We start from the raw sequence: 57,671 nt of genomic DNA on the forward strand, positions 1-57,671 counted from the left end.
GGCAGTTCGGCTTTACCGTTTCGCATGCCGGATGGGGTCCCGATTGTCGCGCTGCGGATCGGAGGGATGCATGTGGAGGCGCAGATCGATTCAGGAGGCACGGGACTGAGTTTCCCGGAAACGGTGGCGGAGCATCTGAAATTCCTGTCAACGCCGATCGCGTTCGGAAACGGCGAATCGCTGGCAACACGATTTCAGATCAAAGCGGCGCGGTTGCGCCCGGATGTGCGGCTGGGGCGCTACACGTTCAGGCAGGCGTTCGTTGAAATCAATCCGGCGTTTCCGCTGGTGAACGTGGGATCGACGCCGCTGGCGAAATTTGTTGTGACCTTCGACCAGGCAAAGATGCTGCTGCGGCTCTCCTCGAACGCGAAGACATTGCACCTTAATGCATCTCCTACGCAGCTGGAGCTGATCAACGAACCGAAGCGCGAGGCATCGGACCGCAAGCTGGTACCGGTTGGTTAGTATTTGAGCTATCAGGTGTCAGCCCTCGCGGGATCGGGAGGACGAGCTTCTCGCTTTAGTGTTCTTTTTCCAGTTCTACCACCATCACTTCAATTGGATCTTTGCCTGCGTTCACGTCGGCGTGTTGCGTGCCGGGAGGATTGGCGGGAAGCCAGTAGGCATGGCCGGTTTCCCATGCGTGCTCTTCGGAACCGCCGGTCTCTTCGACGATCTTCATGGTGCCGCCTTTGAGCGCGATGATGACGCGGGGATGGTCGTGGCGGTGCATCGTCAACGGCGCGCCGGAATAGACGACGGACTTCCACACCTTCACGTCTTCGTTTTCGAATTGCGGAAGCCGATGCGTACCCGCCTGCTGCGAACGCATCACGGCTACCGTTCCGGCGAACACCAAAACCGCGACGATTGCATGACTTGCGATCTTCTTCACCTAATCCCTCCCGTGGCCCAAGCCTGGCATTACGATATCGAATTCGATTGCGATTCGAGTGGGCCGGTGGTTAGGCTTAGAGCGACGATTCCCCTTGCAGAAACCGATGTTGCAACTTCTTCGCGTCGAGCCGTTCACTCTCTCAGCATTTCCACGGGTTTTGGAGGTTCCGATCATGAAGCGTCGTAGTTTTCTCAAAAGCGCAGCAGCGTTCCTGCCGGCAGCCGGGCTAGATCCTATGGCGTTCGCCGGCCTTCCGGGAGCAGACGCCCCGCCACAGGGCATGGTGATTGGCGCGGGCAAAGATCGGCTGGGCGAAGCGCATTCGCGCGGGTACAGTTCCATTCTTTTCAAGGTCCTGCCCCGGGAGACGAGCAATGGGTTATTTGTCATCGAGCACATGAACCTTGTGAATGGCGGACCCCCGCTGCATAAACACCCGAACCAGGAGGAGTACTTCTACCTGATTTCAGGAGAAGTGCGGTTTGCCGTGGGCGACAAGCGGCTTACGCTTCATGCGGGCGAGTCGATCCTTGGGCCGCGCGGGATTCCGCATACATTTGCGGCGGTGGCCGGCAAGCCGAGCCACATGCTGATCTCGTTTTCGCCGGCCGGCAAGATGGAGGAGTTTCTGCGCGCCACGGCGATCCCCAATCCACCGACCGAGGACGCAGCATTTTGGAGCAAATTCGACATAGAACTCGTGGGACCGTCGCCGTTCAAAGCCTGAGCACCGCCCTGGGGGCGAGGCAAAGTATTGCGGGAACATTTATCGATCTCACGGCGTAAAAGCTGTTTGCGGGCTACACTGGTTCCGCATGAAGGGGTGTGCCTGAACGCACACGAAAGGTGGAAAACGCAGAATGAAAATTCTTATGTGCGGCATAGTTGTGATTGCAGGAATGGCGGGCGTGTTGTCGGCAAATGCGCAGAGCACCGGGCAGGAGCCCGCGGTCAGCCCGGCCCAGACGGCGGCTCCGGCACCGACGGCCGATCAGGCACTAACGGCCGACGAGATTGTCGCCAAATACGTCGCTGCCATCGGCGGGAAAGACGCGATCAGCCAGGTGAAGACCGTCACCACGGAAAGCACGGTCTCGGTCATGGGCAACGAAGTCCCGAGCACGACTGTAATCGTCGATGGTGTCGGCTACAAGAGCGAGACCGATTTCAACGGGCAGAAGATCGTTCAGTGCTACAACGACAAGGGTGGCTGGATGATCAATCCGATGGCCGGCGCTGCCGATCCCACGCCGATTCCGGATGATCAGTACAAAGCAAACAAGGCGAATATCTATATCGGCGGTGCGCTTTACGACTACGCGGCCAAAGGCAGCAAAGTCGAACTGATGGGAAAAGATGGCGATGCTTACAAGATCAAGCTGACCACCAAGGACAATGTTGACTCGACCTATCTCATCGATCCCGCGACATATCTTGTCAGGTCGCTAACGACAAAAGGCGACATGCAGGGGCAAGAGGTCGAGGTTACGACGAAATTGTCGGATTACCGTAAAACAGAAGTGGGCTTCCTGATGCCCTATGCCCTGGACATCGACTTTGGCGGCCAGTTCGGACTGAACATCGCGATCAAGAAGGTCGAACTGAACAAGACCGTCGACCCCGCCGTTTTTGAAATGCCAAAACCGGCGCCCGCGGCATCTCCGGCAGAATAGCCGCTTTGCTCAAGCGCCACCTGCTGCCTTCTCAGGAGGTGGCGCTTGACGCCATTTGTCTCGCTTCGCGGAGAGTCGACACCGGATCACCCGTGGGGTGGAATTCCATGGCGATCGCGTGGCGGTAGTGCAGTTCGGCAAGCTTGCGATAGATGTTGGCGTAGTTGATTTCGCCGGTACCGGGCTGGTGACGGCCAGGGACGTCGGCGACGTGGATGAGGCCGATCACATCGATGTGCTTGTCGAGCTTTTCGATAAGATTGCCTTCGGCGATCTGCTCGTGGAAGAGATCGTAGAGAAATTGCACCTGCGGGTGGTTGACGGCACGGACGATGTCGATGGCTTCAGCGGCCGATTGCAGGAAGTAGCGTGGATTCTCCTCGGGATCGATGCACTCGAGCAGCAGGCGCACGAGCTGACCGTCGATCCGTTTGCCTTCGATCAGTTCTGCGGCACGTTTCAGGCCGTCGATGCAGCTCTGATGTTGTTGTTCGCGTGACAGGCCCGGGACGACGTTGCCGGAGAGGACGATCATCGCGGGGCAATCGAGCTTTTGCATTGGTATCAACGCCTGCTTGAACTCAGCTAGAAAAGCATCGAGCAACGCAGGATTACCGACACCATTATGCAACCCGGCGGTTGCGTCAAAGCGGATGCCCAGTTTTTGGCGCGCTGCGTTCGCGCTGGCGTAGTCCGCTTCGCTCCATTTTGCATATTCGCCTACAAGTTCGACGTTGCTGTAGCCGGCTTGCGCTACGTTGGCTAAGCGCTGCTCGAAGGGTAGATCGGTCCACACGGTCCACAGCATGATGGAGAGCGGGAATGGCAGTTTGGTGGCAGATATGTTCTGCGCATCGCACACGGGTTCTGCGTGCAATAAACAGCCCGCGATTGCGGTGGATGCGATGCCTTGCGCGAATTGGCGGCGATTGACGCTCTTCATGTACTTTCCTCAGGGGCCAAAGCCCCGGTCATATTCTGCTGCGATTACAGCACGCGACCCAGGGGGTACCCCGAGTCGTGCCCCGACACAAACCGGCCTTCGACGAGTTTTTCCGCAGCCTTTAAAGTCCGCCCTGGCACAATCGCAGGTTCACGTTGTTTCAACTTTGCCGGAGCGGCGGAGGGCTTGCCAATCCTTTTCGGTCTGGTTGGCATAGAGAACTCCGAATTTTGCCAGAGTTTCCGCGAAGGTTCCGCCGGAGCCAAGATAGCCGGCAATAACCTGCGGGTCCCCGGAGCGGGCGTGGCCTCGAGCGAGCAGTTCGCCGCAGACTTCGCCGAACGCCATGAGCCCGCTCCCGGCAAGATCTGTGAGATCGATGGAACCCTTGTGGTCATTGAGCTGACGGACCAGGAAGTGGCGTGCGCCGATGTGCGTCCAGCCCAGAAACGGGTCGGACTGCAACTGCATGGCGCGCTGTCCGATGACCACGCGCTGGCCGTTGTGCAAACACGGACGAGCGCCCGACAGGTAGGGCGTGTAGGCCGACGGAGCTTCTTCCTTGATCTGCAGAAAGAGCGGATCGTTCGGTCCGTTGCCCTCGAAGTAGATGCAATAATCGCGCAGGCCCACGGAGCCCGTTCCGACCACTTTGAAGGCCACGTCGACGGGACGATAGAGCGAGAGCAGGTGCTGGCGCTGCGACTCCAGGATTTCGCGATAAGGATCGAGCGCGCTGAGAACCTTTTCCGCCTGCGAACCTGTGATGCGCGTGAGGTTGGGTTTGATCTCCTTGAATCGCCGGGTGCCTGGCTTGCCCGGTGTGGGTCCAATGAGTAGTTCGAGATTGTGCTGGGGAGTGGCACGCTCCGCTTTGAGCAAGGCCTTGTGAACAGGCTCAACGTTGCCGAGGCGATGCACCTGGAATCGTCCCACTTCGAGCAAGGGCATTTTTGCAAAGACGCGCATCTGCTCGCAGTAGCGCAGGATGCATTGTTCCACGGCCTCGCGCGCCGAGGACTCTTTATGGCGCGACTCACGCCCGGCAAGAACGAGTGAGACGGCCATACGCTTCAAATCCCACTCGAAGGGGCCGCGGATGGTTTCGTCGAAGTCGTTGATGTCGAAGACGAGCCTGCCATCCGGTGCGGCAAAGGCACCGAGGTTGCGCACGTGGGCATCGCCGCAGAGTTGCGCTTCAATGCCCGTGTTGGGCAGCACGGCGAGATCGGCGGCCATGACCGGCGCGGCGCCGCGGAAGTAGCTGAAAGGCGATTGCGCCATGAGCTGATGTTTCAGTTTCAGCAGAGCGGGAACGCGTCCGTGCTCGGCTCGCTCCAGCAGCGAGAGCGGCGTTGCCTTGCGCGCCTTGATGTTGAGTTGATCGTTTTGCTGGCGACGCAACTGCCTGCGCCGCGATTGGCCCAGATTCCGTCGTTCCTCGGGCGTGGCCCAGTTCATGCTTGGGATGCTCCCTCCGCTTGTCTATCGAAGGATAGTCGTTACAGCCGCAAATGCAACTGTCAGCTTTCGGGGAGCGGAGCTGAGTTCAGACGTTGCGATGGCTCGTTTACACTGGATTTCCGGCACACGATCCATTCCACATGCTCGTTGAGAGTGCCCGCCTGGAGGGAATTCCCTTGAAGTGTCACTGCGTCCGCGTGTCGACGGCTTTTGCCGCGCTGTTGCTGGTTTTCCCGGTTCTGCCGGCGCAGGAGAACGCAAAGCCGCTCACGGTTGAGGGCATCTTCGGGCATGGGGAGATGCTGGGCTCGCCGCCGGAGGGGCTGGCCTGGTCGCCGGACGGACAGCACCTGACATATCTCGATGGCCGCGAACTGATTGATATCGATCCGGCGCTGCGAAAGCCCCATGTTCTTGTGGGGCGTGGGAAGCTCGCGGCGCTGGTAGGTGGAAAGGAGACCGAGCAGGACCGCGATCACCGCGAGCGCTACGGCATGGCGAGTTACTTGTGGGCGCCGGATTCAAAGCACCTGATGTTCGACTCAAACGGCAGCTTGTGGATCTATGACCTGCACAATGGAACGGGAATCGACATCGGCTATTCAGGCGAAGGATCGGGCGACGATCCCAAATTCTCGCCGAATGGCGAGTACGTTTCGTTTGTTCGCAATCACGGGCTGGCGGTGGTTCCGTTGCGCGAGGCGGGGACCCCAACCGTGATGGCGGCTCCAGCACCGAATCCGGCAATGCTCAACGGCGAAGTGGACTGGGTGTACGAGGAAGAGCTGGACACGAAGAGCAATTACTTCTGGTCGCCCGACTCGAAGAACCTTGCGTTTCTCCAGATGATCGAAGCCGACGTGCCGGAGTATCCGATCACGGATTGGATCCCGACGCACGCCACGGTCGATAAGCAGCGGTATCCCCAGCCGGGCGACCTGAATCCCGATGTGCGCGTGGGGGTGGTGAGCGCAAAGGGAGGCAAGGTGTCGTGGCTGCACGTGCCGATCGGGCAGGGCCAGGACTATATTCCGCGATTCGGTTGGGTCGATCGCAAGACGCTATGGGTGGAGACCCTGAGTCGGGATCAGAAACATCGAAGGATCTTTTTTGCGGACCCAGGCACGGGGATCGCGCACAGTGTACTGGAGATTTCGGACGAGAAGTTTATTGATGAGAACTTCGATGTGTACGTCGGGCACGGCTGCATTGTGCTGACCAACTGGACGGACGGCCACAACCATCTCTATCTCTACAAGTACAACGAAAGCAAAATCGACTCGACGAGCGCAACGCTGGAGAAGCAGTTGACAAAGGGGGAATTCGAAGTCGGCGAGGTGTATCGCGTCGACCCGGAGAGGAAGGACATTGATTACGCCTCGAATGAAGGCTCGCCCCTGGAGCAGCAGGTGTGGCAGGTGACGTTTGACGGCGAGCGCAAGCAACTGACCTCAGGCGCGGGTAATCATGATGCCAACTTTGCGCCATTGGGAGGCAGCTTTACCGACAAATATTCTTCGCGCATGGAGCCGCCCGTGCTGGAGCTTTGCGCGGTCGGCTCCAATTGCTTGGCGTTCTGGGCGTCGCATGCGATTGACACGCTCGGCCTGCGTGCTCCGGAGCAGCTCGAGGTCAAGGCGCATGACGGAACGACGCTGTATGGAACGCTGCTGCTGCCGGCAAACGCGACCGCCGACGCGAGTGTGCCGCTGATTGTGAATCCCTACGGCGGGCCGGCCGTGCAAACAGTGTTGAACGAGTGGAGTGATGGGCTGCTGTTCGATGAGTTGCTTGCGCAGCACGGGTTTGCCGTGTTGCATGCAGACAACCGCGGCATGGCCGGCCGGGGGCGTGACTTTGAGGAAGCGGCCTATCACAATTTTGGTCCCGTACAGTTGGAGGACCAGCTAACGGTGGTGGATGCGGTGCTTCAGAAATATCAGCAGCTCGATCGAAAACGGCTGGGATGGTGGGGCTGGAGCTGGGGTGGCGCGTTTACCCTCTATGCGCTGACGCATTCCGATCGGTTTCGTGCCGGAGTAGCCGTGGCGCCGGTGACGGACTGGCGTAACTACGACTCCATCTATACAGAGCGGTATATGGGCCGGCCGATGGACTTTTCCGAGGGCTACAAGGATTTTTCGGTGGCGAACGCGGCGGCAAATCTGAAAGGGCGCATTCTGCTGGCTCATGGGACCGGCGACGACAACGTGCACTTTGAGAATACGGTGCAGTTTGTACAGAAGCTGATTGACGCGAAGATTCCGTACGATCTGCAGATTTTTCCGCGTAAGACGCACTCGATCTCAGGCCCTGAAGCGCGCATGCAGTTATTCACGCGCATCCTTGCGCAATTTGAGCAATATCTGAAGCCGCCGGTCGAATGAAAATCGAACCGGAAGTGAATCAGGCAACCCGAGCCGAACTCGAGCGGCTTGAATTGCTGCTGATGGACCCGGCGGTGCGGCGCGACCGGGAACGAGTTGGTGCGCTGCTGACTTCAGACTTTGTGGAGTTCGGCTCTTCGGGCCGGGTGTGGACGCGGGATGCGATGCTGGAGCAGTTGGCGACCGAGACGACGTGCACACCAGCGCACGTTGATAACTTCGCGTTTCGATTGCTGGGTTCGGATGTAGTGCTCGTGACTTATCGGACATTGCGCATGGATGCGTCGGGAGAGCAGTCGGTCACGTTGCGAAGCTCAATCTGGATTCGTGAGTCGAAAGGCTGGAGGATTTGTTTCCACCAGGGGACACGGGCGAGCTAGCGGCGATCAGCCGAAGCTGCCGAGCTACATTTCGTGCCGGCTGAAGAGGTTATCCTTTTCGCGGCTCGGGCAGTTGGTGCATTCGAGGCAGCAGACCAGAAGCACGGCCACTCCCAGGGTGACCAGGATGGCCAGCACACTCGCATACGAAGAGATCCAGTGAAATAGATTATGCATAAGCCACGGCGGCCTGCTCCCCATCCAAGTCCGCCAAGGATTCGAACACCACTAGCGGCAAAAAGGCTCGGTTTAGGAGTGAGCCCCTCCGGCAGGCCAAGTTTACCACTTAATAAGATGCGTGTATTTAGCAAAACGTGCTTGAAGTGAGGCGAATAGAAGACGAATATCGAGGATGCAGTGGAAATCGCCGACTCAAACCCCGTAGACGGACCCGAACCGGAAGAATGGCCGGAGGGGACGGTTGCGCCCGCAGCAAAGCGACAACCAGCCGAGGATCGGAAAGACGATCCATGCCTCAACTGGCTCTTCGTCGACCTGAACTCCTATTTTGCTTCGGTGGAGCAGCAGGATCGGGAGGAGCTTCGCGGAAAGCCGGTTGGAGTGGTACCGATGATGGCGGACACAACCTGCTGTATTGCCGCGAGTTACGAAGCAAAGGCGCATGGCGTAAAGACGGGAACCATCGTTGCGGATGCGAAGAAAATGTGCCCGAATATCGTGCTCGTGGAGGCGCGGCACGAGATGTATGTGGATTATCACCACCGGATCGTGGAGGCGGTGGAGAGCTGTCTGCCGGTGACGGCGGTGATGTCGATCGACGAGATGGCCTGCCGGCTGATGGGGCGGGAGCGGCCGCTGCTGGCGGCGCTGGAACTGGGGCGCAAGGTGAAGGCGCGGATCCAGGAGCAGGTGGGGCCGCTTTTGCGAAGTTCGGTGGGGCTGGCGACGAGCCGGTATCTGGCCAAGGTGGCGAGCGACATGGAGAAGCCGGACGGGCTGGTGGCGCTGCCGCTGGATGTGCTGCCGGAGGCGCTGCGGCGGCTGACGCTGCGTGATCTGCCGGGGATCGGCGCGAAGACCGAAAAGCGGCTGAACGAAAAAGGTATTCACACGATGGACGACCTGCTGAAGCTGGATTGCGAGCAGGCGGGAGAATTGTGGGGGTCGGTGTGGGGCGGGCGGCTCTGGCATTGGCTCAGGGGCGAAGACTTCGAGATGTCGGAGACCGAGCACCTGAAGTCAATCAGCCACTCGCACGTGCTGGCGCCGGAGATGCGGACGGCGGAGAAGGCGTGGGCGGTGGCGCACAAGCTGCTGCACAAGGCGGCGATGCGGCTGCGGACGCACAAGCTTTGGGCGAGTTCGATCGGTCTGGCGGTGGGGTTCTCGGTGCCGCGCGGGCAGAATGCGCCGGTGAGTCGCTTTGGCGTGCCGACGCGCGGATGGCGTCATGAGATCCGGCTGAGCGAGTGCCAGGATAATCAAACATTAATTGGCGCGCTGTGCCGGTTGTGGGCGGAAAAGCCGAAGGGGCAGGGGTACGATGAGCCGTACTTTATCGGTGTCAGCCTGAATGGGCTGGTGCCCGATCGGCTGCACTCGCTGAATTTGTTTGATTCGCTCGACAACGCGAAGAGCCGGGCAAAGCTGCTGGAGGCAATGGACCAGCTCAACCAGAAATACGGGATGAGCACGCTGGCGCCGGCTACGATGCTGGCGGCATACAGGGCTGCGCCAACGCGGATCGCGTTTCATAGTATTCCTGATTTGTTTTGAGGGCTGGTTGAGAGCGCGATGTGCAGTCCGTTTAGACGGATGAGGTCAGACTCTGGCGGAATGCGCATGTGCCAGCCACTTCAGAACATTGCGAACATCATCGTAAAGAACGATCGTTTCATAACTCCAGAGAAAGAGGATGATGAAGAAAGCCCTCGCATGGTTCTGATGCAAATTCGTAACGGTTCGCCGAACGAATTCGCGAATGGCGGGGATCCTCGCGAACTGAGCAAAGGACAGACCAATGATTGCACCGACGATGATGTCCGTTGGCCAGTGCGCGCCGAGGTACACCAGAGGGAAGCAAACGCCTGCAATCACCCAGGTGAAAGCAATCAAACCAGCACGCGTTGAGGCCATCAGGATGGCCGCAGCCAATGCAAAAAACAACGCTGCGTGATCACTGGGAAACGCACTCCAGTTAATCAACACGAGAGTTTCACCAGGCGGAAGGCGAAAATGAAGAGAGGGGTCGGCGATTGGTCTGGCCTTAAAGGGGAGACTGAGCGCCAAAGCGCGAGCTGCGAGTACCGCAAAGAGGGAGAAGAAGACTGATCCAAGAAGAAGGTCGAATCCCTTGCGAAGTTGTCCGGGGCGATCACGGTCAAAGAGCAAGAACAATATGAGCAGGACCATCACGCCGCCCTGCAGCAGATTTGTGGCGTTGGTCAAGCCAATCAGTCTGTCGATCGAATGATGGCGTCCCACAAACTGATTGAGGAACCACTCGATCTTGAAGTCGAAACTATTCATCTTACAATACGCCATTAACTTTCTATTCACGGGCGCATGCTTTGGGAATAGCACCTTTGGTTCATAATCCCCCAGGTGTTATCGGAGAACGACCGAATTGCACCCTTTGATTAGTGAACAGTGACGGTGACCTGCATGGTGGTTCGGCCGTATTGGTTGGTGGCGTTCAAGGTGTAGGTTGTGGTCTTGGTTGGCGTGGTGGCTACGGTGCCTCCACTTACACCGCCAAGCACGTCGATGAAATCGTAGGAGTCATTGCTTGTGTTCCAGGTCAGCGTGATGGGTGTCCCGGCCGCGACGGATGAAGCGGAGGACGTGAAGCTGTTGATCGTGGGCGGCTCGCCGGTGGGGGCGGTGTTGGCGTCGTATCCGGGGAACGCGGGGGTCATCTGCACGACTTCGAAGTTTGAGGATTGGATAGAGTCGAGGTTGTGCAGGTCGTCGTCATTCCAGCGGGGATCGGGCACGCCCTGGAAGTAGAAGTAGCTGCCGTTGTCGGCAAGGATCATGCCGTACTTCTTCATTGCAGTGAGAATCACCTTGTTGACGGCGGAATAACCAGAGATGTCGAAGCTGGCTTTGAGCCGGATGCGCATGCCCATGATGTTGCTGACGCCATACGTGGTGCCCGCTGCATGGCTTGCGGGTGCGACGAAGTAGCCGCCGTTAGCGTCATTCTTGGTTTGCTGCATGGTGAAGCGGATGGCGTGATTGATAGCGCCGGAGGCGACTTCGTCGTAGCGGACGAGGCCGGGGAAGATTGGTAATCCGGCGGCGTCGGCCGATGTCCAGCCCCAGGGGCGGCGATCGTAGTTCTTCAGGTCCCAGATGGTTTCAGACGATGCGCTCCATGCTCCGCCGCAGCGATGCGTGTTGAAGGTTTCATAGAGCATGCAGGAATGGCGATCGAGCACAAGCACGTGTGAATCGCCGATGTAGGTATCGGGCCATCCGGTGCAATCGGCGGGCGAGCCTTCGATGGGCGCGGTGATCGGGAATGGCGCGGAGGCAACATCGCTTTCGCTGGCGTAATCGACCACGGAGATTGGAGCGAGCGGCGTTGTGCTGGAGTCAACGACGACGTAGGGGATGCCGTAATTGCCTCCGGCCACGGAAGACCAGTCGTGATGAAGATGCAGTCCTGCGAACCCTGCGGCCGAGGTAATCGCCGTGTTATTTGGATCGAGTGGAGCAGAGGAGATGTTGGTATTCCACGCCGTGGTAGAGGTGAATGGCAGGAAGCCATTGAGACTGGCGTTATCTCCAAGACTCATGTTTGCGCAGCTTGGTCCGGCGGTCGTTGCAGTCACAGTGATTGGTACTGAATGGAATTTGGTGGAGTCGGCAGTCGATGTTGCGGTGATGGTGAGGGAATTGGCCCCGGTGTTTGCGGGGGTGAAGGTCACGGCTGTTCCCGACTTAACGGCGGCGGTTGCACTAAGCGTGCCTGCAGCAGCCGGACTGATCGCGAGATTCACGGTGTTGGCGAAGGATCCTGTACCGGTGACGGTGGGAGTGCAGGAGGATGTCTGCGCGTCAGTAATTGAGGATGGGCTGCAAGTGAGAGAGACAGCGGTGACCGTCGGTGTCGCAGGCGCGCTAATGGTGATCTTTGCGGTCCCCAGCTTTGTGGAGTCTTCGGTCGACGTTGCCTCGACGTTGTCGGAACCGGATGCGGGCACAGTCGAGGGAGCGGTGTAGAGTCCGGTGGTCGAGATGGTTCCGGAGACTGCAGACCAGGTCACGCTCGAACTGTAGGCGCCGGTTCCGAATACGGAAGCGGAACACTGGCTGGTCTGTCCGGATTGGAGCCTCGCCGCGGCACAGGAGACGGTGACTGCGGTGATGGTGGGGGAGGGGGGAGGGGGGGTACTGCTTCTGGTGACATCCCCACAACCCGCAAAGCAGAACGATCCGAGGATCAACAGGCTGAGTAAAGTCTTGCATCTCATGGCACTTGTCCTCACGTATGGGTCGAAATGTCCTGTCGAAATGTCCTGTATTGATGGGGTGATTTTATTCGTTTCGAGCTTTGAGATCCCGATCAACGCTCGTGCTCGCTCAGCCTTTGGTAATATCTCCTCCCCGCATGAACTTTCTTTCGTGCAAAGCGTACCTTTTGCATCCTGAGCCGCGTTCCCCTGCGGATAAGAGAGTAGAAGCGAAACCCATGGCCGAGAAGTGGCACCCGGATTTCGAGCGACTGGTGGACGAACATCAGTCCATGGTGTTTTCGCTGGCGTGGCGCATGACCGGCGACCGCGGATTGGCGGAAGAGGTTGCGCAGGATGTTTTTCTGGAGCTGGACAGGCATATGGAACGGATCGAGAGCCCCGAGCACGCGATGTTCTGGTTGCGGCGGGTGGCGATCAATCGCTCGGCCGATGCGCTGCGGCGGCGGAAGGTACGGGGCGTGGACCTGTGGGTGGAGATTGAAGAAAATCACGGGGCGCCTGTAGAGGAACGGTCATCTCCGCTGAGTGCGCGGCTGGAGCAATTGCTTTCGACCTTGCCGGAAGCGCAGCGGGCAGCACTGGTGTTGCGGTACCAGGAAGATCTGACGCCGGAAGAGATTGCAGCCACGGTGGAAGCGCCGGTGGCGACGGTAAAGAGCAACCTGCAGCGGGGATTGAAGCTGCTGCGGTCGAAAGCGACAACGCAGTTGAAGGAGTACATTCGTGGACTTTGAGCGGCGTGGGCAGACTGGAAACACAGACCAGCCTGAACAAATCGACGAGTTTGAAAAGGAATTGCGGCAGGCAATGGAGCGCCGGCCGGCGCCTCCGAGTCTGAAGCGGAGGATTCTGCAGCAGCGAAATATTCGCCGCACCGAGCGGATTCATAGCCACGCAATCTGGTGGCAGCGGCTGGCGGCATCGGTGCTGCTGGCGGGAGTGGTCGCCGGCGGCTATAGCTGGCGGCAGGTCGAAGAGCGGCGCAAAGGCCAGGAAGCGGCAGAGCAGGTGTTGACGGCGTTGCGGATTACCAATCACGCATTGAACGACATGAACCGGCGGCTTGCGGCACGCAACCGGGCAGACGAGCAGTAGCAGACAAGCAGGCAGGGAGAGATTATGAAAAACCGAATTGCAGCTTTGGTCTTGGGAGTGATGGTGCTGGTCGTTCCGGCTGTCGCGCAGAATTCGCAACTGCCCTTGCCGTCGCCCGTGGAGAAGGAGCTGTCCGCGAAGGCGTCGAGTGTAACCGAGGTGACGCTGGGTAAAAACATGCTGGCGTTTGCCGCAAAGTTCATGGACGGCAAGGACAAGGACAATGCAGCGACGCGGCATTTGATCGAGGGCCTCGATGGGATTTATGTGCGCGATTACGAGTTCGACAAGGAAGGCCAGTACTCGATGGAGGATGTCCAGAGGCTGCGCTCCTACTTTGAAACGAGCGAGTGGTCGCCGATTGTGCGCGAGCGCGACAAGAGGAGCGGCGAAAGCACCGATGTGATGATGAAGATCGTCAATGGCGAGACGCACGGTATGTTCATCCTGGACGTGGAGCCGAAGGAGTTGAGCATCGTGCTGATTCTGGGTCCGGTAAAGATGGAAGACTTGAGCAAGCTGGGCGGCATCGGCGGACTGGGCATGCTGGGCGACATCCAGAAAGATGCGAGCAAGGAAAAGGCGAAAGACAAGATGAAGAAGGACAAGGATGGTGACCAATGAAACGGTTCATTCTTTTTCCCATTTGCTTTCTGGCATTGGCCGTTCCGGTGGTGGTGTTGGCGAATGGCGCGCAGGGCGGCTTTGACGGCGTGATCAGTTCAATTGAGACGCGGTACCACGTGCATGCGGAGCGCATTCCCTTGATCGGCTTGATCAGCTTTATTTCGCATAAGGCGACGAGCGGCGGCGTGAGCGGGATGCAGGTCGCCGAGATTGACGACTTTCATGCGGACGTGGATGGTGAAGAACTAAACAGGATGGTCGGGCAAAAGCTCGGCTCCGAGTGGGAGCGCGTGATTCGCGAGACCAGCCGCAAGGGAAACAGTCAGACGCTGATCTACATGCATCCCGAGGGCCCGCGGATGGGCTTGTTCGTGCTCGATCTCGACGGACACGAAATGGACGTGGTGCAGCTCTCAGTGGATCCGAACCATTTGAATGAGAGCATCGCGAAGTACGATCACCATCATCGCGAGAGTGATTCGGAAGGAAGCCGCGACGACGCTGAGAACTAAACCGGACGCACTTTCAAACTCCGACATTCGGTGACGATTGCAACGAGCGAGCAGGAGTCTCTGGAACACCAGGGACTCCTGTTCGTTGGTGCGAAGCAGGCCTTGATTTCATCAATCGGCGCGTCCGGGGGTGGGTGCTGCGAGCAGGGCGACGGTGACTTCCTTACCAGAGTCATTCGAGGAGAGTTGATTCTCCTTCATCCAGCGCTTGCGGCCAGCGTGATAGATGGAGAGGTACCTGATGCTTCCCGGAATCCGGGCTTCGCAAAGAACGTAGTGCTCGCCAAATTTCTTGAAAACAAGGCGTCCAGTCTCTGAGGGCCGATCATGGAAGTCTGTCCTTGTCGGATCGAGGTAAGAGCTGCCGTTTTGGTTTCTGAGAATCACGAGGTCCAAGTTCCGGAGATCGAAGGTGTAGGTGCCAGGCTCCATGTGCGCTCTTCCGAACTCAAAGGCGAACGGCACCTGTGCCTTAAGCATTGTCGATTGGGCATGGAGTGCCGGAGACAGCGCGGCTGCGGCGACCAAAGCGGCGATGGTGCGAATGGTTGACTTGATCAGGTTTGTCATGTCGTTTTCTCCTTGGCGAGGGCATTGAAAAGCGCCTTCACTGGAGAACGCGCAGTGGCTCGGCAAATAGTGCAAACTTTTTTTGAATTATTTTTGGCGTGTCGGAAGGGATGCAGATTCCGGGTGAAGTTCGCGGTAGAGCCGAATGCGCGCGAGGGACCAGTCGCGCTTAACCGAGCGAGGTGCAATGCCGAGCACGGAGGCGATCTGTTCCACAGTGAGGCCGCCGAAGTAACGCAGTTCGACTACGCGCGCCTGTCGCTGATTATGGTTCGCAAGCCTCTGGAGGGCCTCGTCGAGGAATTCGATTTCGCCCAACCTTTCGGGAGAGATGGCGAGGGCTTCGTCCATGTCGACCCGTCGTAAGCCGCCAGCTCGACGCTCAGCATTGCGGGCGCGTGCATAATCGACGAGGACCTGTCTCATGACGTGTGCAGCAAATCCAATAAATTGACCGCGTCCATTCCAGTCGACCTCTTCGCCTGTCAGACGCAGATATGCTTCGTTGATTAAAGCAGTTGGTTGAAGCGTATGGTCAGGACGTTCACGGCGCATATAAGCGGCCGCCAATTTGTGGAGTTCCTTGTACACGAGGGGTAGTAGTTTGTCAGCCGCGGAGTCATCGCCCGCATGCATGGCATGAAGTAATTGCGTGATCTCACCAGAGCGGGAATCCATTGGGCTACTCCTGCTGATTGCATGTTACTGTGGAAATCGGGAGAAGGCACCGATCAAACGCACAGGAATCCACGATGGAGAATCCTGATTTGGCTGCGGAGGACCTCTTCGAAGAGGCGCTGGAATTGCCGAGGGAGCAGCGATCGGCATTCTTGGAAGGTGCTTGCCGTGGTGCGCCGGAGCTTCGGCGCAAGGTGGAATCCCTTCTCGAAGAAAACGATCGGATAAGTGGATTTCTATCGAAGCCGGTATATCCTGCAGCGGATCCGCCGACAATTGAGGTGCCAGCTCTGCAAGGCGTGCTTTCGTCAGGGTCGAAGCTTGGCCGTTACTCGCTTGTATCATCGCTGGGCGCGGGCGGGATGGGCATCGTCTATCGCGCACATGATGAAAAGCTGGAGCGGGATGTTGCAGTCAAAGTCCTCAACCCCGGAATGCTCGTCTCTAATGAAGCGCGCAGGCATTTTCGACGGGAAGCCCTGGCGCTGGCCAAATTGAACCATCCCAATATCGCCGCGGTGTATGACGTGGGCGAACAGGATGGTATCGACTATATCGTGATGGAACTGGTGGGGGGCGAATCGCTCGCGGCCAGGCTGCGCTCCGGCGCTCTCGGAATGCGGGAGGCGACTTCGATTGCGTTGCAGGTCTCCGATGCGCTGGAAGAGGCACACGGGCGGGGCGTAATTCATCGCGACCTGAAACCCGCGAACATCATGATCACAGCACGAGACCGTGCAAAGGTACTGGACTTCGGGTTGGCCAAGCTGTTTGTCCAGGCGGGGCAGGAGACGGCAGCGACGATCATGGAGACGCGGGGAATGTTGGGCACGCCCGTCTATATGTCGCCGGAACAGGCGCTTGGCAACGCCGTAGATGCGCGCACAGACCTGTGGAGCCTGGGCGTGGTGTATTACGAATCACTTGCCGGACGTCCGCCGTTCAGGGAAGACGGAAACCTGGCGACTCTGCGCGCTATTGTCGAGAAGTCGCCTTCACGGCTTCGCGAGATGCGTACGGATGCACCAGCAGAGGCAGAACATCTCGTAGCGCGCGCTCTTGAGAAGGATCCGGCGAAACGATACCAGACGGCTGCGGAGTTCGGGCAGGACGCACGGAAACTTCTGGATGGTTTGAGTGGCGCTGTTTCGTTGACAGCGGCAGGGCCGTCGCACAGATTACGCAACCTGGCGGTTGCGGTTGTCCTGGTGATAGCGATCGGTGCGGTGGGATACTGGCTTTATCGCCGGGCGGCGGAACGGCGTTGGGCGCGCGAAGATGCGCTGCCGGAGATGCAAAGGCTTGAGGAGGCACGGAAGCCACTGGCGGCTTTCCTGATTTTGCAAAGGGCAGACGGTATCTTGCCATTCTCGGCGCCGCTGAAGCAGTTTGCAGCAGAAAACACGCGCAACGTGGCAATCGACGCAGATGTGCCGGGCGCGCGCATTGAGATGCAGGACTATCTGACGCCGGATGCGAAATGGGTGGATGTGGGAACGACACCCGCCAGGAACCTCCGCATACCAAATGGATATTTCCGGTGGAAGGTCTCGAAGGACGGAATTGGGACGGTGATCGTCGCAGCACAGACGGACGCCACCATGAGCTTTGCTCTCGCCGCACAGCAAAAATCCCCGGCAGGAATGGTGTATGTTCCCGCAGCGCCGTGGGGCAGCTATATCGCATTCATCGGGTGGGTCGGCCCCTACAAGCTGCCCTCGCACTTCGTCGATCGATTCGAAGTGACGAACCGCGACTATCAAAAATTCGTCGACAGCGGAGGCTATCAGAAGCCGGAATACTGGTCGGCGGAGTTTGAAAAGGATGGCCGCAAGCTTTCGCGCGACGAGGCAATGGCGATGTTCCGCGATTCGACCGACCGTTCGGGGCCGTCGACATGGACGGCCGGGCACTTTCCTGAAGGACAGGCCGATTATCCCGTAACGGGGGTGAGCTGGTACGAAGCCTCGGCCTTTGCGAAGTTTGCCGGGAAGAGCCTGCCTACGATGGCGCAGTGGTATGAAGCGGCTCCGCCGGACGAGGCGGACTACACAGCGCCGGAGAGCAATATCAGCAGCAATTCCGCGGCGGCGGTTGGAACTTATCAGGGCGTGGGACCATTCGGAACCTATGACATGGTGGGCAATGCTCGCGAATGGGTAGCGAACATGGTGGACGGGGACGAGCGGCTGATTCTGGGCGGGTCGTGGATGTCGCCCAACTATTTATCCATGAACCCGGAGGCGCTTTCTCCGTACGATCGCGCGGCGGGGAATGGATTTCGCTGTGTCGTAAACACCTCACCACTTCCCCCGGCAGTAACGGGGCCAATCCGCCGGGTTTCGCGCGACTTCAGCAAGGTGAAACCGGTGAGTGACGAGGTATTCCGGGCCTACGGACTGCTGTACGCGTATGCAAAATCCCCGCTCAACGCAAAAGAGGAAGGAGTTGTTCACGAAACTGCGGATTGGCGCGAGGAAAAAGTGTCGTTCGATGCGGCATACAACGGTGAGCGGATGTCGGCATATTTGTTTCTGCCCAAGAGGGCCAGGCCTCCGTACCAGACCGTTGTGTTTTTCCCCAGCGCACGGGTAATGTTTTTACCGCCCAACAGCAATGAACTGGGAGACGTGAAGTTCTTCGATTACATTCTGCAGAGCGGGCGAGCGGTCATCTACCCGGTGTATGAAGACACGTATGAGAGGCGAATGAAATATAGCCTGCCCGGCGGCTCCCAGAACATTACGATGACGACCGATTGGTACAAGGATGTGTCGCGATCGCTCGATTATCTCGATACGCGACCGGATATCGATCATAAGGCGATGGCGTATCTTGGCGTGAGTATGGGATCCGCCGCGGGCGTCCTCATCGTTCCACTGCTGCAGAATCGCTTGAAGACGGCGATCTTTCTGGATGGAGGATATTTTCTGGATGCACCTCCGCCGGGCGGCGACCAGGCGGATTTTGCACCTCGCATAGAGATTCCGGTGCTGATGGTGAACGGCCGCTACGATTACACGTTCCCCCTGGACAAAGCGCAGGATCCGCTCTTTCAGATGCTGGGGACGCCGCCTGATCAGAAAAGCCACGTGGTGCTCGACACTCCGCATGATGTAACCGAGCAGCGTCCGCAACTGGTAAAAGCGGTGCTTGAATGGCTCGATCGCTACCTGGGGCGCGTCGAGTAGCTGCAATCGTGCGAGTCGGAGGCTGAGCAGTGCGGCGGATTCAACTGAATCCCGTATCGTCGACAGGATATCGCGTACATGGCGCAGGCTCGATGTTTGCGATGGCGACGCTGCGAGCGCGCTATTCCGCTCGCAGCGTTGTCATTGGGTCAGAGCGCGACGCACGCCGCGCCGGCACATAGGATGCAACGAGTGCAACGGTGAGGACAAGCAGAACTACCGCAGACAGCGTGACGGGATCGGCGGGGCTCACGCCGTAGATGAGCTTCTGCATGACTCGGCTCATGCTTAAGGCGAGCAGCACTCCCAGGATCGTTCCCGGCACGGCCAGCCTTGCGCTTTGCGTTAGAACCATGCGCAACAGATCGGACCGTTGAGCTCCCAGTGCGACACGCAGGCCAAACTCCGAAGTTCGCTGGCTTACCGTGTAAGCAATCACGCCGTAAGCGCCGATGGCCGCCAACAAGATTGCCAAACCTGCGAACAAGCCGACGAGAACGAAGGTAAAGCGAGGAGTAGAAACCGAGGAACCCACCACGCTATCCATCTGCTCCACATCCGCAACCGCAAGTGCCGGGTCGAGGCGATGGACCGCAGAGCGAAGCCCGTCGGCAACCTGGCGCGGATCGCCCTGGGTGCGGATCGCGACGGACATGTCGGATTCTGGAGCCTGGAACTCCGACCACCAGAAGGCGGGCTCCGCACCCGGGCTGTTCGGCTGATCCTTCACGTCGCCCACAACACCTACAACTGTCATCCAGTCGGAGTCTTTCTTCGGTACATCTTCGAAAGTGATGCGCTTGCCGATGACGTCCTCGTGAGGCCAGTAGCGTTCCGCCATTGCGTGGTTGATGATGAGAGCGAAGGGTGCATCTTTCTTGTCTGCCTCAGTGAGGAAGCGGCCTTGGAGCAGTGGAATCCCCATGGCACTGAAGTAGCCGGGAGTCGCCATGTGATAGCGCGCATGGTTCTCCTGATTCGGGGGCGTCTTCTTTCCTTCGATCACGAATCCGCCGGCATTTTCGTCATAACCGGTCCAGGGCAAGTCGCTCCCTGCGCCAGCGCTTTCCACACCGGGCAGTGTATTCAAACTTGATGCGAGCCGATCGTAGAATTGCGCTATCTGTGGCCTCGTTTGGTATTGCGCGTTAGGCAAGGAGAGGCTCGCGGTCAGGAGGTGATCCTGTTGGAAACCGGGATTGAGATGAATGAGGTTGAGGAAGGTGCGCAGCATGAGTCCGGCGCCAATGAGAAGCACACTGGCGAGACTGACTTCTGCGATCACTAGCGCATTGCGCAGGCGGCTTTGATTGCGGCCCGCCGTTGAAGTTCTGCCAGCCTTCTGCAGACCTTCCTTTGGGTCGGTTCGCGACGCCTGCAATGCCGGAGCGAGGCCAAACAGGATTCCGGTAATAAAGCTCACGAGGATTGTGAAAGCCAGCACTGGGCCACTTACGTGGATGTCGTGTGCGCGCGGGAAATCCGCCGGCAGGAGCGAGACAAGCGCATGCACTCCGCCATATGCGAGTGCCAGCCCGAGTGCTCCGCCAGTCAGCGAAATCAGCAGGCTTTCCGTGAGAAGTTGACGCACCACGCGGGAACGCGGCGCTCCCATCGCAAGCCGGACGGCAATTTCACGCAGGCGTGCAGAGGCCCTCACCATTAGAAGATTTGCGGCGTTTGCGCACGCAATGAGCAGCACTATGCCGACGGAGCCTAATAGCACCAGGAGCATCTGGCGGCTCGAACCCACGAGTTCCGTGTAGAGGGGCACCACCAGTACGGTCCATCTGGAATCATACGGATGCTCGCGCGCAAGCTGCGCCATGATCGCGTTCATCTCGGCGCGCGCGCGTTCCACGCTGACACCATTCTTGAGGCGTCCGATGCCCTCGATGAAGTGCGATCCGCGCTGATTTGAATTTCCGGCAAAGGAAAACGGCCACCACACATCGACGCTTTCTCCGTACGCGACCGCGTGATATTCGTTGCCCGGATGCTGCGTTCCCGCGGGCATGACGCCGATCACCGTGAAAGGCTGCATGTTCATCGTGATCTTGCGGCCGATGATGTTGGGGTCGGCGCCAAAGCGCGTGCGCCACACGCGATCACTGAGAATCACTTGAAGCCCGTTGCCGGGAATCTCTGCCTGAAAATCGAATTCGCGGCCTAACTCGGGTTGCAGTCCCAAAACGCGAAAGTATCCCGAGGTGATGCCGAAGCCGTTCAGCCGCACCGGCTCGCCGTTACCCGAAAGCTGGACGTCTCCGCGCGTGAATGCGGCGATGGATTCGAACGAATGGTTGCGCGCCCTGAAGTCGAGAAAGTCGAAAGGGTTGAGGGGAAATTTCGGGTACTCGCGGCTGGAGAGGAAGATACGAACCAGGCGGTCGGGCTGCGGATACGGAAGCCTGCTCAATAGCACACCGTTAATCACGCTGAAGATGGCGCTGTTGGCGCCGATGCTGAGCGCCAGAGTGAGAATCATGACCAGGGCGAAGGTCGGATTCGCGAGGAGCTGCCGGAAAGCGTACTTCGTGTCCTGCAGCGTCAACTCGATGAATGCGGTGCCGCGTGCCTCGCGGCAGTCTTCCTTCACCTGCTCATGGCCGCCGAACGCAAGACGCGTGCGGCGCTTTGCTTCCTCTTCTGTCATGCCGGACCGCATGTACTTCTCGACCTGGCGATCGAAGTGGAATCGAAGCTCATCGTCCAATTCCTCTTCAACCGCGCTGTGACGAAACAAGGCGCGCGTGCGATAACGCAGATCATCCAGCATGGCCGCGTCACGCTCCTTCCAGAACCTGCGCAACGGCAACGGTCAACTTGCGCCACGCTTCTGTTTCCCTTTCCAATTGCTTCTCCCCGGTCCGCGTGAGCTCGTAGTACTTTGCGCGACGGTTGTTGTCGGAAGTGCCCCATTTTGCCTTGATCCAACCGCGTCGTTCGAGCCGGTGCAGCGCGGGATACAACGATCCCTGCTGGATGCTGAGCACTTCGCTCGAAACTTGTTGTACGCGCTCTGAGATGGCCCAACCGTGCTGTGCCCCGGTCAGGAGTGTGCGCAAAATAAGCAAATCCAGGGTGCCTTGAGGCAGCTCGATCTTCTCCGGCATTCGTTCCCTTTCGCTTCGACAAGAGCATAGGACAAACTCTTGTCGAAGTGCAAGGGGAAAAACGACGAAGGCGATTCTTTTCGTTGCAGGTGATCCGCAGGGGTTCGATTCGCGTTGATCCCGATGTCTACACTAAACGTGAGATGGACGGCCTGACTTCATTCGCGCATGCGGGTTATCGGGGCAGGCTTGCGCCTTCGCCTACGGGGTATCTGCACATCGGGCACGCGCGGACGTTTGCGACGGCTTGGCGGCGAGCGCGCGAGGCGGGTGGCGCGCTGGTGATGCGGATGGAGGACTTGGATCGCGATCGCAGCCGGATGGAATATGCGGCGGCGGCGCTTGAGGATTTGCGCTGGCTGGGATTGGACTGGGATGAGGGTCCCGATGTCGGCGGAGCGTTCGGGCCTTATGCGCAGAGCGAGCGCGGCGAGGTTTATCTCGACGCGTGGAAGCGCTTGCGCGAAAGCGGATTGATTTATCCGTGCCGGTGTTCGCGAAAGGATCTGGCGGCGGCGGTCAGTGCTCCTCATGAGGGCGCGGGGCGCGGGCAGGATGCGGAGGATGAGCCGGTGTATCCGGGTACTTGTCGCCCATCGTGCACAGGCAAGGGTGTCTTTGAAATTTCAAGCGAAATGGCGGATGGGCCGAGCGGGATGAACTGGCGGTTCCGCGTGCCGGATGGGGAGCCTGTCGAGTTCGAGGATTTGAATCTGGGAACGCAGCGCTATGTGGCGGGAGTGGATTTCGGCGATTTTCTTTTGTGGCGGCGGGATGGAGTGCCGGGGTCCCCGTGGACAGGTCCTCGTCCGTGGGGTGGTGGAGTGCCGGGGTCCCCGCGGACAGGTCCTCGTCCGTGGGGTGGTGGGTGCCCGAGCTATCAGCTGGCATGCGTGGCTGACGATGCGGCGATGCGGATCACGGAGGTGGTGCGTGGCGCGGATCTGCTGAAGTCGACGGCGCGGCAGATCTTGCTGAACCGGGCGCTGGGGTTTGCGGATCCAAAGTGGTTTCATTGCGAATTAAGTGTGGACGACCAGGGGCGGCGGCTGGCGAAGCGGCATGATGCGTTGAGTATTCGTTCTCTTCGAGAGCGTGGGTTCAGGCCAGAAGCCATCCTGGAGGTTGCCAGATAGTCGAGTTGATGGCGGATACATACTTCGGGCGCAGGCCGCCGCTTTGCGGTCCGCCCGGGTTGATCTCGTTATTGATCGAGGACGGCGAGGTCGAGCGACGCAAGCTCGGCGGGATCGCCGATAACATCGATGCGGCTGATTTTTCCATTGGCAAACGAGAAGCGAAGGACCCGGAAGAGGCGTCCTCGCGGCGCCACAACAAGCCCGACTGATCCATCGACGAGTGCAATGCGGGCGGCCCTTGCGCCTTGCGCGGCGGTGATAGCCTGCCGTGCCCAGGATTCGGCGCCGCGGACTTCCGCGGGAGCGCCGGGGAGGCGCGAGACATGGTCGGAGTGGATTTGAACGTCAGGATCCAGCACTGCGACGAGCGCTTCAAAGTCACCACCACGTAAAGCTGCGAGAAAGGCGTCAACCACCTTTCTCTGTTGAGGGAGGGTCGCGCCCGAAACTTTGCCGCCTCGAATGCGACGACGGGCGCGGCTTGCCAATTGCCGCGCCGCGTTGGGCGTGCGTCCGACGATGGATGCGATCTCATCGAAAGACAGATCGAACATATCGTGCAGCACAAACGCGAGGCGCTCGGCGGGGGCCAGGCGATCGAGAACGACCATCAGCGCGAGACCAACCGAATCGGCAAGCACCGCTTCCTGCTCAGGGTTTGCGGTGGCTCTTTTGGGGGCGGGCGGTTCGGGAAGTTGTTCCTCGAGAGAGTCTTCGCGGCGCGAGGTGCGGGAACGAAGCATGTCAAGACACACGTGTCCCACAACGGTGGTCAGCCATCCGCCGAGATTCTCGATGCTGTCGGCATCTGTGCGGCTGAGGCGCAGCCACGCTTCCTGCACGGCGTCGTCGGCGTCGGCCAACGAGCCGAGTATGCGATAGGCGACGGCGCGCAGCCGATCCCGGTTTTGTTCGAATCGATCCGCCAGAAACTGAGATTCGCTCATCGGTCACATTTCCTCGACTGCATTCGTCATGGGATTGACGAACGAAAGCTAATCAATGTGACAAGGAGTCAATGACTATGCAATCCCGTATCAACAATCCAGCTATGATTCTCCCCGGCGCCATCGAGACGCTGCAAGCACTGGGCAAATTAACCGAAAAGAGCGGTTTGCCGCAGAAAATACGCGAATTGATGCACTTGCGCGCAAGCCAGATTAATGGATGCAGCGTATGTGTCGATATGCATTGGCGCAACCTGAAACGCTCGAACGAAACCGACGAACGCGTCTTTGCGGTGGCGGCCTGGAGGGATGCTCCTTACTTTACCGACGCAGAACGTGCGGCGCTGGCGCTTACCGAGGCTGTCACGAGGCTGAGCGATCGGCCGGATCCCGTGCCGGACGAAATATGGAACGAGGCGGCGCGGCACTTCGACGAGCCGGCGCTCGCAGCGCTGGTGCTCTGCATCGCGGTGATCAACCTGTGGAATCGCCTGAATGTAGCCACCCGGCAGGTGGCGGGCGAGTGGCTCAAGTCGGCCGAGGCGAAGGCCTGGGTGGAAAACGCCGTCGCGGCCCGCTAAACCGAAGGGTACGCAGGGGTTGCGCTCTCACATCCTCTCCCGGTTCAACGCGGAGAGGATGGAGCTGTGCCCTTTTTGGGGCAAAAGCTCAAGCTCGGGACATGACGTGGAGGCATCGGGGTACCCGGACAACGATGACTATTTCGGTTACTGGCGGTGACCATCCGGGGATGGCCCGAAAGTGTTATCAGTGTCAAACTCTTGATCTACCGTTGTTTTTCGGCATCAATATCTACCCGGCGCGGGATAGCGCATCGACACCGACCACTCTTCCCCAGGAGTCCGCAGGCGATGGCAAACGACAGAAAACGAAGCTTTTTCTCTTCATTGTTCGGGAAAAGAAAGCAGACTGAACAAGAAGAGATGGCAGAGCTGGAATCGAAGAAAAGATTAGAGGCGCGAATCCAGCAAATCATCGCGGAGAAGGCTGCGGTTCCCGAACTCCTGATGGTCGAGAAGAACCAAGATGCGGCGATCTCCCAGCAAGAAGAAGAGGCTGAGGTTCCGGTGCAGCTTCTGCCGATCTCAGCGAGCGTGATCCCGATCCGCAAAGCCCCTGTTCAGCCTGCCTTCACGCTCGCGGCCTTCGAAGCTCCCCGGTCTTACGCGGCAAACGGGCGGTGATGAGCCGAGCTTGACGATTTCGGTAGAGGTGGTATGAAGAAGGCCTGAATTCAGGCCTTCTTTGCGTTTTGGTGGCTTTTGCCGCGATCAAAACAGTTTATTTCTCGAACGAGACCGTTTGCTGCAGGGGGAGATTCCGAGACGATGAACCGGCACGGAGGACGTACTGCCCGGCAGGCAGTTTCCAGGAATCGGATTCTTCATCAAAGATCATCAAGCGATCGCGGTTGACGGTTACGGTGGCTTGCTTTGATTCGCCGGGTGCGAGATCGATCCTGCTCCAGCCAATTAAACGATTCGGTGGTTCTCCTGCCGACTCCGGCAAAGATGCATAGACCTGGGCGATCTCGCTGCCCGCGCGCTTGCCGGTATTTTTAACCGTGAATGACACGGTGGTCGCATCGCCCGGTGCGATCTTGAGTCCTGAGTAGGCGAACGTGGTGTAAGACAGGCCGAAGCCGAAGGGGAAGAGAACGGGCTTTTTCTCCGCGTCGTACCACTTGTACCCCACCTTGAGGCCTTCGTCGTAAGGCACATCGAAGGACGGAGCGATACCCATTGCCATTCCGATCAGCCCCGGTGCGCCTGCGAGTTTGGGAACGGGGTGGTTCGCATCGGCTTTCGGCGGATCAACGTGAACCGGATGGGGCAGATCCGACTCGCTCATCGGGAAGGTGATGGGGAGTTTGCCGGAGGGGTTTACCTCTCCGAAGAGGAGATTGGCAATCGCCTCGGAGCCGCGAATGCCGGGATACCATGCCTCGACCACGGACCCGACCTTGTCGATCCAGGGCATCAGGACAGCGCCTCCCGACTCCAGCACGACGATGGTATGGGGATTGGCGGCGGCAACGGCTTCAATCAGCGAATCCTGCTTGTCGGGCAGAGAGAGATTCTTGAGGTCCATGCCTTCGGACTCGTGTTGAACGGCGAAGACGATTGCGATCTGCGAGGATTTGGCGAGGGCAGCAGCAGAGACGGGGTCAGTACCCGGATCGAATTTGACGATCGCATGCGGCGCTTTCTGTTGGATTCCTTTCAGCGGAGCTGAGCGGTGATAGACCTCGAGCAACATGAAAGCCGTCAGCGGATTCTTCATCAGTTCCGGCGGTGGCGGAACCGCATTGCCGCCCGCGGGCGAGACCTGCGAAGAGCCTCCACCGGAAAGCACGCCTGCATCTGCGTGTCCACCAATGACGGCGATGGACTTAATGGAAGCGGCGTTCAACGGCAGCAGATTGGCGGCATTCTTCAGCAGCACAGCACCGCGCTCCTCGGTTTTTTGCGCGACCTCGAATCCGCGCATGACGTCGGGGGATTCGGGTTGCGGAGGGTCGTCAACGATGCCTGAATCGAACTCAGTGCGGAGAACGCGGTGGACCATATCATTCAGCCTATCCATGGGCACTTCGCCGCTTTCTACGGCCTTCTTGAGCGGTGCGCCGAAGGAATCGTTGCCAGGCATCTCAACGTCGAGACCAGCCATGGCGGCCTTCACGGTGCTCTGCGTGCCACCCCAGTCGGAGACCACGAATCCCTTGAAACCGAAGTCCTTCTTCAGAACATCGGTGAGCGTGTAGGAATTTTCGCAGGCATAGATTCCATTGATGCGGTTATAGGAGCACATGATGGCGCCGGCTCCTGAGTCTTTGAGGGCGATTTGGAAAGCGAGCAGGTCGCTTTCGCGCATGGCGCGCTTGCTGATGATGGAGTTGGCGACGATGCGGCCGGCATCCTGATCGTTAACGGCATAGTGCTTCAGATCGGTGATGAGGTGGAGTGCTTTCTCGGCTTTCAGTTCCTGGCCTGCAAGTGTACCCGCAAGCAGCGGATCTTCCCCCTTGTATTCGAAGGTGCGGCCGTCGCGCGGTTCGCGGATGAGATTGATTCCGGAGCCGAGCGACATGTTGAAACCTATCGCGCGCATCTCGTGTCCGAGCATGGTGCCGATCTCATAAGAGAGCTCCGGATCCCAGGCAGCTGCCATCGCTTCATCGGAAGGCAGGGCGGTCGCATACCGGCCTTTGGAGCCGGCCATCGAAATCCCCTGGTTTGAATCCGTCATTTGGAGATCGGGAATGCCGAGCCGGGGGACGCCGGGAATAAACCCAAGGACCGCGATAGCGCGGGTGAGAGGTCCGGATTCCTGGGGTGCGAAGATTGCCTGCCAGCCGGGACCGTGAAGGAGCTGGATTTTTTCGTCCAGCGTCATCTCCTTGATCACCATGTCGGCACGCGCATCGGGGGAGAGACTCTTGTCGGACCAGGCGTAGTGCTTCGCCGAAGACATTCCGGGAAACTGGGCAACGCTTCCCGTGGCCGCGAAGATTGAGGTTAGAAGCGCTGCCAGGCAAAGGGCGTATTTCGGCATGATCTCGAGAGCCTTTCTGGAACCGTTCGAGAGAGTAGCACATCGATGCTGAGCCCTTCTGTGCCTTGATCTCAAATAAAGAATGCCCCGGCCTGAGGACCGGGGCATATTTGTGCTGCGAGAATCAGTCGTTTACTGGTGCTTGATGAACTTGCCGGTTTGCAGGTCGTGCATGGCCTGGTTCAACTCGGCCTGCGTGTTCATCACGATGGGACCGTACCACGCTACCGGTTCCTCGAGCGGCTTGCCCGAGACAAGCAGAAAGCGAATTCCTTCCGGGCCTGCCTGGACCACGATCTCGTCGCCGCGGTCGAAGAGAACAAGCGAATGGTTTTTCGCGTCGTACTTTGCCGGGGCGTTCGGGTCGACAGCGGACTCGGTTAGAACGGCTTTCGGATCCGAGGCGTCGCGGAAGGTGCCGGCGCCGGCGAAGACGTAGGCGAAAGCGTTCCTGGTGACGTCCACCTTGATGCGGCGCAGCTTGTTGGGCGGCACCGAGATGTCCACGTAGCTGGGATCGGCGGCTACTCCCTCGACAGGTCCGCGCTTGCCCCAGAAATCGCCGACAATAATCCGAGCCTTGGTACCGTCGTCCTCAGTGACTTCGGGAATCTCCGCTGCTGCGATGTCCTGATAGCGGGGATCGGTCATCTTCAGATGTGAAGGCAGGTTCGCCCACAACTGGAAGCCGTGCATGCGGCCGCGCTCATCGCCCTTGGGCATTTCCTGGTGGAGGATGCCGCTGCCGGCGGTCATCCACTGGACATCGCCCGCGGTCATGCGGCCCTTGTTGCCGAGGCTATCGCCGTGCGCAACTTCGCCGGCCAGGACGTAGGTGATGGTCTCGATGCCGCGATGCGGGTGCCAGGGGAAACCGGCGAGATAGTCCGAGGGGTTCTCGTTGCGGAAGTCGTCGAGCAGGAGGAAGGGATCGAACTCCTTGGTTTTGCCGAAGCCGAAGGCGCGCTGGAGCTTAACGCCGGCACCCTCGATGGTGGGCTTGGTTTCAAGAATCTGTTTGACCGCGCGAAGCGACATATTTGACCTCCGACTTGCTGTTTATGCTTACAGGTATTGGATGCGCGAAGGAGATATTCGTTGCAACAAGTAATTGGCTAGTTTAGAGTTCTGAGTTCGTAGTTCACAGTTTTCCGACTGGTTAGGCTCAGGCGAGGGTGTGGCAGCGCCGGTATAACTGTGAACTCTAAACTGTAGTTACGCCTTGATGAACTGGATGTCGAGAGTGATGGCGATGTCTTCCCCGACCAGGACGCCGCCGGTTTCGAGGGCTGCGTTCCAGCCGAGACCGAATTCCTTGCGGTTGATTTTGGCGGTGGCGGAGAGACCGATGCGGGTGTTGCCCCAGGGGTCTTTGCCGGGCAGGCTCGGGCCTTCGACGGCAAACGTGACGACCTTCGTGACGCCGTGGATAATGAGTTCGCCGACAACTTCGTGCTCGCCGGGGCCGGTGATGCGTACCGAAAGGGACTTGAAACCAAGCGTGGGATATTTCTCGGCGTCGAAGAAGTCGGCGCTCTTGAGGTGTGCGTCGCGCTGGTCGTCCTGAGTGCTGACGGTGGCGACAGGAATTTCAGCCTCAATGGTGGAGCGGGTTGGATCGGATTCGTCGAGGACGAGTTTGCCGCTGATTCCGCTGAACTTGCCTTTTACATTGGAGATCATCATGTGCTTGACCTTGAACTCGGCGGCTGAGTGAGCCGGATCGATATTCCAGGTGGTGATGGTGGAGGGGGTCGATGTTGTAGTAGCCATGGGTGGCTCCTTTCAGAAGTCTTGGATGCGGCAGGAAGATAGTTGTTGCAACAAATATTGAGGGCAGAGACCTAGCTAGGGCATAGGGACAAAGGGACATCGGAACATGAGGACTGCGGCTTTCCCGAGGATGATGCCCAGCGGTTCAGGAATCAGTGAGGCAGTTCCTTGCTGCCGGTAACAGTAAAGACGGTGGTTGCGGTGGCGGGCCCCTGATCGCCCTCGGGTTGGGAGCTGCCGATGGAAATCTTGTAGCTGCCGGAGGTTACGGCACGAGTTCCCTTTTCATCGACCTGCGATAGGGTGCGAGCATCGAGATGGAAGACGATGTGCCTCTGTTCGAGCGGTTGAAGGTGGAGGCGCTGAAAGCCTGCGAGAGACAGTTTGGGTGCGGGGCCGGATTGGGGCGGCGTGATGTAGAGTTCCGCGACTTCATCACCGGCCACGGTGCCGGTGTTGCGAACGTCGGCTTCCACGGTGAGGGTATCGCCGGCTTTCAGGTCGCGTGGTGAGATTCGCAGGCCGGAGTAGGCGAAGGTCGTGTAGCTGAGGCCGTCGCCGAAAGCGAAGAGTGGCTTGCCTTTGAAATAGCGGTAGGTGCGGTTGGCCATGGAGTAGTCGTCGAAGGCGGGGAGCTGATCGACGCCGGTGTAGAAGGTGACCGGAAGGCGGCCGGCGGGATTATTTTTGCCGCTCAGCGTTTCGGCAATTGCCTCTCCGCCGGACTGGCCGGGATACCAGGCTTCGAGGAGTGCGCGCGCATTTTCTTTTGCCCAGTTGACGGCGAGGGCGCTGCCGTTGAGCAGGACGACGACCATGGGTTTGCCGGTTTTGGCGACGGCTTCGAGCATTTGCTGCTGCACGTCGGGAAGGTCGAGATCGGTGCGATCTCCGCCGGCGAAGCCTTTGGCGTTCACCTTCATCTCTTCGCCTTCAAGGCGCGGGGTGAGGCCGACAAAGGCCACAACGACGTCAGATTTCTTTGCAGCTTCGATGGCCTGGTCTTGAAGGAATTTTTCGCGTGGCCCCCATTCGAATGCCAGGCCTGCGCCGGAGATGCGGCCGGTCTGCACATACTCAATGCGGAGGTCATGGGGACGAGTGTCGGCGAAGGGAACGGCGAAGTGCTGGATGGCTCCGTAGTTGCGGCCGGAGGGCGGGAGCTTGTTGGTAGTCGGTGTCGGCGGAGCATTGGGCTCGAGCTGATTGCCGTCAAGATAGACAGCGAACTTCACCTTGTCCTGACACGGGTAGCAGAACGGCAGGCGGAACTGGAGGTTGAGTGTCTCGGCAACTGGGGAGCGGATGGCGCCGACCCAGCGAACGGCGAAGGCCTGGGTAGATGTGTGGTGCGGCTCAACAGGATTGGCGAAGGCCCAGTCGAAGTCGATTTCCCTGTCGATGCGGACCATGGCGGGAGCGCCGTCGAAGCTAGGGTGGGAGAAGTACTGGCCTTCGAGTCCATCCACCGTCGAGTGACCGGCAGCGCGGAGCATGGTGCGCGGAACGGGAAGTTCGCCGCCCGGGATATAAGGCGAGCCCTGGGCGTAGATGACGTGGTCCTGGCCGAACTCCTTTTCGATTCCGTCGATCGGGAGGATGGGGTGAAGCGGGATGGCGTTGTAGTTGCCTTCGAGAGCAATGCGCGAACCGGCAAGCGGACCGACGACGGCGATGGTCTGGTGCTTGGCAGGATCGAGCGGGAGGAAATGGTCTTCGTTTTTGAGAAGCACCATAGACTCGCGTGCGGCGCGCAGGGCGAGGGCGGCGTGTTCGGCCGAGTCGACGACGGAGTAGGGGATATTGGAAAACGGTACCTGCTGGGTCGGATCGAACATGCCGAGCTTCATGCGCGCGGTGAAGAGGCGCTTGACGGAGACGTCGAGCTGGGCTTTGGTGAGCAGCCCTTTTTGGACGGCGTCGGTGAGCTTGAGATATTCGGTGCCACAGTCGGTGTCGGTCCCGGCGAGGATGCCGGCGGCCGATGCGGCTGCGAAGTCGGCGGAGTAGTGATGTCCGTAGGGCTCGGAGAAGTCGCCAATGGCGCCGCAGTCGGAGGTGACGAAGCCGGGAAAGTGCCAGTCGCCGCGAAGAATGTCGCCGAGCAGCATTTTGCTGGCGCAGGCGGGGACTTTGTCTACGGCATTGTAGGAACACATGATGGAGTCGGCGTGGCCATCGACGATGGTAGCGCGGAAGGCAGGGAGATAGGTGTCCCAGAGATCGTGCGGGGTGGGGTCGACGTTGGCTTTGTGGCGTGTTGACTCGGGACCGCTGTGTACGGCGTAGTGCTCGGCGTGGCGATGGCGCGGAAGTATTTCGGGTCGTCGCCTTGAATGCCCTCTACGAAAGCAGTGCCGAGGCGGGAGGTCAGAAATGGGTCTTCGCCATAGGTTTCCTGGCCGCGCCCCCAGCGGGGATCGCGAAAGATATTGATGTTGGGCGACCAGATGGTGAGGCCGAAGTAGCGATCGTGATTGTTGTGCGCGATGGCGTCGTTGTACTTGGCGCGTGCCTCAATGGAGACAACTTCGCCGATGGAGTGAACCAGCGGCGCGTCCCATGTCGCCGCATTGCCGATGGCCTGCGGGAACATGGTGGCGAAACCGGAGCGGGCGATGCCGTGGAGGCCTTCGTTCCACCAGTTGTAGGCGGGGATGTCGAGGCGCGGGATGGGTGCGGCGCGATCGATGAGCTGGGAGACTTCTTCTTCGAGGGTGAGACGGCCCACTAAATCATTGACGCGCTGATCGATGGGGAGAGAGGTATTGCGAAAAGGCAACGCAGCGGCGGCCTTGATCTGCTCTTCCGTGGGCGGCGGTGGTGATTGCGACGGAGCTTGTGCGGTCGCGGCGAATGGAAGCAGAAAAACAAAGGCGAGAAGGGCTGGATGCGCGCGCATGAAGAAGATTCTCCCGAAGAGCCATAGTAAGGGGCGAGGGTGATGGTCACAAAGATGTGTCGAGAAGGCGGCTTCAAACTACAATTCAGGTGGATTGGTTCCCCATTGAAATTTTTCGTTTATGGAGATCAGGAGGACCCGAAGATGCGGACTCGAATGGAGAAGTTTGCGTTCTTATGGACGGTATTCACTTTTGCGGTTTCGACGGCGATGGGACAGTCAAAGCCGGCGCATGGGCCATTTACGCCGAAGGACTGGTCTGAACTGCGAAGCGCGCATGCGGCGGCGGTGAGTGGGAATGGGACGATTCTGTACACCGTGGCGTTTGGAGCGGAGAAGGGGCCTACGCATATTGAGTGGTGGACGATTGGGGCGGATGGAAACGGCGCGAAGAAGCTCGAAGTGCCCGACGGGTTTCATCCGATGGGGTTTACGCGCGACGGAGCGAGCCTGTATGGCGGATGGAAGGTGAATGACCATCAGCAGTTCGCCATCTTCGCTGTGAAGGACGGGAAGCTGGCTGCAGCGCCGACGACGGTTGTAGTGCTGCCGCGCGGCGTTGGGTCGGCGAGTCCGTCACCGGATGGGAAGCGCTTTGCGATGACGGCCGATCCGCGCGGGCCGGATGCGATGGACAGCATGCGCCATGTGCAGGAGTCGGAGGAGACGAGCCTCTATGTGGTGAATGCGGATGGAACCGGCGGTGCGTGGTGGTGCACGGATCTGAAGTACTTTTCGGGAACGATCACGGTGGGCGGGGGAGCGAGCGCGGCGGCGTGGAGCGCGGATTCGAATTCGCTGGCGGTGCTGTCGCAGGTGCCACGCATCGGACATCACGAAGTAGGTTCGACGATTGATGTTTGCAGCGCATCGGGGACACGCCACGTCACAGATATTGCGAATTCGGTGAATGGGATCGCGTGGGCGAACGGAGGCAAGGTTCTTGCGTTTCTGTCTACCAAATCCCTGGTCCTGACGCCGGAGCATGTGTGGACGGTGCCGGCGGCTGGAGGAACGGCTGAGGATCGGACGCCGGATCTGGATGCAACGGCAGTGCAGCTCCAAGGCGATGCACAGGGGCGCGTCTGGGTCGGGGTGAATCGCGGCGTGCGCAGTGAGGTGGATGAATTCCGCGATGGCGCCCTGAAGACGGCGTATCGCTGGCCGGATGGCGTGGTGCGCGGGACGCCGGTGGAAAGCGAGTATGCGGGCGCGGGAGAGCAGATGGCGTTTACCGTAGGCGATCCGGCGCAAATGACGAATGTGGCTGTGCCGGATGGCGATCATCTGCGCCGGATCACGCATGAGGGCGATGAGCAGGTTGCCGGAATCGAACTGGGTCCGGTGGAAGTGGTCCACTGGAAGAGCAAGGAAGGAATTTCACTCGAAGGCATCGCGACGTTTCCGGCCGGGTACGAGAAGGGAAAGAAGTATCCGTTCCTGGTGTTGCCGCATGGAGGCCCCGAGGCGAACGACGAACTGGTGTTCGATGCGTTTTCGCGCACGGTCGCAGGGTTAGGCTACGTGGTGCTGCAGCCCCAGTATCGGGGTTCTACGGGGTATGGCGCGGATTTTCTGGCGGCGATCTATCAGCACTTCGGCGATCGCGCGTATGAAGACGTGGACAGCGCGACGGACTTTGCTATTGCGCAAGGATGGGCTGATCCGAATCGGCTGGCGATTTTCGGATGGAGTGCGGGCGGGTTCATGACGTCCTGGACTGTGACGCAGACGAGACGCTACAAGGCGGCAATCGAAGGTGCGGGGATCACGGATTGGGGCCCCTTCCTCTGGACGAGCGATATCGCGCAGGTGGACTACGACGCGCGGTGGACGGACGACGATCCTTCGGCGTTCAGCAAGTTTTCGGCGGTGGATTTTGCGAAGAATGTGACGACCCCGCTGCTCATTCTGCATGGCGAGGCGGACCAGCGGGTGCCGACGTTCCAGGGGACCGAGTATTTTCAGATACTGGCGGCGCGGGGCAAGACGGTCCGGATGGTGACCTATCCGGGGTCGCCGCACTTTCCGATCTTGTGGGAGCAGCGGCTGGATGTGATGCACGAGCTGGCGAATTGGCTGGCGAAGTACAACAAGTAGGTCCGGCGGTCGCCTGCCGGCATAGTTCTGCAGGAAACCACTGTTCGATTCCGAACGATGAATGGTAGTTATGAACGTTGCAAACACACTGGATGGAGTTGAAGATCGCGGAAGCGGCAGAAAGCATTGACGAACTTATCTGTCCGCATTGGAACTCCACCTGCTTGAATTCCGTAAGACTCGTGTCCGAATCTTCCCGGAGGCAATCGGTATGCAGAACTTTTTGTACGACTTGCGGTATGCGATTCGGCAGTTGCGCAACACGCCTGGAATGGCGTTGCTGGCGATCTTGACGCTGGCGCTGGGCGTGGGTGCGAACACCGCCATCTTCACCGTCATCGACAGCGTTCTGCTGCGGCCGTTGCCGTATACCCATTCCGACCGGCTGGTGTTTATCGGGCCGAGCGGCGACAAGCCGAGCTTCGGGTCGACTTCGTGGCTGAACTACAAAGACCTGCACGATCAGTCCAGGCTGCTGCAGGATTCGGCTGGCTATGCCGAAGATGTGAGCGTGCTGCAGACGCAGGATACTTCGGTCAGCGTGGTGGCGCCGCGCGTGACGCCGAACCTGTTTGCGATGCTCGGTGGGCATCCGCGGCTGGGGCGCACATTCAACGATGCCGAGGGTCAAGCCGGCGGACCTCCGGCGGTGCTGCTGTCGGAGGGACTTTGGCGGAATACATTCCACGCCGACCTTAACATCGTGGGGCAGGTGGTGAAAGTCGGAGGAAAGCCTACGACCGTTGTGGGCGTCATGCCGGCAAGTTTCGGCTTCCCCGATAATATGAGTCCCGATCTTGCGAGAGGAATCTGGCTTCCCATTCAACCGACCCAGGAAATGCTCACGCAGCGCGGCTATCATTTCTTCAACATGGCCGGGGTGATGCGGCCCGGCGTGACGCTGGCGCAACTGCAGCAGGAAGTGAATGCAATTGCTGCGCGCATTCCGCACGAGCACAACGACACCCCAGTTACGTTTCGCGTGGATCCCTACCAGGAGGTGCTGACGGGTCCAGTGAAGCCGGTCCTTTACGCGTTGTTAGGAGCGCTGGGGCTGGTGCTGCTGATTGCGTGTGCGAATGTTTCAAATCTGCTGATCGCGCGGGCACTGGGGCGGCAGCAGGAGTTTGCGGTACGTGCAGCACTGGGTGCCGGCAAGACGCGGCTGATCGTACAAATGCTGTCGGAAGGGCTGCTGCTCAGCTTGCTGGGATGCGGCGTTGGCGTAGCGCTGGCTGAACTCGCGATGGTGGGAATTCGCAAGCTGCCGAATGACACGATTCCGCGCGCCGATTCGATTGCGATCCACTGGACGGTGTTACTGGCCCTCGCAGGGATTGCGGCACTGACCACGGTGCTTTCGTCGCTGCTGCCGGCGCTGCTGGTGGCGCGGGCAAATCCGCAGACCGCGCTGCAGGCGGCGTCGCGGGGAGTTGGGTCGAAGTCAGTGGGCGGCAAACTCGCCGGATGGCTGGTGGCCGGCGAGGTGGCGCTGTCGACGCTGCTGCTGGTGGGGACCGGGTTGCTGTTCCGAACGCTGTGGAACCTGGAGCAATCGCAGTTGGGATTCGAAACGGCGCATATCACCACGTTTTCGGCGATGCCTGCGGATGCGGCGGGTTTTTCGGGAATGGAGGTGTCCACGGATACGCAGAATGCGCCGACATCGGTGGCGATGACAACCTATGAGCCGGTGCTGGAGCGGATCAGGCAGGTGCCGGGCGTGGAGAGCGCGGCGCTCGCTACGTCGCCGCCACTGTCGGGGATGGACCTGCACTCGAGCTTCGACATCCTCGGACAGGCCAAGGATCCAAAGAACAAGCCGGGGGCGCGCGTAACGGCCGTGAGCGGGGACTATGCGCGCGTGCTGGGTACACCGATTGTAAGCGGGAGAATGATCGGGGATGGAGATGCGCTGACGGCGCCGTTTGTGGCAGTGGTTAACGAGGCGTTAGTGAAGAAGTATTTTGTGGGAAAGGATCCGCTGGGCAAGCAGATCAACCTGGGTGGCAAAGACACGGGGATGATCAAGCCGTACACAATTGTTGGCGTGCTGGCGAACCAGGTGGACTCGAGCGTAGGCGGAGAAGTGCAACCTTTCGTCATGCTTTCGCAACAGCAGATTCCGACGACATCGCTGTTTTACCAGGCGCTGCTGAAGACGGTTGTGAACTTTGTGGTCAAGACGCGCGGAGATATTCCTGTGGCGCAGGAGATGAGGTCGGTGTTTCACCAACTCGCGCCGGGATTCGCGCTGGACCAATTTCAGACCATGCAGGAGGCGGTGGACAAGAACACCTTCAGTCAGCGGCTGGGCCTTTACCTGGTGGGATCGTTTGCAGGGTTGGCGATTGCGATGGTGATCGCTGGCTTGTACGGTGTTCTATCGCAACTGGTGAGCTATCGGCGACGTGAGATCGGGGTCCGCATGGCGCTTGGCGCGACGCGCAGAAGTGTGGCGACGCTGGTGCTGCGGCAGGGGTCAATCCTGATTGGCGCGGGCTTGGTGGCTGGGCTGGTGCTGGCGATCGCGACAGGGCGGCTGATCAAAGGATTCCTATATGAGGTGAAGCCGTTGGACGCAAGCACGTATGTCGGCGTGGCGGTGGCGTTGACGGCGATCGGGCTGGTGGCCGCGCTGATTCCCGCGCGGCGTGCGGCGTCCATCCAACCGATGCAGGCGCTGCGGGACGAGTGATAAAGGCAGGGACCAAGGGACAAAGGGATAAGGAGACGAGAGACTGACGCCTCGATTTTGATGGGGAGTGTAAGATGGTGAGTCGAAAAAGTTGAGGCCCGCCAGAATGTCTTTCTTCTCATTTCAGAGGATCCGAATTTCTCTCTTTGCCCTCCTTGTTTGTTCCACGCCTTCCATCTTTGCGCAGGGGACGCCGCCCCAGGATGGCCAGAGTTCCGGCGGGTCGCATCCGGTTCTGGCGACTGCAAAGATCAGCGAACTGGCGCATCAGGTGATGCGAGCCGGGGTGGAACTCAATGCGCTGGCCGGTGACAACCTGAAACCGTGGCACATGAAAGTAGATTTTCAGGTGATTCCGCCCGGTGCAAAAAAGCCCGTGGGCGGCACGATGGAGGAGTGGCACCTGAGCGCCAGCCAGTGGGCGCGCACATTCAAGAGTTCGGAGCAGCGGTTAACGGGCAGTGAGTGGAGTGTTGCCGAGACGGAGCAGTACCAGAGCAAGCCCAGCAAGGTGGGGTTCGATCATCGACTGTTGACACTTCGCGTGGCGCGTCCGGTCATCGATCCGCTGTATCAGACTGGCAACATCAAGCCGGATTACGAGATGGATGTGAAGCGCGTGACAACGGCAGGTCTAACGTTGAATTGCGTTTCGGTGATCGATCCGCAGCGCTATGCAGACCAGGCGAATCCGGACTGGTTGTTCCCCACGATGTGTTTCGACAATGAATATCATTTGCGTCTCACGGCGGTTTCAGACACGACGGTGCAGTTTGAGGACCTGCAACCGTTTGAAGGGCGCACGGTCGCACGCGATATGAAGGTGATCTTCAATGGCGCGCTCACCGCGGAGATGAAAGTGGCGGTGCTGGAACCATTGGCGAATGCCAGCGCGGACCTTGTAAAGCCAGCGAAAGACGCGATTCCGGAGCCATACACAATCGAGCCAGGGCAACCCAAACCGGTGTCGGTTTATGAGGTGGCAGCCTCCATTCCTCTGCGGCCCGACGGGTTCCCGTTTCGGGGAAGCTTTCCGGTCCCGATCATCATCCACAAGGACGGCACTGTGAAGGCGAGGAGCGAAGAGGCTTTCATCTGGAGCCAGGATCTGAAAGATGCGCTGGTCAGGGCGATCGACAAATGGAAGTTCAAGCCGTACCTGGTAGACGGACAACCGGTCGAGGTTGGATGGACGGTAGTGTACGTCATCGATGGCAAGCCGTTTGTGCCGTCGTATGAGCGGACGGAGCCGCAGGTGGCGCCGGCGCAACAGGAGAGCGCACCGGGTTCGAGTCCGGCGGCGCGCAGAAGGCGCGGTCACTGAATGTTCAGACACGATCTGCATGTTCCTTCTTGATCAGCTTGCTGACTCGGCGTTTCTAGGCTTTCTGATTTGCGGCCTGATTTTGGAAGTATGCTTGAGCGCAGAGCAATAGACTCGGAATGATTCCAGAGAGGAAAGGTGCAACATGCAGACCCCGGTTTTGAAACCCACCGCCGCGCGCAACGAGACATTTGCGGGTGTAACGTATCACATCGAAGGTGACCTGGTACCGGTGTTGCGTCTTGAGTTGAAAGACGTGCCGGTCTATTTCGAACACTACATCCTTCTCTGGAAGGATCTGAATGTACAGATCGGTGTGCGGCCGATGACGGGCGGAATGAAGCGCATTCTTGCGGGTATGCCGTTCTTTTTGACAGAGGTGAGAGGGCCGGGTCAGATCAGCTTCAGTCGCGATGGCGCGGGACAGATCTTTGCAATTCACCTGGGCGCGGGCGAACGAATCGACATGCGGGAGCACCAATTTCTGGCCGCCACGGGAAACGTCGAGTATGGATTCATGCGCATGAAAGGCGTAGCGAATATGCTGCTGGGCGGGACTGGATTTTTTGTCGACCATTTTACGGCGCAACACGGGGACGGAATTGTTTGGGTGCATGGGTACGGCAATGTGTTTGAGGTGAACCTGGCGCCTGGTGAAAAGATCGACATCGAGCCGGGCGGATGGATATACAAAGACCCATCGGTGACCATGGAGACGCAGTTTCAGAAGTTTTCGACCGGGCTGTTTGCCAGCGCGGCCAGCTTTGTATGGAATCGGTTCACCGGCCCAGGGCGCGTGGGAATTCAGTCGATGTATGTTCACATGCCGACTGCGGAATAGAGCGGCTGAAGGTCAGACGGCACGCGGCATTTCGCAAGCGTGCGCGTGGCCTATTCTCATAAGAGACTCTCCGTGTCAGATTTCGCTCAAAGCGTGAAGCAACAGGTCGACATCGTCAAGGTGATCGAGGGGTACATCCGTCTGCGCAAGGCGGGAGCGCAGAACTACTCGGGACTGTGTCCATTTCACAAGGAAAAGTCGCCATCGTTCTCGGTGCATGCGGTGCGGCAGTTTTATCACTGCTTCGGATGCGGCGTTTCGGGGGATGTGTTCTCGTTTGTGGGCAAGATCGAGAACGTCGGCTTCCCGGAAGCAGTGCGGATTGTGGCGCAGAAGAGCGGAATTCCCCTGCCGAAGAGGGAGTTTTCATCGCCTGAAGAAGCCGCTGGTGCGCGGATGCGAGCAAAGCTCCTGGACTTGCACGAGGTTGCGACAACGTGGTTTCAAGAGCAACTAGGCGGGCCGGAGGGGGCCCTGGCGCGGGAGTACCTGGCCGGGCGAGGAATGACGCCGGAACGGATCAAGCTTTTCAGGATCGGCTACGCGCCGGACAGCTTTCATGCTTTGGAAGAACGTCTGCGCGGCGTGGCCGACGAGGAGACGCTGCGGGCCTCGGGACTTTTCAGCTCAAAGGAACAGGGAGATGGGAGCCAGGGACCGATCTACGACCGGTTTCGCAAGCGCGTTACGTTTCCGATTTGCAACGAGAGCGGGCGGGTGATCGCGTTTACGGCGCGGACCCTGGAGACGGGCGAAAAAGCGGGCGCGAAGTACATCAATTCGCCGGAAACGCCGCTTTATATCAAGGGACAGGTTCTGTTCAACCTCGACAAGGCGAAATCTGCGATTCGTCAGGCCGGCTATGCGTTGCTGGTTGAGGGACAAATGGACTGTATTTCCCTGTTTTTGCGAGGAATTCAGCATGTAATTGCCACCAGCGGAACGGCTTTTACCGAACAGCAAGTGGCCATCTTGCGGCGCCATACCCAGAATGTGGTGGTCAATTTCGATCCCGACGCGGCAGGAGCGAATGCGGCGGAGAAGTCCATTGCTTTGTTGACCGAAGAGGGGTTCAACCTGAAGCTCGTTACGCTGGAGGGAGGACTCGATCCGGACCGGTTTATTCGCGAACGGGGGGTGGAGGCTTACACCCAGGCAGTGATGGGGGCGCGGCGGCAGTCGGACTACCTGATCGAGCGGGCCCGGCAGATGTTTCCGGGGGCGGCGGCAGACCAGAAGCTGAAGGCCATGAATTACCTGCTGCCGCATATCCGGCGGATTCCGCAGAAACTGGTGCGCGACCAGTTTGCGATGGATGCGGCGCAGAAACTGGGGATCGACTCGGCCGTGCTGCGCGAGGAGTTGCGGCAGGCGGCGCTCAGGCGACGGGACCACATCGAAGTGCGGGCCACGACGTTGAGCGAGGTGGAGCGCGTGCTGCTGCGGGCCCTGTCGATTACCGACCCCGAGCACGAGGAGGCGCGCCGGACAGCGACTGACGCGGTGATCAGACAACCACAGTGGTTTGAGGGGCTTGGGGTATTTTCCGCGCTGCGAGCGTTGGCTGAACGGGGCGTCCGCGACCCCATGGATGTGGTCGAGGATCCGGCGCAAAAGGCGTTGCTGGCTGAGGCGTTGCTGGCTGAGAATGAGCCTCCGTCCGCCGAAGCGGTCATTGGAGCGATTGTGAGCCTGCAACAGAGGAGAATCGAAGCGGAATTGCGAGATTTGCGGGCGCAGATCCAGGAAGCCGAGCGGCGGGGGGACGTTGCCGAGCTGGCTCTGCTGACGCAACGAAAGCTGGACCTTGATCGGGCGTTGAGGCAGCTGCGGGGCTCGGGCAGCGGCGGAAACTAAGCGCAAGACGCTGACTTCTTTGAGTCACTTTAGGGCCGAAACACGTCTAAATAAACAGGAAACAGCAGGGCAGACGAGAGAGTTTGCCCGGTCCGGAGTTTCGGCAGGCAGAATTGGCGTTACCTGTGTGGAATCCGGGTTGAGAATTCGTCGTTCTACGGCGGAATCAACTGTGTTAGTCTATTGATCTCTGTGAGGATGCGCGCCCCCTTTGCCCCACATATGAGCTTCGGCTCGCGGGCGACCAGGCGAAACCTGAAGCGCGAACATCCTGCTCCGAGCGATTACTTCAGGCCGCTTTTTTTATGCGGGGGGACGGGAGTCCGTTCCGCGAACGCGCAGGTTTGGGCATCCAAATCCTGTTGCACGCGAAACGAGCTCTGCACTGGCGCGCGACCCGGTGCTAAAACTTGATCGCGCTGGAGAGTAGGAACCGTTTTGGCCATCAACGACAAATTTGAAGACGACATCACTAACCTGATCGATACCGGCAAGGAGAAGGGCTACCTGACCTACGGCGATGTCAACGACATGTTGCCGGAGGACATCAGCACTTCTCCCGATGACATCGACGATCTGATGACGACGATCGGCAGCCAGGGTATCGATCTGCTGGACGCGCCGAAGTTCGGCGCAGAGAAGGATTTTGAGCTCGAAGAGGGCGAAGACGTCGAGCTTGATCTCACACCGGGAACCCTTGAGAAAACCAATGACCCCGTCCGCATGTATCTGCGCGAGATGGGAACCGTGCCGTTGCTTACGCGTGAAGGCGAAGTGGAAATTGCCAAGCGCATCGAGCGCGGACAGATGCGCGTCCTGAAGGCGATTTCGCGTTCGCCGATCGTGATTCGCGAGATTGTGGCGCTGGGTGAAGACCTGAAGCGCGGTGTGCGCAACGTAAAAGAGGTCGTGGTCTTCGACGAAGAAGAGTTGACCGAAGACGTGGTGCAGGCGCGCGTGCGTTCGACAGTTGCACGCATTGATGCGCTGATAAAGCATCAGAAAAAGATCGCGGGCTTTGAAGAGAAGCAGGCGGCGGCGAACAGCAAGACCAGCCAGAAAGAGTTGCGTAAGCTGCGCTGGCTGATCGCACGCGAGAAGGTACTGGTTTCGCGAATTGTGCGCGAGCTGAAGTACACGGCCCTGGAGCGCAAGCGGTTGCTCGACAAGGTGAACAAGACCGTCGACACGATGCGCACGCTGGAGCGGCAGATTCGTTCGCTGGATCAGAAGTATGAAGCCTCGAAGAGCGATGAGCTGAAGAAGGAGTATCGGCGCCAGCAGAAGAACTGCAAGATCGACCTCGAAAAAATCGAAGGCGATGCGGGCGTGTCGATTGTGGAACTGAAGCGCACACAGCGCGAGATGATCCAGGGCGACATGGACGCCGAGCAGGCGAAGCGGGAGTTGATTGAAGCCAACCTTCGTCTCGTGGTTTCGATCGCGAAGAAATACACCAACCGCGGACTGCAGTTCCTCGACCTGATTCAGGAAGGCAACATCGGCCTGATGAAGGCGGTGGACAAGTTCGAATATCGGCGCGGGTACAAGTTCTCGACCTATGCGACGTGGTGGATTCGCCAGGCGATTACGCGCGCCATCGCGGACCAGGCGAGGACAATCCGTATTCCTGTGCACATGATCGAGACGATCAACAAGCTGATCCGAACATCTCGTCAACTCGTGCAGGAGCTTGGACGTGAGCCGTCGAGCGAAGAGATCGCGCGGCGCATGGATATTCCCGTGGCCAAGGTGCGCAAGGTGCTGAAAATCGCGCAGGAACCGATTTCGCTGGAGACGCCGATTGGTGAAGAGGAAGACTCGCACCTCGGCGATTTCATCGAAGACCGCCAGGCGGTTTCGCCGAGCGAAGCTGTGATCAGCGTGAACCTGAAGGAATATACCTCTCAAGTTCTGCGAACGCTGACGCCGCGCGAAGAGCGGGTGATCAAAATGCGCTTTGGGCTGGAAGACGGCTCGGAGCACACCCTGGAAGAGGTGGGACAGAGCTTCCAGGTGACGCGCGAGCGCATCCGGCAGATCGAAGCGAAGGCGCTGCGCAAGCTGCGTCATCCATCGCGGTCAAGAAAGCTGAAGGCGTTTGTCGAAGGCGTGAAAGAAATGTAACCACCTGCGGTGGGGCCGACTGCGCCTGTCGGCGCCATGCATCGCACAATTGTAAGTGGAGCGGGAGCAACAAGAGCCGTGGCCGAAGGGCTGCGGCTCTTGTTTTTTGACGAACCGGCTGGCCTGATTTGTAGTGTTCACGGGCGTCAGCCAACTCCGAGGTCTGAGGAGGAATCCATTTCAATATGAGAATGAGTTTCCAGATGTGCGCGATGATTCTAGGAGCCGCTCTGATGTGCAGACCGGCATTTGCGATCACTCAACAGACGGATAGCAGCGCGAAGCAGGATATGAAGCAAGCCGGGCGCGACACCAAGTATGCAGCAAAAGATGCGGCGCACGGAACCAAGAAGGCGACGAAGAAGGCCTACCATAAGACGAAGCACGGCACCAAAAAGGCGTACCACAAGACCAGGAGCACGGCCAAGGGCGCTGTGAAGGGCGCCAAAGAAGGCGCCAAGCAGCCCCAGTAGACATCGCCAGTTCTGAGAATTGAAATAGCAGAGATCGGAACGCTCCCATTCGGCCGGTTGCAGGGAACACTGCTCCGGCCGCTTGCCCTGCCCCTTCATTTAAAGGAAGATCTGTGGCAATTTTCCCTTGCTGCAGCAACTGATCGAAAATCGGTCCTTGCGGACCTGTGCAATCCTCTGCTAAAACGTTTTTGCACGAGATTTTAGCGGTTGAGTGAAAGGGAATCCAAATGAAAGTCATTACCCGTCGTCAATTTGGCAAGAGTGTTGCCGCAGCGGCAGCAGCAACGTATGCGGGAATTGCGCTACCGAGGCTGGCGCTTGGAGAGCCGCAGCCGGCGCCGCTTGAATATCCAAAGGGATTTCTGTGGGGATGTGCGACTGCGTCGTACCAGATTGAAGGCGGTGCGAAGGATGATGGGCGCGGCCCGTCGCTGTGGGACGTGTTCTCGCATACGCCGGGGAAGACGCACAACGGCGACACAGGCGATGTCGCGGACGATTCGTATCACCTCTACAAACGGGACGTGCAGCTGCTCAAGAACCTGGGCGTTAGTGTGTACCGCATGTCGATGTCGTGGTCGCGCGTGTTTCCGACGGGCAAGGGTGAGGTGAATCAGAAGGGGTTGGACTACTACAACCGCGTGGTTGATGAACTGCTGGCCAACAACATCACACCGTACATCACGATGTTTCACTGGGACACACCGGCGGGGCTGCAGGGCGGGTGGCAGTCACGCGATACGTCGAAGGCTTTTGCGGATTATTGCGGATACGTGACGAAGCACCTGGGCGACAAGGTGAAGCACTGGATGACGACCAATGAATTCATCTGCTTCACCGATCTCGGGTACAAGGAGGGCCAGTTTGCGCCGGGGCTGAAGCTGGGGCCTGCCCAGGTGAACCAGATCCGGCATCATGCCATCCTGGCGCACGGACTCGGCGTCGAAGCAATTCGCGCAAATACCCCGGGCGGAACGCAGGTGGGACTGGCGGAGAACGCGATTGTCTATTGCCCGGTGATGGAGACTGCCGAGCACATTGAGGCTGCGCGCAAGGCAACGCGCGACGGAAACGCACCGTTCCTCACTACCGTGCTGGATGGCAAATATCCACAGAGCTACCTGGAGCACGAGGGAGCGAACGCGCCGAAGGTCGAAGAAGGCGACATGAAGGCGATCGGCAGTCCGATCGATTTTCTCGGAGTGAATATCTACGTGCCTCTGTATGCGCGCGCAGACAATTCCCCCAAAGGCTGGGCGGAAGAGCCGATGCCGTCGTCGTTTCCGCACATGTTCTCGCCCTGGATCAACTTGGGTCCGGAGTGCATCTACTGGGGCGTTCGCAATGTGTGCGACATCTGGAAGGAGAAAGTGCCGGCAATCTACATCACCGAAAACGGCACGTCATCGGATGATGTGTTGACACCGGAAGGACACGTAGAGGATGTCGATCGCGTGATGTATTTGCGCAATCATCTGACCCAACTGCATCGGGCGGCCAGCGAAGGGTATCCGGTGAAGGGCTACTTCCTTTGGAGTCTGCTGGACAATTTCGAATGGGCCGATGGGTATTCGAAGCGGTTCGGCATTCATTATGTGGACTTCAAGACGTTGAAACGGACTCCAAAGCTGAGCGCGGAGTGGTACAAGCAGACCATTGCTTCCAACAGAGTGGAATAGTTCCGGGCAAAGTGGAGCGAGAGACCCGCGGCCCCAGGGCTGCGGGTTTTTGTCTGTGTGCCGAGCATGTTTAGCGAGTTCGTGGCCCACGACAGTTCGTTTCGCAGCGCAGTGCGGATTCTTGCATTACGGCTCGAACGACGGGGGCGCATCCTTTGCGCTGGTTCCCCAGTGCTTGTTCGGTGTTGCGCCCAGCTCAAACTCCAGCGTCCCACCATGATCCACAAACCGCTCCGGCAGCCAGGTCTTCGTTGTGGTCTTGCCATTCACTTTCAAACTTTGCACGTAGGGAGCGTTGGTTCCGGCGTTGTGCGCTTTCACGACGATGTCGCCTGCGGGGCGCCGGATGTGGACGGCCGTGAACAGCGGGCTACCAAGCACGAGTTCGGCGCGGCCCGGGATTTCCGGATACATGCCGATTGCCGACCACACATACCAGGACGACATCTCACCCAGGTCGTCATTGCCCGGCATTCCCCTGGGGGAATTTGTCCAGATGGAATTCAGCACCTTGCGCACCGCTTCCTGGGTCTTCCAGGGCTGTCCAAGGAAATCGAAGAGCCACGGCGTTTCAATGGAAGGCTCATTGTTGAGCTCTGCATGCAGGCCGCCGGACTCGGTCACCGCCAGGCTGCCGTCGGGCTTGTAGAAGAAGGCGTTCAGGCGCCGGCTCGCCTTTTCATTCCCACCCAACATGGTAAAGAGGCCCTGCGCGTTGAAGGGTACCATCCATAGGTATTGCGCGGCGCTGCCCTCGACGAACCCATCGTCGGACTCCGGGGAAAACTTCGGCCATGTGCCGTCGGCGTTGCGGTTCTGAATGTATCCGCCTTCCGATGTCGCCTGCGGATTGAAGATGTTCTTCCAATACTGAGCCCGCACAAGAAACTGACTGTGCGTGGAATCGTCGCCCATACGCCGTGCCAGCTCCGAGATGGCAAAGTCAGCCGTGGCGTCTTCGAGCGTGTCTGCTGCCGGTCCCCAGGCATTTGCGCCGACGGGGATGTAGTGCAGCTTGAGCCACTGATCGAGAGATGGTCTCTGGCCCACACACTCCACTTCACATCCTTCTTTGCTCAGGTCATGCGCGGTTGGAACGGTGGCCGCAAGAAGCAGAGATTTGTATGCCGCCCTGGCGTCGAAGTTGCTGCCGCCGAAGGCGAGAATATCTGCGATGGATGGCGCTGCGGGATCGCCGTTCATCACGTGAGTGATTCCCGAGTTATGCGTCCAGCGATCCCACTCGCCCCCGTTCTGGTTTGCCTGGTTCAGCAGGGACTGGGCGAAGTCGCCGGCAACATCGGGCTCAAGCAATGTGAGTAGCTGCAATTGCGACCGATACACGTCCCAGCCGGAGAAGGTGCTGTATTGCGCCTTCTGGGGAGCAGCGAGTGAGTGGACCTTTCCGTCCATACCTCTATAGCGGCCATCCACGTCGCTGGCGAGGTTCTCGCCCAGCAACGTGTGGTAGAGGGCGGTGTAGAACACGACCTGTTCGTCGTGCGTACCGCCTTCAACCTGCACGCGGCTCAGCGTGTCATTCCAAGCCGAGTGTGCTGTCTCGCGCACTCTCTCGAATGTGGATCCGGGCGGATTCTCTGCAAGCAGATTTGCCTCGGCGTTCTCTTCGCTCACATACGAAATACCGACGTGAACTTCGACGCTTGCAGACCTCGAAGTGTCGAGCACCACCCATCCACCCGAACCTTTTGCTGGCGGGACGAACCCTTTGGCGCCGAAAGTTGTGCCGCCGGATGCCTCGCTGGTTCCAGCGCGCACGGTAGCGTCCTGCCAGGTTCCGGTGCTCAAGAACGGCGCATCGAAGTGCGCAACAAAGTACAGCGTGTAGTAGCTCCGGCGATCGGTTGTGCCGAGGTATCCGCAGAAGTTGCCGCTTGTCACAGACCCGGAGACGATGCGATTGGTTGCGTCAATCTTCACATGCGCGTCCGTGCTACCGGTTTCTGAATTCGCGGTGCGCACCAGCATGACCGCAGTCTTGCCTGCGGGATATGTGAATCGTCCGGCACCGGTGCGAAGAGTACTCGTCAACTCCACTGTGACGCCGTTCTCGAGCTTGACCTTGTAATAGCCGGCTTTTGCCGTCTCGTCGTCATGTGAGAACGCGCTGCCGTAGATCTCCGCGCCTTCATCGCTTGCAGGCGACGAGGTGACCTCACCCACATAGGGCATAAACGGAATATCGCCGCCGGCGCCTGCGCAACCAGTGCCCATCAGGTGCGTCAACGAAAATCCACTGATGCGATTCGCCGTGTACTCGTAACCGCCGGGAGCTGCAGGACGTCCATGGTCATCGCGCATCGACCCGGGCACGCCTTCCACATGCCGGCGCGGGCGGTTCCGCGGTTCTTCCGGACTCCAGGCCAGCATACCCAGTGGCAGTGTGGCCCCGGGGTAATCGTTGCCACCATTGGTCGTTCCGATCAGCAAATTCACAAGCGCAGCCGGATTGGCTGACCCGTTGTCACTCTGTTGCGTCTTTGCTGTTAAGGTGCCCATTGCCAGCAGCACCAACATTCCAGCCGACCACCCAATCCGCCGATCGCTCCAACCCAGCTTGCGCATCATCGCTCCCCAAAGGATTTGTACGCGGAAAATTTACCGCGAGCTCTGGTGGCATTGTAGAGCGTAAGCACTTAAGACCGTCATCTCGTCAGCTGCTCGCCAGGCGATATCCTGAATGCGCTGTTTCGCGGCCATCGCGGTTTCTCTTGAAAGGTGACAGATGGAAATGAGCGGGGCCGGCCCAGGTTTCTTCATCCTTGTTCTTGCCGGCATCATGAACGCCAGCTTCACGCTGCCGATGAAGTACGCGCGCCGCTGGGCGTGGGAGAACACCTGGCTTGCGTGGACAGTTTTCGCACTTATCCTTCTGCCACCCCTCGTCGCGTACAGCACCGTCCCTCATCTCGACGACTTGTACGGTTCGGGGGTCGCGAACATTGTCCTTGAGGTCGTCGGATTTGGTGCGGGTTGGGGCGTGGCACAGGTTTTCTTCGGGCTCGCGATGGATGTTATCGGCATCGCGCTCACGTTTTCGCTGGTTCTCGGCACCTCCGCCGCTGTCGGCACCCTCGTCCCGCTGTTTCGTCTCCATCCCGAGCGCCTCCATACCGCGTCGGGACATGGCCTGCTCGCCGGCGTGGGCTTGGTTCTCGCAGGCGTACTCGTCTGCGCACTCGCAGGTCGGCAACGCGAAAAGGCGCTCAGGGTCCACACTGGCCCGCGCAAGAATGCCACCTTCGGGTTGGTGCTCGCCATCCTCTGCGGATTCGGCGCGTCCTTTGTGAATTTTGGCCTCGCCTTCGGAGCACCGCTTGTGCTGTCGGCGCGTACTCTGGGAGCCAGCCCACTCAACGCCTCCAATGCGGTCTGGATGCCCCTCATGCTCGCCGGCGCAGTACCGAATCTTTTGTACTGTATCTTCCTGCTTCGAAAGAACCGCACCGGCAGTAGTTTTCGCAGCGGCGGCATCGGTCACTGGGCACTGGCGCTTCTCATGGCTGTCTGCTGGTTCGGCAGCACCATACTTTACGGTCTCTCCACTGTGATGCTGGGTGCCCTGGGCCCCATTGTTGGTTGGCCGGTCTTCATGTCTCTCATCGTCATTACGGCGAGTCTGCTTGGCATGTTCACCGGCGAATGGAAGAACAGCGGAACATCTCCGCTCCGCATTCAATGGATCGGTGTCACCTTGCTCGTTCTTGCGGTCTTTATTCTCGCCGCCACAAGTCGCTATCTCTCCTGATCCAGCGTTCCGAGGTGGAACACTTTCATGTTGGCTCACCCATTTCACACCGGCGGATGCGTAATGTGTTGCGTTTGGATTCGTCGTTCTTTGCGTCCACAACTACCTCGCAAAACATGCCTGGGCCGCCTGCACAAGACGTCATGCGCAGGCAACTGGCGAGACCAGCGTCGCCGTTCCGCTAAGATGTGAGGTGTTCTGATGCCCCGCCAATCCAATTACGATAAATCTCCCGTTGTCGCGGCCGGCCCCGCGGAAGAGTGCAGTGTGGGATGGCAGGCCATTGCGGCGCGCCTCGCTCCGCACCTGCAGCCCCATCAGGCAATCTGCGTGGAGTGCTATCCCGGCGTATTTGTCGATAGCGTGATCGAGGAGCTGCGCGCCCATTTCCCCTCGCTCTCGGTCTTCCGTGCTCAGGAATGCCTGAAAACTTCGTGGGAACTGCGCGCGGTCCTGGATCCGCACCTCACCCCTGATCGCGTGTTCGGACGCATGAACGGACTCACGCTCGAAGATTACTTCGCTCTGCCGAAACTCCAGGAAATGCGCCACGCCGTTGAGCGTTCCGCAAAGCAAGCGCCGGTCCTTGTGATTGGCACCGGTGCATTTTTTGTTTCTCCACCCAATGCGACACGTGTCTACGCCGACCTTGCCCGATGGGAGATTCAGCTTCGCTGGAGACGTGAAGAAACCGGCAATCTGGGCCTCGATAATCTCGACGATGACTTCGCTGCGAAATACAAGTGTGGGTTTTTCGTCGAGTGGCGCGCTGCGGATCGCCTGAAGAAACTGCTTTTGCCGCGGATCGACTTCCTGCTCGATACCAATCGACCGCAAGCACCAAAGCTCATCAGCGGAGATGCGTTTCGCGCTGCCCTGGCTCATACAGCGCTGCGCCCCTTTCGGGTCGTGCCGTACTTCGACCCCGGCCCGTGGGGCGGCCACTGGATGGAGGAGATTTGCGATCTGCCCCGCGACGTTCCCAACCATGCGTGGTGCTTCGATTGCGTTCCGGAAGAAAACAGCCTCTTGCTCGGCTTCGGTCCGCATCGCGTAGAGGTGCCATCAATCGACCTGGTTTTTTCAGAGCCTCGCGCTTTGCTCGGCGATGCAGTCCATGCGCGATTCGGTACTGAGTTTCCCATTCGGTTTGACTTCCTCGACACGATGGGCGGCGGCAATCTGTCTCTGCAGGTCCACCCTCTCACCGAGTACATTCAAGACAAATTCGGCATGAACTACACCCAGGACGAGAGCTACTACATTCTCGACGCCGGCCACGGCGCATCTGTGTATCTTGGACTGAAAGATAACGTTGCGCGAAGGGAACTGATCGACAGCCTCTTGCGCGCGCAACACGGCGAACATGACTTTCCAACTGAGAAATACGTCAACCGCTGGCCGGCGCAAAAGCACGACCATTTTCTCATTCCCGCCGGCACCATTCATTGCTCAGGAGCGGAGAGCATGGTGCTTGAAATCAGCGCCACCCCCTATATCTTTACCTTCAAGCTCTGGGACTGGGGCCGGCTGGGAATGGACGACAGACCGCGCCCAATCCATATTGAGCACGGTGCCGCCAACATTCAGATGGACCGCACCACCGCATGGATCCAACGCGAACTAATCAACCGCTTCGAAACCATACATGAAGAAATTGGCTGGAGAGAAGAGCGCACCGGACTCCATGTGCGCGAGTTTATCGAGACGCGCCGCCACTGGTTCACCAGCGCCGTCCCGCACGACACGCGCGGTGGTGTGAATGTCCTCAATCTCGTGGAAGGCGATGAGGCTATCGTCGAAAGCCCAACCGGCGCTTTTGAGTCCTTTGTCGTCCACTACGCGGAAACATTCATTGTTCCTGCCGCCGTTGGCGCCTACACGATTCGTCCTCACGGCAGGTCGGCCGGAAAGCCGTGTGCCACAATCAAAGCCTTTGTTCGTACCGGAGCTTGATTCGACTTTCTTGTTGCGTAAGCGAGCCCGCTCGCTTACTACTTGGAGACACCATGAGGCGGAATGTTTTTGCGCTTGTTTTCGCGTTGATGTTGCCCCTGTCGCTCTTCGCCGAATCGCAGGAAAAAACAGTCTGGCGCGTCGGAGTCTTTGACGGTTCGTCAGGTGAATTCGCTGACGGACCTCCGCACCAGGCCGTCAGCTTCGTCGTAGGACAGGATCAGCCGCGCTCAGGCTGGTATGCGTTTGCGCCCGTCGCACCGGTTGGAAAACCCGCTGATCCAGCGACTGCCCCTCGCGAAATCGTCTTCTCGATCACAGGCCGGCCCGAACACGCTTATCGCCTTAGAGTTTCCGTAATGATTGAGGAGTCCAGCGTTCCCGCGCTGCAAGTCGGCATCAACGGACGCACTGGCATGTTTTACCTTCACCCCAAGCTCGACGACAACATGGGCGACATGGTGGCCGCTTTCTATCCGGCCTACGGGCATGCCGAAGTCGAGGTCGACTTTCCCGGGTCGTGGCTGAAGACCGGCCAAAACAGCATCTCACTGCAGGCAGTCCCCGCAGGCGACAAGGCCGTTCCCGATGCCGGATTCCAATACGATGCCGTCGAACTGCAGCATATTGACGCCCTGCCGGCGGCCGTCACCGCAGAAGTGGAACCGACCATCTTCTATCAGAAGCACGGCACGTCCACAGACGAACGAGTCGACGTCTTCGTGCGTTGCGTCCAGCGTCCGCACCTCGGGCGCGTTCAGCTTGCGATCGCAGGGCACAATCTCAGCATTCCTTTGCGTGGCGATCAGGACTTCGGGGAAGACCGAGTCAGTTTCAACGTTCCCGAATTCCCCTCTGACACGCATGCCAGGGTGAGCGTGGATGTAGATGGACACGCAACCCATCTCGACCAGACAATTCAGCCACAGAAAAAGTGGACCCTCTTTCTCGTGCCTCACGTGCATCTTGACGTGGGCTACACCGACTACCAGGCGAAGGTCTCCGCGATTCAGAGCCGCATTCTCGACGAAGCCATCGATCTTGTCGAAAAACATCCCTCGTTCCGATTCAGCACAGACGGCGAGTGGAACTTGGAGCAGTATCTGCAAACGCGCACACCTGCCGAGAAAGAACGGATCGTCCAGGCCATCAAGCAGCAGAAGATCTTTCTCCCCGCGCAATCCAGCAATGTCCTCACGGGATTTCCAACCGCTGAAACTCTCATTCGCTCGCTCTATCCCAGCGCCAATTTCAGCCGCACGCACGGCACGCCGCTTAACTACGCCAACATCACTGACGTGCCCTCCTATTCCTGGTCGTATGCCTCGATCCTCGCCGCCGCCGGCATTCCCTACTTCTTCGCCGGCAGCAACAACGATCGCGCTCCCGTGCTCCTTCAGGGCCACCTGAACGAGAACTCTCCCTTCTGGTGGGAGGGCCCCGACGGCGGCAAGGTGCTGATGTGGTACTCGCGTCACTACATGCAGATGCAATTCCTGTTTGGTCTGCCCCCGTTCACACAAACAGGCGAGGAGGTTCTACCGCTCTTCCTTCAGATGTACCAGCACCCCAGCTATCGCGCCAGCGCGGCCATCATCTTCGGAACACAGGTCGAGAACACCGACCTGTTCCCGCAGCAGGCCGAACTCGCCGACCAGTGGAACGCGATCTACGCCTATCCGCACATCGAATACTCCGGCTTTCACGATGCGCTGGCTGGCATCGCCGCTCAGTTCGGTGACGCCATCCCCACAGTGCGTGGCGACGGTGGCCCGTACTGGGAAGACGGCATCGGTTCAGATGCACTCTACGCGGCCATCGAGCGCGAAAACGAGAGCCGGGCGCCATCGGCAGAGAAGCTCGCCACCATCAGCACCCTCGTGAATCCGCGTCTCGCGGTCAATCGCGACGAGTTGAATTCGATGTGGGCCAACATGGTCCTGATGGATGAGCATACCTGGACCTCGTGGAATAGCGTCTCCGATCCCGACAGCGACGAGGCCATCGAGCAGCTTCGTGTGAAGGATTCGCGCGCAACCTCGGCCGCCGATCAGCGCAGCGACATCCTTCGCGGCAGTATGGCAGCTCTTGCTGACTCCATTGCTGCCGGTGTCGACAGCCTCATCGTGTTTAATCCCCTGAACTGGAAGCGCGATGGACAGGTTGCAATGGATCTCGACAAAGGCATGGAGATCGTCGATCGCGCTACGAAACAAGCCGTTCCATACGTGGTTCTGCACGAAGGCCCGAGCTTCCGTAGAGTCGAGTTCCGCGCAACTGGCGTTCCAGCCGTAGGCTATAAGGTCTTCGAATTGAGGACCGCTCACTCACCGTCGCCTACCCCGCAAACAACAACATCGACCACCATCGAGAGCCCCTTCTATCGCATCGAACTCGACTCATCCTCAGGCAGCATCCGCAGCATGTACGACAAGCAACTGAACAAGGAGTTGGTTGACACCAACAGCCCATGGCGCTTCGGCCAATACGTCTATGTCAGCGGAGGCGATGAGGAACCGAACAGCATCCTGCAGTATCGGGCAGTCTCTCCCAAGCCGGAATTGCATCCTCATCCCGCCCGGAACGGCCGCCTGATTTCGGTGGAGCGAACCCCATGGGGGTGGCGTGCGCAACTTGAATCATCCGCCGAGAACACTCCGCAGATTCACACCGAAATCCGTGTCTACGATGGTGAAAAGAAAGTCGAGCTCATCGAGGATCTCGACAAGAAACCTGAACTGAAGAAGGAAGCCGTCTATTTCGCCTTCCCCTTCGCAATGACGCATCCGCGGTTCCAGTACGAAATCCAGAACGGTGTCGTCGACCCCGCCAGGGATATGTATCCCGGCGCGGGGCACGAGTGGTTTTCCGTTCAGCATTGGGTTTCAGTCGAGCAGGACGGCGCTTCCGCCACCGTCATGCCGCTCGATGCCTCGCTCGTCACGCTCGGTGACATCAATCGCGGCGAGTGGCCGACCAGTTTCGGTCAGCGGCCTGGCAATATCTTTTCTTACGTGATGAACAACTACTGGCACACAAATTACCGCGCCGCCCAGGGAGGAAATTTCCGCTTCCGCTATGTCATCACCAGCGCGGCGCAGACCGATCCTGCGGCGCTCAGTCGCGTGGCGTGGGAGGAAGCGACGCCGCTTGAAAAGGATCAGATCCGCTCGCAGGACAAGGCGCTCGACCTGCCTCGTCCTCTCAACGGAAACGAGGGCAGCTTCATATCCATCGACGATGCCGACCTCCTGCTGGACACCTGGAAACCCGCAGAAGATGGCAATGGAACGGTTCTCCGCCTTATCGACCTTGGCGGCCAGCCACGCACAGTCACAATCAATGTGTCACTGATCTCACTTAAAACGATTTTCTCGACAGATGCCGTTGAACGCGATCGGACGCAGATTCCTCCAGACAGTCCGCACAGCTTCAAGATCGGCGTTCAGCCGCACCAGATCATCACGATTCGTCTCACCGCCGGATGACCTCTTAAAGCGAGCTCCCCATCGGTTACGGCCTGGAGGAATCGGATGGAATGATTTTGCCCGTGCATGTGCCGAAGCCGATGCGAGGGATGCCAGGGGCCTGGCAATGGCCGCGCAGGATTACTTGATCGCCGTCTTCGAGAAATGTGCGCGTTTCGCCGGTAGGTAATTTGATGGGTTCGGCGCGGTGCCTCATCTCGAGGAGACAGCCTTCAGAGCCCTCCTCCGGGCCGGAGATGGTGCCGGTGGCGAGCAGGTCGCCGGGGCGGAGGTTGCATCCGCTGCTGGCGTGATGGGTGAGGAGCTGGGCCGGCGTCCAATAGAGATCGCGAAGATTTCCCTGGCTGATCTGGATAGGCTTCGTTTTCGCCTTGCGCATCTTTTCCGATTGCAGGAAGACCTCGAGGATGACGTCGAAGCCAGCGTGAGTGGAATCGCTGGAACTCAGATACGCGAGGGGTGCGGGGTCGCCTTCGGGACGAGTCGCGGCCGGCACGCGATAAGGTGCGAGGGCTTCCATGGAGATGATCCAAGGCGAGACCGTGGTCGCGAAATTTTTGGCGAGGAAGGGGCCGAGGGGTTGGTATTCCCAGGACTGAATGTCGCGTGCGGACCAGTCGTTGACGAGGCAAAGGCCGAAGATGTGCTGCTCTGCATTGTTGATTGGAATGGGCTGACCGAGGGGATTGCCGGGACCAACGAAGATGCCGACTTCGAGTTCGTAGTCGAGAGAGCGCGATGGGCCAAATGCTGGCTCATTGGCGGTCGGTGATTTTGTCTGGCCCTGAGGACGGCGAACATCGGTGCCGCTGACGACGATCGACGAGGCGCGGCCGTGGTAGCCGATGGGAACATATTTATAGTTAAGCAGCAGCGGATTGTCAGGGCGGAAAAGTTTGCCGACGCGCGTGGCGTGGTGGATGGAGGCGTAGAAGTCGGTGTAGTCGCCGATCTCGGCGGGCACTTGCATCTGCACGTCACGCATGGGCACGATGAGCGGCTGCACGCGCAACCTCGTGGCGGAGTCAGCACTCTCCGCGAGGAGTGCGGTGAGTTGGTTGCGGAGAACGGACCAGGTTTCGGAGCGCAGGGCCATCAGATCGTTCAGGGATTCCTGCGCGCAGGCTTCGACCGCACCCGAACCAAGTTCGCGAAGAAGGCCCAGGTCAGCGCAGGCGCGCAGGTCGAGCACCTGGTCGCCGATGGCAACGCCGATGCGTGTATCCCCGTTGTAGCTGAAGACGCCGTAAGGCAGATTCTGCAGCGGGAAGTCGGTCCCCGGCTCGTTCGCGCTTTCGACCCAGCTTTTTACAGCCATCCCAGCACCTCCAGGTCGCGAATTGGTTCGGTGAAAGAACACGATCCAAAACTAGTGAAGAAGCTGTGCATGTCGCGCAGTGGCGTGCTGTTCCAAGCGAAGTTGCGGCAGCGAATGACATCCGGAGAGGCATCCCAAGCACTGGGGTCTTCTTCCCGGAGTGTATCTATTGCCTCATCAACCGACCAGCCGGAGTGTAGCAGGGCGGCAGTGCAGGCGAGATTCAAGAAGCCGTGCATGACAGCCGTTGAGCTGTCCGGAGCGTAGGTGAGGTGATGGCGCGAGCGAATCGGATGATGCAATCCTGCTGTAGCTTTGAAGGCGATTTTCCGACTGAAAAGCTCCTTCAAAATGAACGCAACCGATTTCGCGTCGGGAAACGCCTCCGGCACAACACCGCCCATGCGCAGTTTGGCGCGCATCTCTGATGCGGCAAGAACGTCGAACACTGGCGTCGTAAAGCCATCGATCGGCACTTCGATGTAGCGTTCGATGCTCTTCGGCAATCGCCGGCCAAGCTCGTCGATGGTTGCAGGTTCGGCGCATTTGATCTCGATGGACTCGATGCGGAATCCATTGCCGATGAGCGATGAAAATCTCTGCAAATCGATTTCCGGCGTTGCGATCACGCTGAGTGGCATTGCTCTGAACGCATCGCCCGCGAATTCACGAAGCTCATCGGTGCGCGCGATATCTACGATGAAGCGGCCGAGCGCGAAGGCGTGCGGACCGCCCCGGTAGTCGAGGTAGTTGCGCACGGCGGTGCGCATGTCGAGGCCGGCGGGCGGATAGAGGCCTGCGTAGTCAATCAGACCCGCGAGTAGCGTTTCGACGGCAGTCATTTCTTCTTTGATTTGGACTTTGAGTTTTGCTTGAAGTGCTTCTTCAGCCCCTGCCAGCACTCGAAGTATTCATGCTGCAAGATGCGGGTGTTCATGGCGAACTCGGTGGGGCGAACGACGAGCTGGGTCTCAAACATGAAGGCAAGCGTGTTGGCCAGGTAGTGCGGCTTGAGTTCCGCCGCGGTCGCGCGCTCAAAGGTCTCGGCATCGGGGCCGTGTCCGGCCATGCAGTTGTGCAGGCTGGCTCCGCAGGGCACAAATCCCTCAGCCTTGGCATCGTAGGCGCCAAAGACAAGGCCCATGAATTCGTTCATCAGGTTGCGATGGAACCAGGGCGGGCGGAAGGTGTGCTCGGCGACCATCCAGCGCGGAGGAAAGATCGCGAAGTCGCAGTTGGCGGTGCCAGGAACGTGAGTCGGCGCGCTCAGCACAGTGTAGATGGACGGGTCGGGGTGATCGAAGGAGACGGTATTGATGCAGTTGAACAAGGCGAGGTCGTATTTGTAGGGCGCGTAGTTGCCGTGCCATGCCACAACATCGAGCGGAGAGTGATCGATGACGGCGGACCAGAGGCGCCCCAGGAACTTCGATGTGATGCGAAAATCGCCGTCGCGATCTTCAAATGCCGCGACGGGCGCTTTGAAATCGCGCGGATTGGCGAGCCCGTTTGCGCCGATTGCGCCAAGTTCCGGCAGACGAAACGGAAGGCCATAGTTTTCGCAGATGTAGCCTCGCGCCTGTTTCTCAGCGAGCACAACGCGGAATTTGATACCGCGAGGGATGACGCAGATTTCGCCGGGAGCGACATCGAGTATTCCAAGCTCCGTGTGCAAGCGAAGGGCGCCGAGTTGGGGAACGATCAGCAATTCGCCGTCGG

General features: G+C 59.1%; 45 protein-coding genes and 1 pseudogene (2 of these 46 running past the window's edge). 25 read left to right on the forward strand and 21 right to left on the reverse strand.

The annotated features are described in order from the left end of the window. Positions 1-468: the end of an aspartyl protease family protein gene (locus WCA10_RS25950; protein ID WP_472825455.1), read on the forward strand. The gene continues 519 nt to the left of window position 1, outside the view; 468 of the gene's 987 nt are visible here — the last part of the coding sequence; its start codon lies off the left edge, out of view; its stop codon occupies positions 466-468. Positions 469-523: 55 nt separating this feature from the next. On the opposite strand, the gene WCA10_RS25955 is transcribed toward WCA10_RS25950, so the two are convergent. Beyond that, entirely contained in the window at positions 524-898 is a 375-nt protein-coding gene (locus tag WCA10_RS25955) for a cupin domain-containing protein (RefSeq protein WP_472825456.1), read from the reverse strand. Positions 899-1,073: 175 nt separating this feature from the next. Here WCA10_RS25955 and WCA10_RS25960 point away from each other — a divergent pair, with 175 nt between their 5' ends. Both WCA10_RS25960 and WCA10_RS25965 read left to right on the forward strand, forming a co-directional pair. Beyond that, positions 1,074-1,628 carry a cupin domain-containing protein gene (locus tag WCA10_RS25960; protein WP_472825457.1) on the forward strand — a complete coding sequence of 185 codons (555 nt, stop codon included), beginning with the start codon at positions 1,074-1,076 and terminating at the stop codon, positions 1,626-1,628. A 133-nt stretch (positions 1,629-1,761) separates the two neighbouring features. Beyond that, positions 1,762-2,574 (forward strand): hypothetical protein, encoded by an 813-nt coding sequence (locus WCA10_RS25965; RefSeq protein ID WP_472825458.1) that lies wholly within the window; start codon positions 1,762-1,764, stop codon positions 2,572-2,574. 31 nt (positions 2,575-2,605) lie between these two features. Here the strand turns inward: WCA10_RS25965 and WCA10_RS25970 are convergent, their stop codons facing one another. Together WCA10_RS25970 and WCA10_RS25975 are read right to left on the reverse strand one after the other, a co-directional pair. Further along, positions 2,606-3,517: a hydroxypyruvate isomerase family protein gene (locus WCA10_RS25970; protein WP_472825459.1), complete on the reverse strand. Its 912-nt coding sequence runs from the start codon at positions 3,515-3,517 to the stop codon at positions 2,606-2,608. Between the two features lie 150 nt (positions 3,518-3,667). Next, positions 3,668-4,978: a DUF2252 domain-containing protein gene (locus WCA10_RS25975; RefSeq protein ID WP_472825460.1), complete on the reverse strand. Its 1,311-nt coding sequence runs from the start codon at positions 4,976-4,978 to the stop codon at positions 3,668-3,670. Positions 4,979-5,073: 95 nt separating this feature from the next. Here WCA10_RS25975 and WCA10_RS25980 point away from each other — a divergent pair, with 95 nt between their 5' ends. Together WCA10_RS25980 and WCA10_RS25985 are read left to right on the forward strand one after the other, a co-directional pair. After that, the gene (locus tag WCA10_RS25980) at positions 5,074-7,368 is read left to right on the forward strand and encodes a S9 family peptidase (RefSeq protein ID WP_472825461.1); all 2,295 of its coding nucleotides are present in this window, start codon (positions 5,074-5,076) and stop codon (positions 7,366-7,368) included. After that, the gene (locus WCA10_RS25985) at positions 7,365-7,748 is read left to right on the forward strand and encodes a nuclear transport factor 2 family protein (protein ID WP_472825462.1); all 384 of its coding nucleotides are present in this window, start codon (positions 7,365-7,367) and stop codon (positions 7,746-7,748) included. The genes WCA10_RS25980 and WCA10_RS25985 overlap by 4 nt, the downstream gene beginning before the upstream one ends. Positions 7,749-7,772: 24 nt before the next feature. On the opposite strand, the gene WCA10_RS25990 is transcribed toward WCA10_RS25985, so the two are convergent. Then, positions 7,773-7,925, reverse strand: coding sequence for a hypothetical protein (locus WCA10_RS25990; protein WP_472825463.1), 153 nt, complete (start codon positions 7,923-7,925; stop codon positions 7,773-7,775). A 180-nt stretch (positions 7,926-8,105) separates the two neighbouring features. Between WCA10_RS25990 and WCA10_RS25995 the strand changes: the two genes are divergently transcribed. Further along, positions 8,106-9,485: a DNA polymerase Y family protein gene (locus tag WCA10_RS25995; RefSeq protein ID WP_472825464.1), complete on the forward strand. Its 1,380-nt coding sequence runs from the start codon at positions 8,106-8,108 to the stop codon at positions 9,483-9,485. Positions 9,486-9,530: 45 nt separating this feature from the next. Here WCA10_RS25995 and WCA10_RS26000 read toward each other — a convergent pair whose 3' ends face one another. Both WCA10_RS26000 and WCA10_RS26005 read right to left on the reverse strand, forming a co-directional pair. Continuing rightward, entirely contained in the window at positions 9,531-10,238 is a 708-nt protein-coding gene (locus WCA10_RS26000) for a phosphatase PAP2 family protein (RefSeq protein ID WP_472825465.1), read from the reverse strand. A gap of 110 nt (positions 10,239-10,348) precedes the next feature. Beyond that, positions 10,349-12,190, reverse strand: a complete 1,842-nt coding sequence (locus tag WCA10_RS26005) for a hypothetical protein (protein ID WP_472825466.1) — start codon at positions 12,188-12,190, stop codon at positions 10,349-10,351. A 218-nt stretch (positions 12,191-12,408) separates the two neighbouring features. On the opposite strand from WCA10_RS26005, the gene WCA10_RS26010 reads away from it, so the two are divergent. The 4 genes from WCA10_RS26010 to WCA10_RS26025 are packed head-to-tail and all read left to right on the forward strand — an operon-like array spanning position 12,409 to position 14,427. Further along, on the forward strand, positions 12,409-12,927 hold the full coding sequence (locus tag WCA10_RS26010; RefSeq protein ID WP_472825467.1) for an RNA polymerase sigma factor: 519 nt from the start codon (positions 12,409-12,411) through the stop codon (positions 12,925-12,927). Further along, positions 12,917-13,288 (forward strand): hypothetical protein, encoded by a 372-nt coding sequence (locus WCA10_RS26015; RefSeq protein WP_472825468.1) that lies wholly within the window; start codon positions 12,917-12,919, stop codon positions 13,286-13,288. The genes WCA10_RS26010 and WCA10_RS26015 overlap by 11 nt, the downstream gene beginning before the upstream one ends. Positions 13,289-13,312: 24 nt before the next feature. After that, entirely contained in the window at positions 13,313-13,912 is a 600-nt protein-coding gene (locus tag WCA10_RS26020) for a DUF4252 domain-containing protein (RefSeq protein ID WP_472825469.1), read from the forward strand. Continuing rightward, the gene (locus tag WCA10_RS26025) at positions 13,909-14,427 is read left to right on the forward strand and encodes a hypothetical protein (RefSeq protein ID WP_472825470.1); all 519 of its coding nucleotides are present in this window, start codon (positions 13,909-13,911) and stop codon (positions 14,425-14,427) included. Before WCA10_RS26020 ends, WCA10_RS26025 begins: the two co-directional genes overlap by 4 nt. Before the next feature lie 111 nt (positions 14,428-14,538). Here WCA10_RS26025 and WCA10_RS26030 read toward each other — a convergent pair whose 3' ends face one another. Together WCA10_RS26030 and WCA10_RS26035 are read right to left on the reverse strand one after the other, a co-directional pair. After that, on the reverse strand, positions 14,539-14,997 hold the full coding sequence (locus WCA10_RS26030) for a hypothetical protein (protein WP_472825471.1): 459 nt from the start codon (positions 14,995-14,997) through the stop codon (positions 14,539-14,541). Positions 14,998-15,084: 87 nt separating this feature from the next. Next, positions 15,085-15,675, reverse strand: a complete 591-nt coding sequence (locus WCA10_RS26035; RefSeq protein ID WP_472825472.1) for an ECF-type sigma factor — start codon at positions 15,673-15,675, stop codon at positions 15,085-15,087. A gap of 74 nt (positions 15,676-15,749) precedes the next feature. Between WCA10_RS26035 and WCA10_RS26040 the strand changes: the two genes are divergently transcribed. Next, the gene (locus WCA10_RS26040) at positions 15,750-18,866 is read left to right on the forward strand and encodes a bifunctional serine/threonine-protein kinase/formylglycine-generating enzyme family protein (RefSeq protein WP_472825473.1); all 3,117 of its coding nucleotides are present in this window, start codon (positions 15,750-15,752) and stop codon (positions 18,864-18,866) included. A gap of 121 nt (positions 18,867-18,987) precedes the next feature. On the opposite strand, the gene WCA10_RS26045 is transcribed toward WCA10_RS26040, so the two are convergent. Next, on the reverse strand, positions 18,988-21,645 hold the full coding sequence (locus WCA10_RS26045) for an ADOP family duplicated permease (protein ID WP_472825474.1): 2,658 nt from the start codon (positions 21,643-21,645) through the stop codon (positions 18,988-18,990). Positions 21,646-21,652: 7 nt separating this feature from the next. Further along, positions 21,653-21,982, reverse strand: coding sequence for a PadR family transcriptional regulator (locus tag WCA10_RS26050; RefSeq protein WP_472825475.1), 330 nt, complete (start codon positions 21,980-21,982; stop codon positions 21,653-21,655). Between the two features lie 89 nt (positions 21,983-22,071). Between WCA10_RS26050 and WCA10_RS26055 the strand changes: the two genes are divergently transcribed. Beyond that, the gene (locus tag WCA10_RS26055; RefSeq protein WP_472825507.1) at positions 22,072-23,118 is read left to right on the forward strand and encodes a glutamate--tRNA ligase family protein; all 1,047 of its coding nucleotides are present in this window, start codon (positions 22,072-22,074) and stop codon (positions 23,116-23,118) included. A 68-nt stretch (positions 23,119-23,186) separates the two neighbouring features. On the opposite strand, the gene WCA10_RS26060 is transcribed toward WCA10_RS26055, so the two are convergent. After that, positions 23,187-24,068, reverse strand: a complete 882-nt coding sequence (locus tag WCA10_RS26060; RefSeq protein WP_472825476.1) for a sigma-70 family RNA polymerase sigma factor — start codon at positions 24,066-24,068, stop codon at positions 23,187-23,189. A 77-nt stretch (positions 24,069-24,145) separates the two neighbouring features. On the opposite strand from WCA10_RS26060, the gene WCA10_RS26065 reads away from it, so the two are divergent. Together WCA10_RS26065 and WCA10_RS26070 are read left to right on the forward strand one after the other, a co-directional pair. Next, positions 24,146-24,649, forward strand: coding sequence for a carboxymuconolactone decarboxylase family protein (locus WCA10_RS26065; protein ID WP_472825477.1), 504 nt, complete (start codon positions 24,146-24,148; stop codon positions 24,647-24,649). Between the two features lie 291 nt (positions 24,650-24,940). Next, on the forward strand, positions 24,941-25,273 hold the full coding sequence (locus WCA10_RS26070; protein WP_472825478.1) for a hypothetical protein: 333 nt from the start codon (positions 24,941-24,943) through the stop codon (positions 25,271-25,273). A 97-nt stretch (positions 25,274-25,370) separates the two neighbouring features. On the opposite strand, the gene WCA10_RS26075 is transcribed toward WCA10_RS26070, so the two are convergent. The 6 genes and pseudogenes from WCA10_RS26075 to WCA10_RS26100 all read right to left on the reverse strand — a co-directional run bounded on the left by WCA10_RS26075 (position 25,371) and on the right by WCA10_RS26100 (position 32,319). Continuing rightward, complete coding sequence (locus WCA10_RS26075; RefSeq protein ID WP_472825479.1) at positions 25,371-27,644, reverse strand: beta-glucosidase; 2,274 nt, start codon at positions 27,642-27,644, stop codon at positions 25,371-25,373. Positions 27,645-27,776: 132 nt separating this feature from the next. After that, the gene (locus tag WCA10_RS26080) at positions 27,777-28,682 is read right to left on the reverse strand and encodes a pirin family protein (RefSeq protein ID WP_472825480.1); all 906 of its coding nucleotides are present in this window, start codon (positions 28,680-28,682) and stop codon (positions 27,777-27,779) included. Between the two features lie 177 nt (positions 28,683-28,859). After that, the gene (locus WCA10_RS26085) at positions 28,860-29,417 is read right to left on the reverse strand and encodes a YceI family protein (RefSeq protein ID WP_472825481.1); all 558 of its coding nucleotides are present in this window, start codon (positions 29,415-29,417) and stop codon (positions 28,860-28,862) included. A gap of 152 nt (positions 29,418-29,569) precedes the next feature. Next, positions 29,570-31,267, reverse strand: a complete 1,698-nt coding sequence (locus WCA10_RS26090; protein WP_472825508.1) for a glycoside hydrolase family 3 C-terminal domain-containing protein — start codon at positions 31,265-31,267, stop codon at positions 29,570-29,572. A 66-nt stretch (positions 31,268-31,333) separates the two neighbouring features. After that, positions 31,334-31,654, reverse strand: a pseudogene (locus tag WCA10_RS26095) (glycoside hydrolase family 3 N-terminal domain-containing protein); the annotation flags it as partial. Beyond that, a complete protein-coding gene (locus WCA10_RS26100; protein ID WP_472825482.1) occupies positions 31,555-32,319 on the reverse strand; it encodes a glycoside hydrolase family 3 N-terminal domain-containing protein in 765 nt (254 codons plus the stop codon). The pseudogene WCA10_RS26095 and the gene WCA10_RS26100, both read right to left, overlap by 100 nt. Positions 32,320-32,463: 144 nt before the next feature. On the opposite strand from WCA10_RS26100, the gene WCA10_RS26105 reads away from it, so the two are divergent. From WCA10_RS26105 to WCA10_RS26140, 8 genes are all read left to right on the forward strand, one after another. Further along, positions 32,464-34,419, forward strand: coding sequence for an alpha/beta hydrolase family protein (locus WCA10_RS26105; protein WP_472825483.1), 1,956 nt, complete (start codon positions 32,464-32,466; stop codon positions 34,417-34,419). A gap of 211 nt (positions 34,420-34,630) precedes the next feature. Continuing rightward, positions 34,631-37,117 (forward strand): ABC transporter permease, encoded by a 2,487-nt coding sequence (locus WCA10_RS26110; RefSeq protein WP_472825484.1) that lies wholly within the window; start codon positions 34,631-34,633, stop codon positions 37,115-37,117. 106 nt (positions 37,118-37,223) lie between these two features. Then, a complete protein-coding gene (locus WCA10_RS26115) occupies positions 37,224-38,441 on the forward strand; it encodes an energy transducer TonB (RefSeq protein WP_472825485.1) in 1,218 nt (405 codons plus the stop codon). Between the two features lie 145 nt (positions 38,442-38,586). Beyond that, positions 38,587-39,282, forward strand: coding sequence for an AIM24 family protein (locus WCA10_RS26120; RefSeq protein ID WP_472825486.1), 696 nt, complete (start codon positions 38,587-38,589; stop codon positions 39,280-39,282). A gap of 72 nt (positions 39,283-39,354) precedes the next feature. After that, on the forward strand, positions 39,355-41,139 hold the full coding sequence (gene dnaG, locus WCA10_RS26125; protein ID WP_472825487.1) for a DNA primase: 1,785 nt from the start codon (positions 39,355-39,357) through the stop codon (positions 41,137-41,139). A gap of 438 nt (positions 41,140-41,577) precedes the next feature. Further along, positions 41,578-43,266, forward strand: a complete 1,689-nt coding sequence (gene rpoD, locus WCA10_RS26130) for an RNA polymerase sigma factor RpoD (protein ID WP_472825488.1) — start codon at positions 41,578-41,580, stop codon at positions 43,264-43,266. 233 nt (positions 43,267-43,499) lie between these two features. Beyond that, the gene (locus WCA10_RS26135; RefSeq protein WP_472825489.1) at positions 43,500-43,739 is read left to right on the forward strand and encodes a hypothetical protein; all 240 of its coding nucleotides are present in this window, start codon (positions 43,500-43,502) and stop codon (positions 43,737-43,739) included. A gap of 230 nt (positions 43,740-43,969) precedes the next feature. Further along, on the forward strand, positions 43,970-45,421 hold the full coding sequence (locus WCA10_RS26140; protein WP_472825490.1) for a GH1 family beta-glucosidase: 1,452 nt from the start codon (positions 43,970-43,972) through the stop codon (positions 45,419-45,421). 126 nt (positions 45,422-45,547) lie between these two features. Here WCA10_RS26140 and WCA10_RS26145 read toward each other — a convergent pair whose 3' ends face one another. Beyond that, complete coding sequence (locus WCA10_RS26145) at positions 45,548-48,010, reverse strand: GH92 family glycosyl hydrolase (protein ID WP_472825491.1); 2,463 nt, start codon at positions 48,008-48,010, stop codon at positions 45,548-45,550. 157 nt (positions 48,011-48,167) lie between these two features. On the opposite strand from WCA10_RS26145, the gene WCA10_RS26150 reads away from it, so the two are divergent. The 3 genes from WCA10_RS26150 to WCA10_RS26160 all read left to right on the forward strand — a co-directional run bounded on the left by WCA10_RS26150 (position 48,168) and on the right by WCA10_RS26160 (position 54,634). Then, positions 48,168-49,190: an L-rhamnose/proton symporter RhaT gene (locus tag WCA10_RS26150; protein ID WP_472825492.1), complete on the forward strand. Its 1,023-nt coding sequence runs from the start codon at positions 48,168-48,170 to the stop codon at positions 49,188-49,190. Positions 49,191-49,391: 201 nt separating this feature from the next. Continuing rightward, the gene (locus WCA10_RS26155; protein WP_472825493.1) at positions 49,392-51,146 is read left to right on the forward strand and encodes a class I mannose-6-phosphate isomerase; all 1,755 of its coding nucleotides are present in this window, start codon (positions 49,392-49,394) and stop codon (positions 51,144-51,146) included. A 53-nt stretch (positions 51,147-51,199) separates the two neighbouring features. Beyond that, positions 51,200-54,634, forward strand: a complete 3,435-nt coding sequence (locus WCA10_RS26160; protein ID WP_472825494.1) for a glycoside hydrolase family 38 N-terminal domain-containing protein — start codon at positions 51,200-51,202, stop codon at positions 54,632-54,634. Between the two features lie 25 nt (positions 54,635-54,659). Here WCA10_RS26160 and fahA read toward each other — a convergent pair whose 3' ends face one another. The 3 genes in view from fahA to hmgA are tightly spaced (each overlapping or abutting the next) and all read right to left on the reverse strand, a layout consistent with a single transcriptional unit that may run on beyond the window. Then, positions 54,660-55,952, reverse strand: coding sequence for a fumarylacetoacetase (gene fahA, locus WCA10_RS26165; protein ID WP_472825495.1), 1,293 nt, complete (start codon positions 55,950-55,952; stop codon positions 54,660-54,662). Next, positions 55,943-56,794, reverse strand: a complete 852-nt coding sequence (locus WCA10_RS26170) for a hypothetical protein (protein WP_472825496.1) — start codon at positions 56,792-56,794, stop codon at positions 55,943-55,945. The genes fahA and WCA10_RS26170 overlap by 10 nt, the downstream gene beginning before the upstream one ends. Further along, on the reverse strand, positions 56,791-57,671 hold the 3' portion of the coding sequence (hmgA, locus tag WCA10_RS26175) for a homogentisate 1,2-dioxygenase (RefSeq protein WP_472825497.1). Its footprint extends 439 nt past the window's final position; the window shows 881 of its 1,320 coding nt (coding positions 440-1,320); the start codon falls outside the window, past its right edge — the gene reads right to left on this strand; it ends in the stop codon at positions 56,791-56,793. Before hmgA ends, WCA10_RS26170 begins: the two co-directional genes overlap by 4 nt.

This window comes from Occallatibacter sp. (genome assembly GCF_049582745.1).
Taxonomy (GTDB): domain Bacteria; phylum Acidobacteriota; class Terriglobia; order Terriglobales; family Acidobacteriaceae; genus Telmatobacter.

What these genes read in the sequence shown, in the direction of transcription:
- WCA10_RS25960 (WP_472825457.1), top strand. Translation starts at nt 1,074, where the DNA reads ATGAAGCGTCGTAGTTTTCTCAAAAGCGCAGCAGCGTTCCTGCCGGCA.
- WCA10_RS25965 (WP_472825458.1), top strand. Translation starts at nt 1,762, where the DNA reads ATGAAAATTCTTATGTGCGGCATAGTTGTGATTGCAGGAATGGCGGGC.
- WCA10_RS25970 (WP_472825459.1), bottom strand. Translation starts at nt 3,517, where the DNA reads ATGAAGAGCGTCAATCGCCGCCAATTCGCGCAAGGCATCGCATCCACC.
- WCA10_RS25975 (WP_472825460.1), bottom strand. Translation starts at nt 4,978, where the DNA reads ATGAACTGGGCCACGCCCGAGGAACGACGGAATCTGGGCCAATCGCGG.
- WCA10_RS25985 (WP_472825462.1), top strand. Translation starts at nt 7,365, where the DNA reads ATGAAAATCGAACCGGAAGTGAATCAGGCAACCCGAGCCGAACTCGAG.
- WCA10_RS25990 (WP_472825463.1), bottom strand. Translation starts at nt 7,925, where the DNA reads ATGCATAATCTATTTCACTGGATCTCTTCGTATGCGAGTGTGCTGGCC.
- WCA10_RS26000 (WP_472825465.1), bottom strand. Translation starts at nt 10,238, where the DNA reads ATGAATAGTTTCGACTTCAAGATCGAGTGGTTCCTCAATCAGTTTGTG.
- WCA10_RS26005 (WP_472825466.1), bottom strand. Translation starts at nt 12,190, where the DNA reads ATGAGATGCAAGACTTTACTCAGCCTGTTGATCCTCGGATCGTTCTGC.
- WCA10_RS26010 (WP_472825467.1), top strand. Translation starts at nt 12,409, where the DNA reads ATGGCCGAGAAGTGGCACCCGGATTTCGAGCGACTGGTGGACGAACAT.
- WCA10_RS26020 (WP_472825469.1), top strand. Translation starts at nt 13,313, where the DNA reads ATGAAAAACCGAATTGCAGCTTTGGTCTTGGGAGTGATGGTGCTGGTC.
- WCA10_RS26025 (WP_472825470.1), top strand. Translation starts at nt 13,909, where the DNA reads ATGAAACGGTTCATTCTTTTTCCCATTTGCTTTCTGGCATTGGCCGTT.
- WCA10_RS26030 (WP_472825471.1), bottom strand. Translation starts at nt 14,997, where the DNA reads ATGACAAACCTGATCAAGTCAACCATTCGCACCATCGCCGCTTTGGTC.
- WCA10_RS26035 (WP_472825472.1), bottom strand. Translation starts at nt 15,675, where the DNA reads ATGGATTCCCGCTCTGGTGAGATCACGCAATTACTTCATGCCATGCAT.
- WCA10_RS26040 (WP_472825473.1), top strand. Translation starts at nt 15,750, where the DNA reads ATGGAGAATCCTGATTTGGCTGCGGAGGACCTCTTCGAAGAGGCGCTG.
- WCA10_RS26045 (WP_472825474.1), bottom strand. Translation starts at nt 21,645, where the DNA reads ATGCTGGATGATCTGCGTTATCGCACGCGCGCCTTGTTTCGTCACAGC.
- WCA10_RS26050 (WP_472825475.1), bottom strand. Translation starts at nt 21,982, where the DNA reads ATGCCGGAGAAGATCGAGCTGCCTCAAGGCACCCTGGATTTGCTTATT.
- WCA10_RS26060 (WP_472825476.1), bottom strand. Translation starts at nt 24,068, where the DNA reads ATGAGCGAATCTCAGTTTCTGGCGGATCGATTCGAACAAAACCGGGAT.
- WCA10_RS26065 (WP_472825477.1), top strand. Translation starts at nt 24,146, where the DNA reads ATGCAATCCCGTATCAACAATCCAGCTATGATTCTCCCCGGCGCCATC.
- WCA10_RS26070 (WP_472825478.1), top strand. Translation starts at nt 24,941, where the DNA reads ATGGCAAACGACAGAAAACGAAGCTTTTTCTCTTCATTGTTCGGGAAA.
- WCA10_RS26075 (WP_472825479.1), bottom strand. Translation starts at nt 27,644, where the DNA reads ATGCCGAAATACGCCCTTTGCCTGGCAGCGCTTCTAACCTCAATCTTC.
- WCA10_RS26080 (WP_472825480.1), bottom strand. Translation starts at nt 28,682, where the DNA reads ATGTCGCTTCGCGCGGTCAAACAGATTCTTGAAACCAAGCCCACCATC.
- WCA10_RS26085 (WP_472825481.1), bottom strand. Translation starts at nt 29,417, where the DNA reads ATGGCTACTACAACATCGACCCCCTCCACCATCACCACCTGGAATATC.
- WCA10_RS26090 (WP_472825508.1), bottom strand. Translation starts at nt 31,267, where the DNA reads ATGAAGCTCGGCATGTTCGATCCGACCCAGCAGGTACCGTTTTCCAAT.
- WCA10_RS26100 (WP_472825482.1), bottom strand. Translation starts at nt 32,319, where the DNA reads ATGCGCGCGCATCCAGCCCTTCTCGCCTTTGTTTTTCTGCTTCCATTC.
- WCA10_RS26105 (WP_472825483.1), top strand. Translation starts at nt 32,464, where the DNA reads ATGCGGACTCGAATGGAGAAGTTTGCGTTCTTATGGACGGTATTCACT.
- WCA10_RS26110 (WP_472825484.1), top strand. Translation starts at nt 34,631, where the DNA reads ATGCAGAACTTTTTGTACGACTTGCGGTATGCGATTCGGCAGTTGCGC.
- WCA10_RS26115 (WP_472825485.1), top strand. Translation starts at nt 37,224, where the DNA reads ATGTCTTTCTTCTCATTTCAGAGGATCCGAATTTCTCTCTTTGCCCTC.
- WCA10_RS26120 (WP_472825486.1), top strand. Translation starts at nt 38,587, where the DNA reads ATGCAGACCCCGGTTTTGAAACCCACCGCCGCGCGCAACGAGACATTT.
- WCA10_RS26135 (WP_472825489.1), top strand. Translation starts at nt 43,500, where the DNA reads ATGTGCAGACCGGCATTTGCGATCACTCAACAGACGGATAGCAGCGCG.
- WCA10_RS26140 (WP_472825490.1), top strand. Translation starts at nt 43,970, where the DNA reads ATGAAAGTCATTACCCGTCGTCAATTTGGCAAGAGTGTTGCCGCAGCG.
- WCA10_RS26145 (WP_472825491.1), bottom strand. Translation starts at nt 48,010, where the DNA reads ATGATGCGCAAGCTGGGTTGGAGCGATCGGCGGATTGGGTGGTCGGCT.
- WCA10_RS26150 (WP_472825492.1), top strand. Translation starts at nt 48,168, where the DNA reads ATGGAAATGAGCGGGGCCGGCCCAGGTTTCTTCATCCTTGTTCTTGCC.
- WCA10_RS26155 (WP_472825493.1), top strand. Translation starts at nt 49,392, where the DNA reads ATGCCCCGCCAATCCAATTACGATAAATCTCCCGTTGTCGCGGCCGGC.
- WCA10_RS26160 (WP_472825494.1), top strand. Translation starts at nt 51,200, where the DNA reads ATGAGGCGGAATGTTTTTGCGCTTGTTTTCGCGTTGATGTTGCCCCTG.
- fahA (WP_472825495.1), bottom strand. Translation starts at nt 55,952, where the DNA reads ATGGCTGTAAAAAGCTGGGTCGAAAGCGCGAACGAGCCGGGGACCGAC.
- WCA10_RS26170 (WP_472825496.1), bottom strand. Translation starts at nt 56,794, where the DNA reads ATGACTGCCGTCGAAACGCTACTCGCGGGTCTGATTGACTACGCAGGC.